At 40.0% G+C, this 55,946-nt stretch carries 70 protein-coding genes (1 of these 70 running past the window's edge); 61 read left to right on the forward strand and 9 right to left on the reverse strand.

Going from position 1 to position 55,946, the window contains the following annotated elements:
- From DRZ93_RS00295 to DRZ93_RS00320, 6 genes are all read right to left on the reverse strand, one after another.
- Positions 1–510 (reverse strand): hypothetical protein (locus DRZ93_RS00295; protein ID WP_146741072.1); only part of this gene is annotated, 510 nt, incomplete at its 3' end.
- A 28-nt stretch (positions 511–538) separates the two neighbouring features.
- Entirely contained in the window at positions 539–883 is a 345-nt protein-coding gene (locus DRZ93_RS00300) for a hypothetical protein (protein ID WP_113745453.1), read from the reverse strand.
- Entirely contained in the window at positions 871–1,632 is a 762-nt protein-coding gene (locus tag DRZ93_RS00305) for a hypothetical protein (protein WP_113745454.1), read from the reverse strand. The genes DRZ93_RS00300 and DRZ93_RS00305 overlap by 13 nt, the downstream gene beginning before the upstream one ends.
- Positions 1,633–1,646: 14 nt before the next feature.
- Positions 1,647–2,735, reverse strand: a complete 1,089-nt coding sequence (locus DRZ93_RS00310) for a YqaJ viral recombinase family nuclease (protein WP_113744183.1) — start codon at positions 2,733–2,735, stop codon at positions 1,647–1,649.
- 108 nt (positions 2,736–2,843) lie between these two features.
- The gene (locus DRZ93_RS00315; protein WP_113745455.1) at positions 2,844–3,038 is read right to left on the reverse strand and encodes a hypothetical protein; all 195 of its coding nucleotides are present in this window, start codon (positions 3,036–3,038) and stop codon (positions 2,844–2,846) included.
- A 233-nt stretch (positions 3,039–3,271) separates the two neighbouring features.
- Positions 3,272–3,871, reverse strand: a complete 600-nt coding sequence (locus DRZ93_RS00320; RefSeq protein ID WP_113745456.1) for a LexA family protein — start codon at positions 3,869–3,871, stop codon at positions 3,272–3,274.
- Between the two features lie 171 nt (positions 3,872–4,042).
- On the opposite strand from DRZ93_RS00320, the gene DRZ93_RS00325 reads away from it, so the two are divergent.
- The 15 genes from DRZ93_RS00325 (at position 4,043) to DRZ93_RS00395 (ending at position 17,096) form a co-directional block, all read left to right on the forward strand.
- Entirely contained in the window at positions 4,043–4,279 is a 237-nt protein-coding gene (locus DRZ93_RS00325; protein ID WP_113745457.1) for a MarR family transcriptional regulator, read from the forward strand.
- A 269-nt stretch (positions 4,280–4,548) separates the two neighbouring features.
- Positions 4,549–5,625, forward strand: coding sequence for a hypothetical protein (locus DRZ93_RS00330; RefSeq protein WP_146741073.1), 1,077 nt, complete (start codon positions 4,549–4,551; stop codon positions 5,623–5,625).
- Positions 5,625–7,442, forward strand: coding sequence for a DnaB-like helicase C-terminal domain-containing protein (locus DRZ93_RS00335; RefSeq protein WP_113745459.1), 1,818 nt, complete (start codon positions 5,625–5,627; stop codon positions 7,440–7,442). Before DRZ93_RS00330 ends, DRZ93_RS00335 begins: the two co-directional genes overlap by 1 nt.
- Positions 7,439–8,491, forward strand: a complete 1,053-nt coding sequence (locus DRZ93_RS00340; protein WP_113745460.1) for a bifunctional DNA primase/polymerase — start codon at positions 7,439–7,441, stop codon at positions 8,489–8,491. Before DRZ93_RS00335 ends, DRZ93_RS00340 begins: the two co-directional genes overlap by 4 nt.
- Positions 8,485–8,859: a RusA family crossover junction endodeoxyribonuclease gene (locus DRZ93_RS00345; protein ID WP_113744190.1), complete on the forward strand. Its 375-nt coding sequence runs from the start codon at positions 8,485–8,487 to the stop codon at positions 8,857–8,859. The genes DRZ93_RS00340 and DRZ93_RS00345 overlap by 7 nt, the downstream gene beginning before the upstream one ends.
- 255 nt (positions 8,860–9,114) lie before the next feature.
- On the forward strand, positions 9,115–9,555 hold the full coding sequence (locus DRZ93_RS00350) for a hypothetical protein (RefSeq protein ID WP_113744192.1): 441 nt from the start codon (positions 9,115–9,117) through the stop codon (positions 9,553–9,555).
- 315 nt (positions 9,556–9,870) lie between these two features.
- A complete protein-coding gene (locus tag DRZ93_RS00355) occupies positions 9,871–10,332 on the forward strand; it encodes a phage holin family protein (RefSeq protein ID WP_113745461.1) in 462 nt (153 codons plus the stop codon).
- The gene (locus tag DRZ93_RS00360) at positions 10,332–10,934 is read left to right on the forward strand and encodes a lysozyme family protein (protein ID WP_113745462.1); all 603 of its coding nucleotides are present in this window, start codon (positions 10,332–10,334) and stop codon (positions 10,932–10,934) included. Before DRZ93_RS00355 ends, DRZ93_RS00360 begins: the two co-directional genes overlap by 1 nt.
- 85 nt (positions 10,935–11,019) lie before the next feature.
- Positions 11,020–11,457: a lysozyme gene (locus DRZ93_RS00365; RefSeq protein ID WP_113745463.1), complete on the forward strand. Its 438-nt coding sequence runs from the start codon at positions 11,020–11,022 to the stop codon at positions 11,455–11,457.
- A 42-nt stretch (positions 11,458–11,499) separates the two neighbouring features.
- Complete coding sequence (locus DRZ93_RS00370) at positions 11,500–11,994, forward strand: hypothetical protein (protein WP_113745464.1); 495 nt, start codon at positions 11,500–11,502, stop codon at positions 11,992–11,994.
- Between the two features lie 809 nt (positions 11,995–12,803).
- Positions 12,804–12,983 (forward strand): type II toxin-antitoxin system HicA family toxin, encoded by a 180-nt coding sequence (locus tag DRZ93_RS13955; RefSeq protein ID WP_113745465.1) that lies wholly within the window; start codon positions 12,804–12,806, stop codon positions 12,981–12,983.
- A gap of 46 nt (positions 12,984–13,029) precedes the next feature.
- Positions 13,030–13,464: a type II toxin-antitoxin system HicB family antitoxin gene (locus DRZ93_RS00380; protein ID WP_113745466.1), complete on the forward strand. Its 435-nt coding sequence runs from the start codon at positions 13,030–13,032 to the stop codon at positions 13,462–13,464.
- A gap of 103 nt (positions 13,465–13,567) precedes the next feature.
- Entirely contained in the window at positions 13,568–13,753 is a 186-nt protein-coding gene (locus tag DRZ93_RS00385; RefSeq protein ID WP_113745467.1) for a hypothetical protein, read from the forward strand.
- Positions 13,754–14,158, forward strand: coding sequence for a hypothetical protein (locus DRZ93_RS00390; protein ID WP_113745468.1), 405 nt, complete (start codon positions 13,754–13,756; stop codon positions 14,156–14,158).
- Positions 14,159–14,852: 694 nt separating this feature from the next.
- Positions 14,853–17,096 carry an IS66 family transposase gene (locus tag DRZ93_RS00395; RefSeq protein WP_113745469.1) on the forward strand — a complete coding sequence of 748 codons (2,244 nt, stop codon included), beginning with the start codon at positions 14,853–14,855 and terminating at the stop codon, positions 17,094–17,096.
- A 17-nt stretch (positions 17,097–17,113) separates the two neighbouring features.
- On the opposite strand, the gene tnpB is transcribed toward DRZ93_RS00395, so the two are convergent.
- Together tnpB and DRZ93_RS00405 are read right to left on the reverse strand one after the other, a co-directional pair.
- Positions 17,114–17,452 (reverse strand): IS66 family insertion sequence element accessory protein TnpB, encoded by a 339-nt coding sequence (tnpB, locus tag DRZ93_RS00400; RefSeq protein WP_113744302.1) that lies wholly within the window; start codon positions 17,450–17,452, stop codon positions 17,114–17,116.
- Positions 17,449–18,069 (reverse strand): hypothetical protein, encoded by a 621-nt coding sequence (locus tag DRZ93_RS00405; protein WP_113744016.1) that lies wholly within the window; start codon positions 18,067–18,069, stop codon positions 17,449–17,451. The genes tnpB and DRZ93_RS00405 overlap by 4 nt, the downstream gene beginning before the upstream one ends.
- Positions 18,070–18,956: 887 nt before the next feature.
- Here DRZ93_RS00405 and DRZ93_RS00415 point away from each other — a divergent pair.
- The 23 genes from DRZ93_RS00415 (at position 18,957) to DRZ93_RS00525 (ending at position 36,047) form a co-directional block, all read left to right on the forward strand.
- The gene (locus DRZ93_RS00415) at positions 18,957–19,445 is read left to right on the forward strand and encodes a lysis system spanin subunit (RefSeq protein WP_113745471.1); all 489 of its coding nucleotides are present in this window, start codon (positions 18,957–18,959) and stop codon (positions 19,443–19,445) included.
- Positions 19,446–19,480: 35 nt separating this feature from the next.
- Positions 19,481–20,032 (forward strand): hypothetical protein, encoded by a 552-nt coding sequence (locus DRZ93_RS00420; protein ID WP_146741074.1) that lies wholly within the window; start codon positions 19,481–19,483, stop codon positions 20,030–20,032.
- 172 nt (positions 20,033–20,204) lie between these two features.
- Entirely contained in the window at positions 20,205–20,384 is a 180-nt protein-coding gene (locus DRZ93_RS00425; RefSeq protein WP_113745473.1) for a type II toxin-antitoxin system HicA family toxin, read from the forward strand.
- 49 nt (positions 20,385–20,433) lie between these two features.
- Positions 20,434–20,865, forward strand: a complete 432-nt coding sequence (locus DRZ93_RS00430) for a hypothetical protein (RefSeq protein ID WP_113745474.1) — start codon at positions 20,434–20,436, stop codon at positions 20,863–20,865.
- A gap of 93 nt (positions 20,866–20,958) precedes the next feature.
- On the forward strand, positions 20,959–21,132 hold the full coding sequence (locus DRZ93_RS13960) for a type II toxin-antitoxin system HicA family toxin (RefSeq protein ID WP_113744205.1): 174 nt from the start codon (positions 20,959–20,961) through the stop codon (positions 21,130–21,132).
- 45 nt (positions 21,133–21,177) lie between these two features.
- On the forward strand, positions 21,178–21,630 hold the full coding sequence (locus tag DRZ93_RS00440; RefSeq protein ID WP_146741075.1) for a hypothetical protein: 453 nt from the start codon (positions 21,178–21,180) through the stop codon (positions 21,628–21,630).
- Position 21,631: 1 nt separating this feature from the next.
- Complete coding sequence (locus DRZ93_RS00445; protein ID WP_113744207.1) at positions 21,632–22,027, forward strand: DUF2513 domain-containing protein; 396 nt, start codon at positions 21,632–21,634, stop codon at positions 22,025–22,027.
- A 341-nt stretch (positions 22,028–22,368) separates the two neighbouring features.
- Positions 22,369–22,914, forward strand: coding sequence for a hypothetical protein (locus tag DRZ93_RS00450; RefSeq protein WP_113744209.1), 546 nt, complete (start codon positions 22,369–22,371; stop codon positions 22,912–22,914).
- Positions 22,911–24,731 (forward strand): phage terminase large subunit family protein, encoded by a 1,821-nt coding sequence (locus DRZ93_RS00455; RefSeq protein WP_113745476.1) that lies wholly within the window; start codon positions 22,911–22,913, stop codon positions 24,729–24,731. The genes DRZ93_RS00450 and DRZ93_RS00455 overlap by 4 nt, the downstream gene beginning before the upstream one ends.
- Entirely contained in the window at positions 24,724–24,960 is a 237-nt protein-coding gene (locus DRZ93_RS00460) for a DUF6148 family protein (RefSeq protein ID WP_113744211.1), read from the forward strand. The genes DRZ93_RS00455 and DRZ93_RS00460 overlap by 8 nt, the downstream gene beginning before the upstream one ends.
- Positions 24,961–26,469 carry a phage portal protein gene (locus DRZ93_RS00465; protein WP_113745477.1) on the forward strand — a complete coding sequence of 503 codons (1,509 nt, stop codon included), beginning with the start codon at positions 24,961–24,963 and terminating at the stop codon, positions 26,467–26,469.
- A complete protein-coding gene (locus DRZ93_RS00470; RefSeq protein ID WP_113745478.1) occupies positions 26,466–27,530 on the forward strand; it encodes a head maturation protease, ClpP-related in 1,065 nt (354 codons plus the stop codon). The genes DRZ93_RS00465 and DRZ93_RS00470 overlap by 4 nt, the downstream gene beginning before the upstream one ends.
- 14 nt (positions 27,531–27,544) lie before the next feature.
- Positions 27,545–27,916 (forward strand): hypothetical protein, encoded by a 372-nt coding sequence (locus tag DRZ93_RS00475; RefSeq protein ID WP_113744214.1) that lies wholly within the window; start codon positions 27,545–27,547, stop codon positions 27,914–27,916.
- 26 nt (positions 27,917–27,942) lie between these two features.
- Positions 27,943–29,001, forward strand: coding sequence for a major capsid protein (locus DRZ93_RS00480; RefSeq protein ID WP_113744215.1), 1,059 nt, complete (start codon positions 27,943–27,945; stop codon positions 28,999–29,001).
- Positions 29,001–29,264 carry a hypothetical protein gene (locus tag DRZ93_RS00485; protein WP_113745479.1) on the forward strand — a complete coding sequence of 88 codons (264 nt, stop codon included), beginning with the start codon at positions 29,001–29,003 and terminating at the stop codon, positions 29,262–29,264. The genes DRZ93_RS00480 and DRZ93_RS00485 overlap by 1 nt, the downstream gene beginning before the upstream one ends.
- Positions 29,265–29,266: 2 nt before the next feature.
- Complete coding sequence (locus DRZ93_RS00490; protein ID WP_113744217.1) at positions 29,267–29,590, forward strand: hypothetical protein; 324 nt, start codon at positions 29,267–29,269, stop codon at positions 29,588–29,590.
- Positions 29,591–29,624: 34 nt separating this feature from the next.
- Entirely contained in the window at positions 29,625–30,179 is a 555-nt protein-coding gene (locus DRZ93_RS00495) for a phage tail protein (protein ID WP_113744218.1), read from the forward strand.
- Complete coding sequence (locus DRZ93_RS00500) at positions 30,176–30,694, forward strand: hypothetical protein (RefSeq protein WP_113745480.1); 519 nt, start codon at positions 30,176–30,178, stop codon at positions 30,692–30,694. Before DRZ93_RS00495 ends, DRZ93_RS00500 begins: the two co-directional genes overlap by 4 nt.
- A gap of 19 nt (positions 30,695–30,713) precedes the next feature.
- A complete protein-coding gene (locus DRZ93_RS00505) occupies positions 30,714–31,001 on the forward strand; it encodes a hypothetical protein (RefSeq protein WP_113744220.1) in 288 nt (95 codons plus the stop codon).
- A 10-nt stretch (positions 31,002–31,011) separates the two neighbouring features.
- Positions 31,012–32,493 (forward strand): phage tail sheath family protein, encoded by a 1,482-nt coding sequence (locus tag DRZ93_RS00510; RefSeq protein ID WP_113745481.1) that lies wholly within the window; start codon positions 31,012–31,014, stop codon positions 32,491–32,493.
- Positions 32,494–32,504: 11 nt separating this feature from the next.
- A complete protein-coding gene (locus DRZ93_RS00515; protein WP_113745482.1) occupies positions 32,505–33,029 on the forward strand; it encodes a phage major tail tube protein in 525 nt (174 codons plus the stop codon).
- 5 nt (positions 33,030–33,034) lie between these two features.
- Positions 33,035–33,379 carry a phage tail assembly protein gene (locus tag DRZ93_RS00520; RefSeq protein ID WP_113744223.1) on the forward strand — a complete coding sequence of 115 codons (345 nt, stop codon included), beginning with the start codon at positions 33,035–33,037 and terminating at the stop codon, positions 33,377–33,379.
- A 172-nt stretch (positions 33,380–33,551) separates the two neighbouring features.
- Positions 33,552–36,047, forward strand: coding sequence for a phage tail tape measure protein (locus DRZ93_RS00525; RefSeq protein ID WP_113745483.1), 2,496 nt, complete (start codon positions 33,552–33,554; stop codon positions 36,045–36,047).
- Positions 36,048–36,061: 14 nt separating this feature from the next.
- Here DRZ93_RS00525 and DRZ93_RS00530 read toward each other — a convergent pair whose 3' ends face one another.
- Entirely contained in the window at positions 36,062–36,322 is a 261-nt protein-coding gene (locus tag DRZ93_RS00530; RefSeq protein ID WP_113744225.1) for a hypothetical protein, read from the reverse strand.
- Between the two features lie 71 nt (positions 36,323–36,393).
- Here DRZ93_RS00530 and DRZ93_RS00535 point away from each other — a divergent pair, with 71 nt between their 5' ends.
- The 23 genes from DRZ93_RS00535 to DRZ93_RS00650 all read left to right on the forward strand — a co-directional run.
- Entirely contained in the window at positions 36,394–36,609 is a 216-nt protein-coding gene (locus DRZ93_RS00535; RefSeq protein WP_113745085.1) for a tail protein X, read from the forward strand.
- A 230-nt stretch (positions 36,610–36,839) separates the two neighbouring features.
- Complete coding sequence (locus tag DRZ93_RS00540; RefSeq protein WP_172457975.1) at positions 36,840–37,733, forward strand: phage late control D family protein; 894 nt, start codon at positions 36,840–36,842, stop codon at positions 37,731–37,733.
- On the forward strand, positions 37,723–38,298 hold the full coding sequence (locus DRZ93_RS00545) for a phage baseplate assembly protein V (RefSeq protein WP_113744227.1): 576 nt from the start codon (positions 37,723–37,725) through the stop codon (positions 38,296–38,298). Before DRZ93_RS00540 ends, DRZ93_RS00545 begins: the two co-directional genes overlap by 11 nt.
- Before the next feature lie 98 nt (positions 38,299–38,396).
- Entirely contained in the window at positions 38,397–38,885 is a 489-nt protein-coding gene (locus DRZ93_RS00550; RefSeq protein WP_113744228.1) for a Panacea domain-containing protein, read from the forward strand.
- Positions 38,886–38,913: 28 nt separating this feature from the next.
- Positions 38,914–40,029, forward strand: coding sequence for a DUF6402 family protein (locus DRZ93_RS00555; RefSeq protein ID WP_113744229.1), 1,116 nt, complete (start codon positions 38,914–38,916; stop codon positions 40,027–40,029).
- A gap of 581 nt (positions 40,030–40,610) precedes the next feature.
- Positions 40,611–41,069, forward strand: coding sequence for a phage tail protein (locus DRZ93_RS00565; protein ID WP_113744231.1), 459 nt, complete (start codon positions 40,611–40,613; stop codon positions 41,067–41,069).
- Positions 41,066–41,395, forward strand: coding sequence for a GPW/gp25 family protein (locus tag DRZ93_RS00570; protein WP_113745484.1), 330 nt, complete (start codon positions 41,066–41,068; stop codon positions 41,393–41,395). Before DRZ93_RS00565 ends, DRZ93_RS00570 begins: the two co-directional genes overlap by 4 nt.
- Complete coding sequence (locus DRZ93_RS00575) at positions 41,385–42,515, forward strand: baseplate assembly protein (protein WP_113745485.1); 1,131 nt, start codon at positions 41,385–41,387, stop codon at positions 42,513–42,515. Before DRZ93_RS00570 ends, DRZ93_RS00575 begins: the two co-directional genes overlap by 11 nt.
- Entirely contained in the window at positions 42,512–43,339 is an 828-nt protein-coding gene (locus tag DRZ93_RS00580) for a phage tail protein I (protein WP_172457976.1), read from the forward strand. The genes DRZ93_RS00575 and DRZ93_RS00580 overlap by 4 nt, the downstream gene beginning before the upstream one ends.
- Before the next feature lie 73 nt (positions 43,340–43,412).
- Positions 43,413–44,120 carry a hypothetical protein gene (locus tag DRZ93_RS00585; RefSeq protein WP_113745487.1) on the forward strand — a complete coding sequence of 236 codons (708 nt, stop codon included), beginning with the start codon at positions 43,413–43,415 and terminating at the stop codon, positions 44,118–44,120.
- Positions 44,120–44,971 (forward strand): hypothetical protein, encoded by an 852-nt coding sequence (locus DRZ93_RS00590; RefSeq protein ID WP_113745488.1) that lies wholly within the window; start codon positions 44,120–44,122, stop codon positions 44,969–44,971. Before DRZ93_RS00585 ends, DRZ93_RS00590 begins: the two co-directional genes overlap by 1 nt.
- A gap of 66 nt (positions 44,972–45,037) precedes the next feature.
- Positions 45,038–45,829 carry a hypothetical protein gene (locus DRZ93_RS00595; RefSeq protein WP_113745489.1) on the forward strand — a complete coding sequence of 264 codons (792 nt, stop codon included), beginning with the start codon at positions 45,038–45,040 and terminating at the stop codon, positions 45,827–45,829.
- An 8-nt stretch (positions 45,830–45,837) separates the two neighbouring features.
- Entirely contained in the window at positions 45,838–46,467 is a 630-nt protein-coding gene (locus DRZ93_RS00600; protein ID WP_113745490.1) for a DUF4376 domain-containing protein, read from the forward strand.
- 477 nt (positions 46,468–46,944) lie between these two features.
- Positions 46,945–47,148, forward strand: a complete 204-nt coding sequence (locus DRZ93_RS00610; RefSeq protein WP_113745492.1) for a hypothetical protein — start codon at positions 46,945–46,947, stop codon at positions 47,146–47,148.
- 232 nt (positions 47,149–47,380) lie between these two features.
- Positions 47,381–47,674, forward strand: coding sequence for a hypothetical protein (locus tag DRZ93_RS00615; RefSeq protein WP_113745493.1), 294 nt, complete (start codon positions 47,381–47,383; stop codon positions 47,672–47,674).
- Positions 47,675–48,212: 538 nt separating this feature from the next.
- Entirely contained in the window at positions 48,213–48,425 is a 213-nt protein-coding gene (locus DRZ93_RS13455) for a hypothetical protein (RefSeq protein ID WP_146741076.1), read from the forward strand.
- A gap of 256 nt (positions 48,426–48,681) precedes the next feature.
- On the forward strand, positions 48,682–49,500 hold the full coding sequence (locus DRZ93_RS00620) for a hypothetical protein (RefSeq protein WP_113745494.1): 819 nt from the start codon (positions 48,682–48,684) through the stop codon (positions 49,498–49,500).
- 250 nt (positions 49,501–49,750) lie between these two features.
- The gene (locus tag DRZ93_RS00625; protein WP_113745495.1) at positions 49,751–51,208 is read left to right on the forward strand and encodes an ISL3 family transposase; all 1,458 of its coding nucleotides are present in this window, start codon (positions 49,751–49,753) and stop codon (positions 51,206–51,208) included.
- A gap of 70 nt (positions 51,209–51,278) precedes the next feature.
- Positions 51,279–52,229, forward strand: coding sequence for a Mu transposase domain-containing protein (locus tag DRZ93_RS00630; protein ID WP_113745496.1), 951 nt, complete (start codon positions 51,279–51,281; stop codon positions 52,227–52,229).
- Positions 52,230–52,242: 13 nt separating this feature from the next.
- Positions 52,243–52,683, forward strand: coding sequence for an ATP-binding protein (locus tag DRZ93_RS00635; RefSeq protein ID WP_113745497.1), 441 nt, complete (start codon positions 52,243–52,245; stop codon positions 52,681–52,683).
- 270 nt (positions 52,684–52,953) lie between these two features.
- Positions 52,954–53,931, forward strand: coding sequence for a hypothetical protein (locus tag DRZ93_RS00640; protein ID WP_113745498.1), 978 nt, complete (start codon positions 52,954–52,956; stop codon positions 53,929–53,931).
- 35 nt (positions 53,932–53,966) lie between these two features.
- Positions 53,967–55,520, forward strand: a complete 1,554-nt coding sequence (locus DRZ93_RS00645; RefSeq protein WP_113745499.1) for a DDE-type integrase/transposase/recombinase — start codon at positions 53,967–53,969, stop codon at positions 55,518–55,520.
- A gap of 10 nt (positions 55,521–55,530) precedes the next feature.
- Positions 55,531–55,946: the beginning of an ExeA family protein gene (locus DRZ93_RS00650; RefSeq protein ID WP_113743087.1), read on the forward strand. It continues 439 nt past the right edge of the window; only the first 416 of its 855 coding nucleotides appear in the window; the start codon lies at positions 55,531–55,533; the stop codon falls past the right edge of the window.

A 55,946-nucleotide genomic window follows, 5' to 3' on the forward strand; every position in this document is an offset into this window, starting at 1 on the left:
GTGGTTGCTGACCTCTTGCAAGCTCAATAGCGCTCTGTCCTTGTGGATTGAAAAAGGCCACGACAGAGAAGTAAGGCACGCCTTTTTGATTTGTTTGGATGAACGGCGCACGGCTACCTTTATCTGCTTCTGTATGAAGTTGGCAATAATGGTCAAGGAGGTGCGACCATCAGGAAGAGGTTTTGGCAGCTGCTTCACCTGGTCGTCAATGTATACCCTGCCGGTCTGATCAACAGAGCCAAGCAGATAGGCCAGGTTGGTTGTGTGGTGTGAGAACTCTGTCTGTGATAAATCAATGGACAGGTTCATACGGCCCTTTTTGCCATCTGCATCGGTGCACAGCAGGCCAAGGGAGATGACCTTGTGATTAGGGTCGTTCTGTCTAGCGCCTGCAATTGCATCAATAATCACAGCATCGTACACGCCTGAATTGTTGATGTATGGCAGACCGTCAAGAGATGCAAAAAACTTCTCGTCAGTTAAGGTCTGTACATTTCCTAGTTCAATCATGTTGTTTTACTCCTATTAAATTCAAAAATTAAAATGGTGGGTTGTCAGCATCAAGCACAGGCTCTTTAATCTCTTCAATGTGTGGGCCTTCTGCTTTGGCATTCATCTGAGACAGTACCTGTGGAGGTGGCACAAGTGAAGGTGGCTGAATGCTATCTGTTGTGCCTATTACCTTCTTGGTGGTGCGTGTCTTTTTAAGCGCATCTTTGACTGATTTGCTCTCCTTGGCAGGCTGGCCTTCTTTGTGCTCAGATGCTACAGGCAGGGCATCAAGATCTTCCATTTCCTCTCTTGAGGTGTAGCCACCGATAACATCAGGGAACACTTCATCAAGGAAACGGCCCAGGGCGCGAATTCTGATCATGTCAGCCATTTGTCTGCCCATTTGCCTTGTCCGAAAATGTTGCCGTTGGCGTCAATGGCCACAAGGTTGCGCAGCTGTGCGTCTGCTGTTGAATAGGTCACAGAGTGAGGTTCATTAGGTCTGTCTTTTCTGTAGCCTGAATAAGTCACACCATAGTAGCCAGGCTGCTGCTCTACCTTATAAGACCATGAGCCGTACTTGATGCAGATACCGGCCTTGGCTTTGACAAACATATCTACACGGCCGTTCGCTACATAGAAGGCTCTTAGGGCCATCTCAGGAGACAGGTCAAAACGCTGACCTGCAGCTATGATCAGAAAAACATCAACACTATGATCTACTGTATCGGTTGAGCGCAGTGCAGCAGGCACTAGTAAAGAAAAACTTAAATACTTGGCGTACTCTCTAGCATCATTGATGGTCTTAGGCAGTACATTAAAGCCATTTACCACCTTTCTGCCAGCCTCTTCCATTGCCATAGCTACAGAGGTATCAGACTCAACATGGCCAAAGTCATGGGCAAGAGTCTCAGCACTTGGCACCATTGGAGCAGGAGGCACAGGAACAGGAGGGGCAGAAGGGATAAAAGCATTTGACTGCATCATCTGCGGTGTCATCTGTGGCTGTGGCTGAAAGGCCTGCATAGGCTGAACCTGTGGGGCCTGCTGTGGCTGAAAGCTGTTAAAGCCATTAGAAGTGGGCTGTGCGCCCACAACGGTTGGTCTTGTATTGAAGTTTGATACGTTAAAATCTGCCATTTTTATATTCCTTTTTAATTAATTGCTTTTGTTCTTAAAACTCTGAAATTTGCGCCCTGAACTCTATAGCGGGCATATAGCTCTGGGTGCTCAATCTCTAAGAGATCTTTATTGATTGAGATTCTGCCCTTTTGAAGCTTGTAGGTAGCCAGGACGGCACCGTTTGCATCTTGAATGCCTTCGTTTTCTCCGATAGCTGTGACTATCTTCTCTTGCAGTGTGTCTGCCTGCTTTTCAAGTGCCTTTATTTGGTCCTTAATCTCTCTGTAGCTAATGACAGCGTTTTTAATGTCTGCATCTACCTGAGCATAGTCACTTGAGTGCTCTGCATTCTTTAGATCCTTGATAGTCTTTGGAGGCTCCTGATCTAGAAGAACATGCTTAACCCACCACTCATATGTGTTCCTATGGAGTTCAACAGCTACCTCTAGATCAAAGTCAATGGTATAGACACGATAGTCAGAGGTCTGCATTAGGACAGCAAGGTCACAGGTTCTGACACCGGTAAGGAGCATATACACGTGAACTTGTAAGATGTACTCCATAGGGACTTGAGAATCCTGCACGGCAAGCTTGCCATTTATGTACTTGTTGCCAGGGCCCCACAGCATGACGGTGTCTCCGTTGTCGTCTATCTCGTTAGTAGCTGTGTTGCGCCTTGTTGTTTTTATTTCTAAAATAGATACAGGTGAGTTTGGATTCTCCTTGGTTGTTACAATGCGATCAGGAGAGCCGAACAGCCAAAAACATGTGTTATCATTCAGAGTCGGACAGGTGTGTAGCATCATGCCTGTGCGCTCTGCGTATTCTTCTGCTATAACGTCCTCAAGTCTCTGACCCCAGTGTGTGGCATCATTGCCCTTGAAAGGCTCTGCACGTCCTGTCTTTTCAAGCCAAAGCTCATAAGGGCTCTTGTATTTGCTAAGGCCAAGGATTACAGCCACATCAGAGCCACCAAGACCGCACTGACGCTCTGCAAGCCATTTGTCATAGCCTGTAAGGCCTTTATCTGCGATCATTTGGTTGATTTTGGCTGTGCGCTTATCATGAATGTCGCCTGCCTGCTCATAGGTAAGACCCTCAATTATTGGTAAGTCAGTCATTAAAAAATCTCCAAAAAGTCAAACAGTGTTGCCACTGCAAAAAATAGAACTGTTGAAATAAGGGCAAACAAGAAAGCCTCTTTGTTCATTGATTCACTCATCCAGTGTTTAAATTCTTTGGTCATTGGATTTTTCTCTATCATCAATTTGTGCTAGTTCATCAATTAAGGCTTTGTATTCGTTGATAACAGCCTCTTTTTCTTTGTTGCTTAAAAGCGCCTTCACCTTTTCAATAACTATCCTGCGTCTTAGTTTTAAAGTTGAATTAGGGGCAAATGTTAATAATGTAGTGCTTTCGGTCATATATTTCCTCTTTATGATGAATTTGATCATATTATATGTTTAATATAGAAAAAATAAAGATATATATGAGTTATTTTAAATATTTTATGCAGATTTATTGCATATCTGTATGATAAATAGGGTAATTTTTATGCGACAAGTGTTTGCCATGGTGCATATTTGAAGAAGCAGGAGGGAATTGTAGGGAATTAGGGCAAAAAAAAGCCCCAGCAAGGGGGCTAAAAAAAAGACAATTAAAGTTTTTTAATGATGTTTGTGACTTTGCCTTCAATCTCTGTATCAGCGCGGACAGGAATTAAAGGGAATTGAGGGTTGTCAGATTTAAGATAATAACAGCCTGTTTCATATACAAGGCGCTTAATTACGTGCTCTTCATCTTCTACTCTTGCGCATACTATCTGATTGCGCAGATCCTGAGGATCTTTCTGTAAAGAGTCAACAATAACAAAGTCTCCATTGTTGATGGTTGGCTCCATGCTGTAGCCTGAAACCTGCACAATAAAGATGTGCTCATGAGTTGGAACAATGTCCGACAGAGTGCCTAGATCGTCAGGATAGCGATCTGTTGGAAAGCCAGCACTGGCAGTTCCTGCAACCTTTGGAGAGTTTAATTCAAAAAAATCTGGTGGCGTGTTTGTATATTCAAGCAGAGCGTCAACTTGTTGATCCGATGGTCTAGCTTGTCCATTCTCAATGCGAGATAGTCTAGATTGAGATATCTCCATGGCTGTGCAGAAGTTAGACTGTAAGAGCCCTGAGCTATGTCTTAAAAGCCTTATTTTTTGTCCCAATTCTTTATCACTTAAATGTGAGTATTTTGATCGTCGCTTCATTCTATTGTCCTCTCTTAATATGTAACTTTTAAAGTATAGGAAGAAAAGCGCATATATTCAATGTTTTTTATGGTCTCAAGCATATTTTTTATTGTTAGGTGAAGATTTTATATTTATTAAGTCATATAATATGCTAATATCAGTTATATTATATTTCTTTGGAGAGTATATATGCGTTCTTTTTCTATTTCTAAACGAGAATGTGAATTAATTCTGTTCTTTCAAGGGCTATCAAAAAATCAGTTTGTCTCAATAGATGATCTTTTATTTAAGTTCAAAATTTCAAGGCCTGCTCTTTTTCAAACATTAAGCAGGCTCAAGGATAAAGGAATAGCAGAATATGCGACACAAAGATCGGACGGTTCTCTCATTGTTTATCCAAAGGTAAAAATTATTGAGGTACAGTGATGGGGGCAGTTGATAATTTTAATGCTGAAACTTTTTTAATCCCTAACAGCTTAAAAGGCATATTTAAAAAATGTGGAGTCTCGGAGCTGTTAGCGTTATTCATTTTAGGTAAAGCTTGTCACATGGCAAAGAAAAAAGGGCACTGTGTCCTTTCGGATGCAAAAATTCAAGAGATGATCCCTTTTCCTCTGTATCGCACTCAAATTGCAAGAGCGCTTCAGGTGTTAAAAAGTGGAGATTTGATCAAAGTGTCTCGTACAGGTTTACACATGCACGGATCTAGAGTGATTACGCCTAACTGGGAACTTTTAGCCTGTAAGACCGATGACGTCAATGTACACAAGGCGTGTACAACTAGTTGTACTCATACAGATACATCTAGTCGTACACAAGATGTTACTTCTAGTTGTACACACTCTGACACCTCAATGTACACACAGTGTGACGTCAATGTACACAAGGCGTGTACAACTAATAACCTAAGAAACCTAAGAAACCTAAGAATATATATAGAAAGGTTTTTACTCAAATTTTATAAAAATAATTTAGACCAATTGTTCAAAGACAAGGATGTATTTCGTTGTGATTTGGCAGAGGCTAAAAAGACTATCCCTTTTGATGGTGGGCCTTATGAAGCTCTGACTGATTGGATTTATACAAATATCAAAGAGTGGGCCAGAGAGCTCTTATGTTGCAAGTACTTTTATCACGATCATGCAGGCAGGTGTGAATTTAATCTTGAGCCCGTGCTTGACTATGCTCTTGGTCATTACGACCCATCCAAGGGCGTTCACTTTCTTGATTACTTTCAAACAGTGATTCTTAATAACTGCAAAATCTTATTTAGAAAGTACAGAGACGGTGAGGATAACTACATTGAAACCTTTGGCAGACTCTTTGATCGCCTGATGTTGCAAAAGTGGCTGTTTCAGAAAGATGAAAAAATGAAACTTACACCTACATGGGCTGAGGCTCATTACTTTGCCTTTGATGATAAAGCTTTGAGAAAAATAAGACGCCACTGCCGTGAGGGCTATGACTTTAGCGGTTATGACATTATTGCCAAAAAGTACATAGGCACCAAAGAGCTAATCATCATTATCAATGCATGGTTTATACATTTCTGCCTGTATCGCTTCAGGTATCACAACGATATGCATGACACATGGAGAGATCTCTTTAAATTTACAAAAAACGAGGATGTCTTTCTCAATGCCTCAGATAAGGAAATGCTTGATTACTTTGCAAGTATATGGGGCGTCTTTAACAAAGCATATACGCAGTTTAAGCTGCCTGCCGTGACTTTAGATGAAACCTTGGATGCTATTTTTAAGGAGGGTGAATAATGAATTTTGATAAAGCACAGGTGGCAGAGCTTTTAAACTACTTTGAACCAAGTGAGCGTGATGAGTGGGTGGACGTCTTCCGTGCGCTGGGGAATGCCTTCCCTGGTGACGGTGATGTCTTTAACAGATGCGTCTCATGGGCATCAAAGAGTGATAAGCATGATGCAGCTGCTGCTAAACATGAGAAGAGTTTGTTTTATAAAGATAATCAGGGAATAGGGATAGGCGTGCTTATTAAAAAGGCGCAGGAGAGAGGTTTCTCAATGCGCCAGGGACAAGTATTCTCAAACAAATCAAAAGTGGATGATGCTGCTGTAGAGCTTAAGTCATCAGAAGCGACAGAGATGACACTCTATGACAGCATCAAAAACTTAAGCTCTTTGATTATAGCAAATTTGATTATGTATTGCACAGCCGAGGACAGAAGTAAATTCATCTCACGCTATAAAAACAGCATTAAAAAAATTCCTGTGGAACATGTGGGCATATTCAAGGCCCTGTATGAACATACCAAGACTCACAGCATCTTTGTCCTCAAAGAGTTTAGGCAGACCCTGCACAAGTTTAATGTGTCTGATGAGCTGTTTAAGGCTGTAACAAGCGCATCCTCTCCTGTGACCTTTGACACGCTGTGCGAACAGATGGAGCAGATGATAGACAAGGCATCAAGATTGCAGATTATCAATATATCAAAGGCCAATATCAAAGCAGCACTTGAGGGCAGTGCCTCAGATATGAAAGATCTAACCAATCAGGCCATGATGTGCCTTGGCTCCAATACAGGACTTAAAGAGCTCAAAGAAAGAGATGAGGTTTTAAAAAGCTGTAACTCTGCCCTTAATGATATAAGCGATCCTGATGTCTTTAACCACCTGTATATATCAACAGGCTATCAGAGCATTGATAATCAAGTCTATGGTTACAGACGTGGCGAGGTCTCCATATTGGCAGCACATACAGGTGTGGGTAAGACCTACTTTGGCATTGAGTCTGCCCTGCGTGCCATTGACAACAATAAGCGCGTTTTATTTTTCACCGCCGAGATGAGTGTGGATTCAATCGCACAGCGCCTTTTTATGGTCAAGATGAAAGTGACCGAGAAGATGGTTAAGGAGCACGGCTTTCCACATAAAGCTTTTAATGAGTTTAATCAGGCCTACGATCTGAACAACAATTTAAAAATCATCGGTGGGCGCTCAATGTCTATCAATGATATCAAGAGCAGTGTAGACAGTGCCAAGTTTATAGGCGATGTAGATCTGATTGTCATTGACTATCTGCAAATTATTGAAAACGACAGATATAAAAGGGGCGAGCAGTGGGAGCAGATTTCCGATGTTATGCGTCAGCTTGTAGCCCTGGCGCAGGATAGTGATACTGCCATTCTTGTTCTGACTCAGCTGACCAAGCCACAGTTTGACAAGGGCAAAAAGAAAAAAGAGCCGACCCTTTATGACATTGCAGGATCCTCGGGTGTTGTGCGTGATGTCGCTCTTGCCCTTATTCTGTTTAAGGATGATGAAAAGTCAAACTTTAAAATGGTGGTGGCCAAGTCACGCTATGCATCAACATCAGTGCATTTTGAGCTTACAAGAACCACAGGCGGTGGTTTTCATGTGCTTGATGGCTCTTATTCAAATTCTAAAATCTTTGATCAAAGTGTTGCCACAGTTAAGCCTTCAATTAGTGCTGATAATGTACTTGATGAGTTCACTCCACGAGATGAGGGCTATGAAATAGCGCCAGGTGTTGAGCCTAAGAGTGCTGATGATATGGATCTTGAGGTGGCTTATATGGTGGGGGATGGTGAATTATGATCTCAATGGAAGAGGCTGGGGTCACTGCTGCATCTTTGCCTTTGGCATTAAAGAACGTGGCGCAGGGGCTCTATTCTCGGGGCTTTGATGTTATTGGCTCACGAGGCAAGCTTCCAAACCTGCACAAGTGGAAGGGTGTTGATAGGGCGCAGCTGCTTGAGTGGTGTATGTTGAATTTGGACAACGGCAAAGCCAACAGTCTGACCTTAAGGCTTGATAATACACAGCTGTGTGCCTTTGATTTAGACTTTCCGAGCTCTGACTTTACCGATGATTTTATAAGACGCATCAATCGTGCCGACCTTGTACCTCAGCTGTTCACGACCTCAGGCAAAAAGGGCTGTAAGATTTTCTTTAGGGCGCCTTTTGAGGTTAAGCAAGAGCTGCCTCTTCACCTTGGCCCCTCTGTTGTATGTGATGATGGCAGGAAGTTTGACCTTGAGATTAAAAAAGACTTGAGCGTTGTCTTTGGCGCCTATCCAGAGCATGAGAAGCTTTACAGTGAATATCCTGATACCACATTTATCGTCCAAGTCTCACCTTCTGATTTACCTGAGCTAGATGCAGATAAGATAACCCGCATCAAGGTAGCCTACTGCAATACGATACAGGAGCATGCGCTAAAGGGAGCGCTTGTATTCAACTATGGCTTTAATGACGCTGTGCAGAAGGTTAAGGCTGTAATCGCTTATGATGTGCTACACAACCATAACAGGATTTACTCTTTTCTCATTGATGTGGGCGATGAGATTATCCTGCGTGCCCTATGTGACTTCTATGATGGGCAAACAATCAGACGATTACCACAGACAGCGCAGGCACAGCCCTTGGTGCAAGCAGTTAAAGAGATGCAGCAGGTTAAAGACATGGAAGTCATGCAGCTGCACGCCCTGGCCTTTGAACAGATTTACGAACCGTACAAATTACACCTTATGGGCGTGCTGGCGTCCAAGGGAATTAATACAACTATGCAGAGCAGTGTTATAGAACTATATGAGCGATATTTTATAGAGCGTACCTGCGAGCGATATAAGGAGTACCTATGCTAATACTTCAGCTGACCATGCCACCGTCACTAAATCAGAAGCTTGGCAATATCAAGCATAAGACAGCATGGAATGATTGGAAGTACAGAGAGCGCAAAAGAATTTTAAAGCAGCTGCCTGAGGGGTTTGAGCCTTTTAGCTGTGATGTCTATCTTTACATTGATTTTTATTTTCCTGACAATGCCCGCAGAGACTTAGACAATTACCTTAAAGCCTTGCAGGACACATTGACCTTGGCAGGGGTGTGGAATGATGATAGCCAAGTCTGTGACCTCATTGTAAAAAGGCAGGGAGTGCTGCCACCTGGATCATGTACTCTTGCGATATGGCCAAAGTCAGAGAGTGATCCTTTGGCTGATTGGATTTTATAAAATACGTTATATAATTGCATTATAGAAACATGGAGATATAAAATGCCAGGATTGATTGTAGCTATGTTTAGCCTGTTTTCATTGGCTATTGTTTTAGGTGTTATTGCCTATTTGTTGTATAAAGATTCAAAGAAACTTTAGTTTTAAAATGCCGGGTATATTTGCTTTATTTTTTATTACAGCGTGTTTTGCATTTGCTGTATTTTTAATTATCAAAGCTTTAATAAATTTTTAGTCCGTATTTAAGGGCAGACAATGCGCTACATGACAATTGCAGATGTAAGAGACATAGCCAGAGTGAAAGACTGCAATGGCAGACATACAGAGTTTAGGCACCTGTTGAGTCAGTATGCTATATGGTCCCGTATTGGCCTTGATAACCCTAAGTATGTGACCTTCCTTGGAATCAAGGGCAGTGAGGGTGAGATAGCAGAGGGGAAGCGCAATGTTTTATATATTACAGATGAGATAGGGTTGTTTATTGATAACAAAGTCAGCATTGTGCGCTTTCATGATGAGCTTGGCTATAAGCTCTTTAAAGAAATATACATCAATAATTACAACATAGAAGATTTAACATCGCTGTCATATATGCGCAAAGCTTTTAAGCGTGAAGGTTATTATCTTGAAGATCGCAATGCATCAGAATTATTGGCTCTGTTTATTGAAAAAATAAGGCAGCGTTGTGTTGCTTAGGCAAGGGTCAAAATTGCAAAAAATAAGAACTTTGCATAAAAGATGCATAAAAGATGCATAAATTATCTATATTTTTTCAACGCTATTTTTAATTAAATTTCTTTAAATATCAATAATTTAATTCATAGATGATAAACCTTATCAATTTTATTTTATAGCGCTATTGCGCATGTGTACGTAAAAGGGTATATTGACAACATGGTCCCCGCGTCGCGTTGCGCCCGTAGGGAATTTGAAAAAATTTTATAACTTATGCATTAAACTCCAAGCTGTGATCCAAAGTCACGGCTTTTTTTTTGTTTCTGGAGGTCCAAAATGGAAAGGTTCTACATATGGGCCGCCGAGCACTCCGTTGAAGTCTATACAACCTTCGGCCTTTTTGCTGCATGGGCTGTCAAAGGATATAGGGATTACACCTCAGGCGAGAAAAAGCCACGCTTTGAAAGGGCTATATCTAATTTCATGTGCGCCCTGCTGCTTCTTGTCTTTGTCGTGCCCGCATTAGAATACTTTGACATCAAGCCTGAGCTGATACCATTCATAGGCGCAGCCTTTGGCGCTATGGGTACAGAGTCTATCATCATGCTGACCTCTAAAGTCTTTCACACTGTCATCTCTCAAAGAGTACCGGTTATGAGCCAGACCGTAGCTGAGGATATAAAAATTAAAAGTCAGACAGCACAGCAGAGGACGCCAGGCACATCCGGCAAAATGAATTCAAGCACAGGAGGATATCAGGTGCCTGAACCTCCTATGCCACTTGATAAGAGGAACTGATGGAGAATGTTAACCTATTAAAGCCGTCAATCAATTTAGCAAGATTTCAGACATATTTTTACAAAGTATCAAGAACAGCCTTTACCGACCCTGCTGATAACGTTCTAAAAATCGGACTTAATCACACCAACCAAGATATTGAGCCTTTCACTCAGAATAGCACCTGGGACGATAAAAAGATCTTCAAAGTTTGGAGAGCTGACCTTTACTACGAGTGCTTTAGGCTTGGCAAGTGGCTGCAGGGGTATAAGGTAGAGCAAAGGCACTATGATGCATTGATCGATCTTTTAACTGATGATGTCTTTAAACTTGCTGATTTTAGGCCTCATAGCCTGATTGAGCTTATCAAGTATGGCTCTTTTGATGCAGCTGCTGATCAATTTCTGCGCTGGGTCGTAGACTTAGAAGGGCAGGTGTCAATGAAACATATTAAGAGGGCCTTTGCACGGCGAGCATACTTTAAGGGTGAAGATTATCTGCCCTTTACCTTTGCCAAGGTCAGCCCATTGAACATTGAAACCCTTAACGATGCTATTGAGCGCGAGGGTTACTGTGCCATTGAGAATGAGAATACAGGACTTCAACTAGTGAGATTAGCCTAAATGGAATATTTGCTTACATGCCTTGGCTCAGCTTGTGTCATTGGCTTTTTAAGTTATTTGTTTAATTTTTAAAAGGGAAAATAGTATGAAGGCATCAAGTGCATGCATTTCTTTGATTAAAGAATTTGAAGGATTAAGAACAAGGGCCTATAAGTGCCCCGCAGGAGTGTGGACCATTGGATATGGTCATACCGGCCCAGATGTGAAAGAAGGCAATGTGATCACTCAAGAGGCAGCTAATGAGCTGTTGAAGATTGACCTTGAGCGTTTTGAGCAGGGTGTCTCTGTCCTTTTACAGCAGAAAAACATTGAAGTCAATCAGAATCAATTTGATGCCCTTGTGAGCTTTGCCTATAACCTTGGCATCGGTAATCTTGCATCAAGCACGCTTTTAAGAAAGCTTGGCCTAAATGATATCCAAGGCGCAGCTGATGAATTTCCAAGATGGAACAAGAGTCTGGGGCAGGTGTTGAAAGGTCTGACCTTACGCCGAGAAGCTGAAAGGGCTTTATTTTTAAGCTAAAGGCATCGTAAAATATCATCAACAAATTGAGGTTGGTGTTTTATGGATGTTTATATAAATCTGATATATGCGGTGTTAGGCGCTACATTTTTCTTTTTTTATAGAACCATATGCCTAAATGCCTCATTAAAGCATCAGAAGCTTGCCTCTGCATATCTTGATAAGATCCTTGACTCTGATGTTGATGATAAGTTTAAAGACTTTGTGTACTGGGAGTATAAAACTATACCTTCATTAAGATCTTTAATTCTTATCCCTGTTTTTTTACCAATTTCAGTTTTTGTAAAAGGTAAGGGATCATCAGAGATAAAAGACCATCCTATGCTTAAAGATATAGAGCATAAGACTTATATTTATAATCTGTATAAGACTGCCGTCCAAAGAAGACCGGTTTTAATGATAACTGTTTTAATTGTGAGCATGCTTTTATTAACAATGGCCTTATTGCTCTCAATAATTCCTTTTATATTTACAGATAAATCAAGAACATTTTTTGATAGTATCCGATACATATCTGCTTTTAAATATTTAGGTTAGGCTTTAGGTTAGTGCAATATCTGTAATACAGATTAAAGAAAGAGACCTTCACAAAAATGGAGGTCTTTTTTTATGGGTACAAAATATGGCCAAAAAAATAGGCACCCTATTGAGGTGCCTTAATCATTATATACAGTAGGCTAATTATAACATGATTTTTAAGGTAGATATAAAACAATTTAAGGAATTATCTATGCTGTTTAGAGGTGCTTTTTGGAGTGGCTGTTATAAGGTAGCGATCTTATTAACGATCCTTAGCGTGCCTTTTGCTATTGTATGTTTAGGCATAAGTTTTATTAAATAAAAATAGGCACCCATAGAAGGTGCCTTAACATACGTTGATTTTGATTGATTATATCATATGTTTAATGAGATTTATAAATTGCCACCATGGTTAATATGCGTGGTGTTGGCTTTTATTGGATTGTTGAAAATGAAAAACGATAACACCCTTGATAGAAAATATAAAATTATTGCCTTTTGGACAATAGAAGCCTTTTTTCTAATAACTATGCTTGTGATGGTTAAAGAATTATTATTTTAAAAACGCTTTTATTTACTTAGTGTTATTTATGGAAGAGATGACAGTTTTAGGAACAGCATTAGTCATGAGCATTATGTTTGCTTTATGGGCGTGTGGAATTGCATCAATCGTTTATGTGCTAAAGTCATTTAAAATTTTAAAGTAATTACTTTATAGCTTAAATTTACACTATAAAAAGATAAATATTTAACGCTTTTCCGATATAAATATGGTATAATAATATCAGAAGTTAAGGGATTGGCCCTTAATATAAATCGGAGGCTAAGTGAAATATGCCGAACTTAAACGATACTTAAGAAAGAAAGGCGCCATCTTGGTACGAAATGGTGGAAATCATGAAATATGGGGCTTAAACGGAAACATAACCCAGGTTTCAAGACACAACCAACAGGAAGTACCCTCAGGCACCTTAAGAAAGATCCTATCAGATCTAAATCTTAAGTAAAGTAAGGCCCTCTCATGGGGGCCTGTTTGGCAGTCACTAGATTAATATGAATATATCTGATTTTTTAAAATATCCTGCACGTATTGAGCATGACGCCGACACAAATACCTATGCCGTATTTGTTAGATATGAAGGTGGTCAATGGGCTACAAGTGGTGAAACTTATGAAGAGGCTTTAGATATGGCCTTTAGTGTTATATATGACAGTGCCGAATATCTTGCAGGAAAGGAGCCAATCCCATCAAGTGGTAGCCATGAAGATGGAGATGTTGATATTTGCGTGCCATATGATCTAGCCTTAAAGTTTATGCTTAGAAATGCAATGCTAGAAGAGCGATGGAGACTCTCGGATGTGGCAAAAAAGTTAGGTTATTCTCCACAAAAAGTGGCACGCTTTTTAAATTTTGATAGAGCCACCAAATTAGAAAGTTTAGGTGAAATATTTGAGCTTATTGGTAGACCTCTTTCAATAGAATGCTGATGTCTTGAGAGCATCCATATGGGTGCTTTTAACAAAAGGATTGCATTTGAAATATCTCAATATATAATTAAGAATAAAGAATAAACGAGTTGGTGGCCTTAAAATGAACAAAAACACTAAGATTTATAAACCTGTTTTACAAGAACAGCTTTCTGCATCAGAATTCATAAAAACAATGAAAGAGAATGGCTCAAATATCAAATCATCTCGTTTCATTCCTCCTGTTATTGGTAAAGTAGGTGACTTTGGTAGTTTTGAAGTTTCATATAAGACTATGGTGCTTAAATAAATGCAATCCATAAAATCTAATGATTTAAATGATAGAGACTTGACTATCATAAAAGAGTTGGTTGAGTGCCAAAAACTAGAGGTTAAGAATAAGGCAGAAGAGCTGATAGTTCAAAAAAGAAGCCTTGAGATGCAGCATGAGCTTGCAAAGGCATCAATTGATGCACAGTTACAAGCAAATGTAAAAAACTCAGATACAAAGATCGCGTTAAACAACTCCAAATATAAATTTTATGCCTTTATTACATTATTAATTTCAGCGGTAATAATTGTGTCTCTTGTTCTTGAAAAAGATGATATTGTTAAAGAGATAATAAAAGCAATAGTTATGATTGGATGTGGATATATAGCAGGTGTTGGTAGAACTAGACTTTTACAAAACACAAAACAAAACGATCAAGACTAACAATAAAAAAATGAAGATGGCACCCACATGGGTGCTTTTTTATTGTCTGAAAAAATTAAACCCCTAGTTGAGTTGGGAGCTCCTAGGGGTTTTAAATTGTAAACACAGGAGATAATTATATCACATGTTTAATAGACATGAGATTTTTTTAAAGCTTTATGAGGCGTTTATGCAAGATGTCTAGTCTCTACCCTATAAACAAACTCAAAAATATAAAAGACAATAAGCCGACATCACTTAAAACCATGGTCTTACACCTTTAGGTGTCTGGGGTCTGGGGCGAAGCCCCAGAAAAAATATTTTTGATTGCGCCGCTGTCTATGCCAAATGAGTATGGGGGGGGTGAATCCACCCCCATCTGTCAGACGTACCTAATCTTCCGCCCCTTCAAAGGATAAAATCCATCAAATCTGCCATTGTTACCTCATAGCCTCATGAAACGCCAGATTGATGGGGGTTAAATCACCCCCACTCATCATTGGACTTATGTGGCATTTCAGTATGGCATTTCTGTTATCCTTTATTTTACTTAAGTAGTCATATTATTATCATTTTTTGAGGCTGATTTTGCATGTTTTTGATGCTAGATTTTGCATGTAACTGCTTGATATATAAGGAAATATATAGAAAAAATAAAGGTTTTTTACACCTGTTGTATGGTATAATTAGAGCATAGTTTTAAAGGGATTATGTCATGTCAAAAGCAGTAGAGCAAGAGCTCAAACTTCAGATACAACTTCTTCAAAAAGAGCTTGAAAAAACCAAGCAGAAAAATAAAGAGCAGGAGTTGCAGATCCAGCAGATGAATCAGGAATACCACATACTGAAAAATGACATTCCTAGATACCTAATGATTAACAGAGCCTCTGTCCACGCTCTTGTCAAGCAACTTGCTGTTGTTGCTCCTGCACATGTGTACGACAGAATCTGTGGTGTCAGCGATAACTCTGAGCTTTTAATTGAGCTTTTCCAAATCTTATGTGAGCTGGTGACAAGCAATGCAGAATTAAAAGAATTTTTATTTGCACATAAGTTCTTTGCTGTTCCTAAAATCAAACCAACTGCCTCCAGCTCTGCATCAGGAGATGATGTAAAAGCAAATGTGGCCTCTACAGGAGATATGCATGCCAATGCTGCCGATGGAGATGAGTATTCTGATTCATTACCTGCAAAAGAGCAGATACATGAGCAGGTTGAGTCTGAAAAGGCTAAAGGTCTTGCTATATCTAAAAAGATTATGGATACCAAAAACTCTATCGTTAATGGTATTAATAGATTTAATAAGCTTGTTAATAGCAATAATGAGCTTGCCTCTGCCATGTCCAGGGAGCATAAGACACCTTGCCCACCTGCAAGGAGTGGTAAGAGCAATGGCAAACAAAAGAGCAAAGCCAGCAACCTAAATACAGTTGAAGACAAGAGCGCAAAATCTGTTGAGGAGATTTTAAAAGATCGTATCTGTCCTAACTGTGGCTCGACCAATATTGAGGTTATCAATAAAGACGCCTCAGAGATTTTAGACAGTCTGGCCGCCACTGGTTTTGTAGATAAGAATAATGGTGTGTATAAGATAGTAACCCCTGTGGTGAAAGCTGAATGCAAGACCTGTGGCTTTATTGATACCATATACACAGGAGCACTGCCTTTGCTACCAGGTCGCTCTATTAGCATGAATGTAATAACTCTCATGGCCCTTATGATGTCTATGGGTTTTGCTGTCAACAGCTTTAAAAAGGCCTTTGTCAAAGGTATGCAGCTTGGAAACAGTACTTTATACTCCAGCCTTATTACATTCTCATATCTGCTCATTCCGCTTGAAAAGGCTATTACACAGGAGCTGTGCAAGTGTAATACTCTGCAATTTGATGAGACCAAGTTTACCCATGTTATAAAAGGTAAAGGCGCTACCACTGAATATGTGCCTATAGCCTGCAGCTCTCTACCTGATGCTCCACTTATTCTTTTTGGTCCGTCAGGTTCACGCTCTAAAACAAAGGATTTTATACAGCAGTTCATAGGTTGTGACTCTGCATTATCCGGCATTACTACAGATGCATTTGCCACATATGGTACATTTGCTCAGGATAACAATATCAGACATCAGTCCTGTCTTGGTCATCTTATGACCAAGATAAGACGCAGTATTGAGCTTTATTACAACACTGCTGCATGTAAAGCTATTGATATTGACAGTGTCTTTGAAAATATAGAAAAGAATGGCTATGACCTGCAGGATGAAAACCAGGCTATGCTGGTACTGCACATTATTTATGGCAAACTCAAACAGGTGTTTGATGTAGAAAAATGTGCCTACAATGAATATATACAGACTAAAGATCAGGGCTCTGATTATTCCTCTATAAGACAGCGCTACCGTAATGCATACAGTAAAGAGCTGATGCAGGATGTGAATACACTCTTTACCAGTCTTGCCACAGTCTATGCAGTAAAGAAAAAGAAACGCTATGAAAAGGCTCAGCGTATCAGCAATGTTTCTACACCTGTGGTGTATTTTATGAACAATGCCCAGGAGTTTAATGCTTTTATCGAGCATGGCATGCTTGATACTACAAGCATGGAGGCTGAGCATTGTGCTAAATCTGTAGCAGCAGCCCGTAATGCCAAACTCTTTATTCATTCCCATGACAGTGGTGTTGCTATCAGCAGAATACTCAGTTGTGTGCATACTATAAACCGCTGTGGTATATCTGATCCAATAAAATTTCTGCAGAATGTGGCATCTTATGTCATGATTCAGGGAGTTACTAAAGCTCGTGTAGCTGCATTTAATGCCAGAGAGCTTAAATCGAACCCGAAAAGCAATAGAGATGACTACAACAAACCTGAGCTCTATGCTGATATTGAGTTGCCAGCGCATCTGATACCGTGGCTGAGCCCTGAATGTGCAGCGCGCACATTTGAGCTTAAGACAGAATAGAGCATAGGCAGCTGTTGCTACCTCGAGGTAGTAACAGCACCAACACCTCGATTAAAGAGACAGGCCAGCTCCTCTCGGCTTAGAGTGAATACTGCTTTGCCATTTTCTATTCTGACCATAGGATATTTGGCCCTGTCCTCATCGAGTGCTGCCTCAAGCATCATCATCTGCCCCTGTCTGTAGTGCAGAGCTCTAAGGGCATTGCCATGTCTGTTGCGAAATATGACATAGCAGTCTTTATCCCTTATATTGATGCCAAGCAGAGCTGATGAATATGAGCTTAAAGATCTCATCCTCATACGCCAGTCTACAGGCGCAGAGCAATAATATATTTCCCCAGTTTCAAAAAATCTCATTTCAGTAACCCTCCGGTGCGCATCATAGTTACCACGTCACAAAAAAGTGAGGCTCCATCTTTATTTTTAATCCTAAAATCAAAAGATCCTATGCTTATCTCAAGAGATGCATCTGCTGTACTCTTATTAGTGCCTAGAGGGGCAGATTTAGAATCGCAGCATGCAATATAGCCATCCGATCCTGAACTCTCAGATGTAGCTGTAGTAATAACTGGCAGCCTGTTTTTTGGTTTCTTTATCATGTAGCTGTTAAAGTCTGAGTTATCTATAACAGTTACAGCCTGCGCCTTATTAATCTCATCCATATCTACTCCAAGATAAATACTAATGTACTCTTTTATAGCCTGCTCAAACTCTACAGGTCCTAGCAGACCTGCATACACAGCATCAGTTGTTTTAATAATGAACTCCTCATGCCTGTAATAGAGTTTATCCATCCAGGTTGGAGCCTTACCTACAGTGAAGAGCTTTTGATCTCTTAGATAGTTATAGAAACGGACTCTGACTATACGTTGCTTATTTCTCATGCATGAGACGCAGTACTCTATAAAGCGATGAAGAATAAAATATAGACAGTCTGGTCTTTTGCTGGTAGAACATCTGGTTTTAATTGTCATAAGTAACCCTCGCTTAATTATGTGCTTATAGTCTGCACCAATCAGCTTGGGTATTAAATAGAAGTTATAGGAAGGGAAAAGATCCTGAGTGGTGCACAGGATCAAAGCAAGATAAAAATTTGTTTATAGGGTAGAGACGATGTCTATATTAGATGGGGCGTAAGACTGGCTGTATATATTGCTTGTTTATACTGTTTGGCTATTACTGTTGAAAGATGGATCAAGATATTTATATAAAATTAAACCCCTAGTTGAGCTGTAACTCCTAGGGGTTTCTATTAGGCTAATAGAGGATATTATATTGCATGTTTGATAATTTATCAATATCAATTAAAGGGTTAAAAGGGTTTATGAAAATGCTACTGTTTACTGAAAAGATAACAGCAAGAGCGTGGATCTTTTTTATTGTGTTATGTCTTTGTATTGTTGGCTTAACCACGTCCTTTATGCTTTGGCTTACTTCGGATTTAATTATATCTTTGGTAAAAAATTAAACCCCTAGTTGGATTGGCGTCCCTAGGGGTTTTTACATGTGATATAGGAGACATTTTAATTGGAATTTGATGTTTCTGCAAGTGAATTGATAACATCAATAGCTTGCCTAATTTTGGTGATACTTAAGAATATGAAAGGTTTGGCTGAAAAAATAACACAATTATCACTAGCAGGCATAGCAGTAATATTATTTTTTTATTGTTTATTGTTGCTAATAGAAAAGATAATTCGCATTTTTTAATAAAGCAATTAAAGGAGATATTTATGCTCTTTGAAAAGTCGCCATTATTTCAAAAAATACTAATGTGTGCCCTTATTTCAGTGATATTTGGTTTTAGTGCGATTTTGTTTTCAATAGCCTATTCTTTGGCGTTTAGATAGTTGGATGCTCTATGCTTGGCTTTATTGTTTCAAACAGCAAATTCATAGCCGTGGCTCTTTTAGCTGTGGGCGCCTATTTTATGGGCTACAGCGTGGCATCGGATAAATATAAGCTTGAAATAAAAGAGCTTGAAATTAAACTTTTAAAAGAGACCATAGCACAGCAGGATAAAGCAATAGAGACCACCAAGGCTGTGACCTTTGGCATTAACGAGATACAGACCAATGCGCAAAAAGATATTGATGACATTAACAGCTCTTATGAGCATGTGCTTGACAGCGTGCTCAACGACAACGACAGTGCCAGCAAGCAAGTGCAGCTGCCCGACCCTGCCACCACTGCCGATAGAGCTTCAGGCTCCTGCACCTGTCCACCACCTAGAAAGAACACACAAAGCCTTAAGGAGCTTGTAGGTATTGGCAGAGACTGCGATCTGATATCGGAAAAATATAATAGACTTCTAAAGATATACACAGAGGCGCAGAAGGCTGGCATGTAGGCTATAATTACTACATCATGTCAGAGGGCTTAAACATGTCAGAGAAAAGAGCAGAGACAAATAAACTTATTGATCGCGGTGTTGAGTTTTGGAAGTTTTATTCTCAGTCCATGTATCCTTATCAGGCTAATACGACAAAAACATATTTATGGCTGAGTGTTACTATAATTACTGCCCTTGTAGCTGTTTATGTTGAATTTCTAAAAGATCCGCAGATAGCAGAGCTGTATTTATATATGCAGGGGCTCATTTACAGCTTGTATTTAATATCATGCTTCAGCTCTGTTATTTCTTTGACCTTAGGGGTTTTATGTCTGTCATCGTTATGGATAGGCAAGGCTCATGTTGGGCCTTATGGTGTTGGAAAAACATCATGGATGTTGGACTATCTTGATGAGGGTGTTGATTCAGAGAGTTATCTAACTAATTTAAGAAAATTTGCTGAATGGGTAGACTATTCAATTATGTCATTTTCATATGTTATACAAAGAAGGGCGGGTTATTTAAGGGCACAGAGTATCTGCACCCTTATATCCATTTTTACAGGTATTGCCTGCGTGTTTTTATATTTCATTCAAGGGGTGTAAATGATGCTATGGTTTGTAGTTTTATTTTTGCTGATTATATACCCCATTCTTGACGATTAAAATAAAAATAATTTAATAAAAAACATTAAAAAAGCTTTACAAAGTATTTAATATTTATTATAATAGTCTCATGAAGTTAAGGGATGGGCTCTTAACACTAACATGGAGACTTATGAAACTTTCAGAATTCTTAAAACTCATCAAAAAGCATGGTGCAGAATTTGACCATCACGGAAAAAGGCACGATGTTTGGAGATTGGGAGATAAGGAAACAGAAGTTCCAAGGCATAGCAAAGAGTTAAAAAATGGAACAGTTAACAAGATGCTAAAAGACCTTGGAATAAAAAAATAAAAACAAGCCCTCGCAAGGGGGCTTTTCTGAAAGTTTAAAGTATACAGCTATGAATATCAATGATTATTTAATATACGGTTTTAAATTTGAGCAGGAAGATCTTGGTTTCTCTGTGTTGCCTGGCGAGGAATTGCACTACGGAGCAACCCAAGGTGATTCTTATGATGAGGCATATGATATGGCTCAGTGGTTTGTAAGGGATGTGGCTGACTCTAGGTTTAGAGATATGGACTTTATGCCAAAAGCCTTACCTCTTACTGAAGGCATGGTTGCTGTGAATATTGGCGTGGATAGTGCTCTTAAAATTATGTTGCGCAATGTTATGGTAGAGACCAGAACCAAGCAGGTAAAACTTGCCAAATTGATGAATATCAAACCTCAGGCAGTAACCAACATTTTGACCTTTGACAAGGGCACTAAAATAGAGACCTTATATCATGCCTTTGCTGTGATGGGGAAACCTTTGCAAATAGGGTGTTAATTATATATAAAAATATTTGCAATAATACATAAAATTATGTATAATAAACCCATAAGTTAAGGGATAGGCTCTTAACAAGAATATGAGGTTTGAGTGAATGCTTTAAAATTAAAGAAACTTATAAAACAGAACGGTGCTACGTTCTATCAACAAGGTGCAAACCATGAGCTGTGGTTATCAAAAAGTGGAAAAATAATTCCAATTCCTAGGCACCGAGAGATAAACGAAAACACCGCGAAGGGAATTATAAAACAGTCCCTGCTATAAGTTAAGCCCCTAAATATGGGGCTTTTAAAGCACACAAATAAAAATATGGATATATCGGATTACTTAACATACCCTGCAATAATCAAAGAAAATGACGGCATCTTTTTAGTTGAAATTAAAAATGATGGCTCATGTTCTAAATGCTTTGATACTTTTTATACCGAGGGAGTAAGCCTAGAAAACGCAATTGCAATGGCTCAAGACTGCATTTTAACAATGGTAGATGGGCTTATCAAAGAGCGCGAGATGGTGCCAGGTGGGAAGGTTGATCTACAGAATAAAACACACCTAATTACACTGAAATATCATCAGGCAATAAAAATAATGTTACGTAATCTGATGATTCAGGAGCGATATAGGCCTGTAGATATTTGTAAAAAATTAAATATATCATCTCAGAAGTTAAATCAGATATTAGATCTTTATAAAAGTACCAATATAGACGATTTGGCTATGTGTTTTGACTGCATAAATAAGCCTCTAAAAATAGGGTGTTAGAATGAAAAGAGATTGGATACTAATCAAGGAAATGCTGTTGGCATTAGAAGAAGATCGGTTTTCAGAGTATTTAAACACTATAGAGCTTCCTAATTCAGTGGCCATGAACTGCAAGACAAAGGAAGCCTTGGAAAGAGCTAAATATATTCAGGCTAAAAATATACGGGAACATATAGATCTTCTTAAAGAAAGCCACATAATTGTAGATGTAAAAACCGATACAGAAAATATAAATTTTGGATTACGTCTGACAATGGAAGGGCATGACTTGCTTGACTCTATCAGAGATAAAGCCATATGGAACAAAGTTGTGTCCATGGCTCAAGAGGCTGGCGTGGCGCTGTCGTGGGAAGTCATAAAGGCGGCCATACCTAAGGCAATCCAATCAATTCTATAAGTCTCCATAGCACAGAGCCCTCAAATGAGGGCTTTTATTTTGCTTCAATATTGTGCATATATTTATTATGTGTATTAATATAGTGCATTTATAGAGCGTCTTAACTACAAAAATCATCATATTGTTCCACAATAGTGCATACAATATCGCAGATGCTCTATAAATGTGCTATAAAATAGTACAAAATAATTCCACAATATAGAATATTAAAAATGTCAAGTAAATAAAATCCTTGTATTTCAATGGCTTGGGTCCTTCTGCACTGTTTTGGTGATGCGGATGCACAAGCCCCCGAAATATCGCTCTAGGGTCATTCAAAAAAGTATGCAACGGTTTAGCCTATGGTTTATCAAGATGGCATCAGTGTCAGAGCATTTGCCAAGCTTATTAAGAGGTCAGACACGCAAGTCAGACGCTTAATGCAGGCAGGCAAATTGACAGCTGATGATAACAAACAATTAAGCCCCACAATCAATATGAAAGAATGGGAAGCTATCAGCAAAGAAGAAACCACTAAGCCAACCAAGATCACCAAAACCACAGAGCCAAAGAAACCAAAACAGAGAACCTACAAAACTGACCTCAATGAGCTCTTTGACCTGGCAGAAGAAAACCCTGCGCAGGCACTCAATAAAGCTAAAGCCCTTGAGACTATCTACAAAGTGGAAGAGCGTCAGCTGTCCTTAGATAAAGAAAAGGGCAAGCTTGTGGAAATTGAAACCGTTAAAGCCACCTTCAAGGACATTGCTATCAAGGTAAGGCAGGAAATTCTTGCAATTCCACAGCGATATGCAGGGCGCCTTGAGGGCAGAAATGAGCGAGAGATAGAGACCATGCTTGAAGAAGCTTTGGCCGAGGCTATGACCAAGATGCAGCTTGACCTATGAAAACAGTAAACGCAAAACAAAAAGAGCTTACAAGGGCTTTCTTTAAAGCCTTTACGCCTAAGCCTGTACTCAAGGGGAGTCAATGGGCCGATCGCTATCGTTATGTAGCAGCATCTACATCACCAGAGCCCGGCAGATGGGTATCAAGCAGAACGCCATATTTAACTGAAATCCTTGACGCCTGCACTGATAGACGAGTGGAGCAGGTCTATATTATGGCTGCATCTCAGATAGGCAAGTCAGAGCTGCTGCTTAACATCATGGGCTACTACATTCATCAGGAGCCAAGTCCTGTGCTATTTATTCAGCCAACTGATGAAACAGCCAAAGCCTTTTCAAAGGAGCGTATAGATCCAACAATCAAGGCATCACCTGTCCTGCGTGAGATTGTGGTGGAGGACTCCAAAGGCATTGAAAGACAGAGTAACAACACTGTCCTGAATAAAACCTTCGTAGGTGGCTATCTGGCCATTATCGGAGCTGTCTCAACCTCAAAGCTTGCATCACGTCCTATCAGAATTCTGCTTATGGACGAGATAGACAGATTTAACAATACGGCAGAGGGTAGCCCTATTAAGCTTGCAAGACAGAGAACATCAAACTTTGGCAATAGAAAAATTATAGGCGTATCCACTCCAACCATTAAAAATGAAGATGATCCAAAGCCAACCATAAGCAAAGAGTTTGAGCTGTCCGACAAGAGAGAGTTCAAAGTCATGTGCCCTCACTGCGAGCAACGTTTTGTTATGAAATGGGAGCAGGTACGATGGGACAAGAATGAGAAGGGCGAGGTAGACGAAGACACAATAGGTCTTTTCTGCCCTAACTGTAAAGCCAAGGTACGAGGCGCAGGCAAGCCCTCACCTTCTCTGATTGAAAGTGGCATATGGGAGCCAACAGCTAAGAGCAAGATAAGGGGCTATCACGTCAATGCCCTTGTGTCTCCGTGGGTACATCTCTCTACCTTGGTGACAGAATTTATCACAGCATCAAGAAACAGAGATAAAGAAGCTTTAAGAGTTTTCTATAACCTAAGGCTTGGCCTGCCCTTTGAAGAATACAAGACAGCCATGCTCAAGTGGGAGAAACTTTACAAGCGCTGTGAGTATTATCCTGTTGACGGCTTTTCTTCTTCTGTCCTATTCCTTACAGCAGGAGTGGACGTTCAGCGTGACCGTTTGGAGATCTCCATATACGGCTGGGGTGTGGGTCGTGAAGCATGGCTCATATCTCACCGGCAGATTATAGGCAACCCTTTAGAGGGCGAGGTATGGAAGGAGCTTGATGGCATCATTCTGCATTCAAAGTTCCTTAATGAGGATAAACAGCCACGGCGTTTAGTTGCCACTTTCATTGACTCAGGTGACGGCGTCATGACAGAGACAGTTTATAAATACACACGGCAAAGAGAGCGCTACAGGGTTGTTGCAATTAAAGGCCAGGGTGGTGAAAACAAACCTTTTATCAACCGACCTTCAAGACAGGGCAACTTTAAAGCGCTCCTTTATGTGCTGGGTGTAGATGCAGGCAAGAGCATTGTGACCTCATGCCTTGATCTTGAAACTACAGGGCCTATGTACATGCATTTTCCAAAAGGCGAGAACTGCGTTGATGAGGAGTTCTTTAAACAGCTTACAGCTGAGGTGCAAAGACCTAAAAAGAATAAAGATACAGGCGCCGTAAAAATGGAGTGGGTAAAGCTAAGAGAGCGAAACGAAGCGCTTGACTGTGCTGTCTATGCACGTGCAGCAATGGAAGCTTTAAATCCTGACTTTGAATCAATAGCCAGATCACTGCAAGGAAATGAAAATGACTGAGTTTAATGGAATAACAATTGAATTTGCAAAAGAAAGAATAAAGATGTGGCTTGATGCCGAGGCAGCAATAGCAACAGGACAAAGCTATAAAATAGGATCGCGCACTCTGACACGTGCCAATCTTAAAGAAGTAAGAGAACAGCTAGATTATTGGCAGGGCAAACTTAATTCTCTTGAAAACGGAGGGAAAGGCCGCCGTATTATCAGAGCAATCTGCGAGGATCGTTAAATGATACTAGATACACACGGCAAGCCCATACGGCTTGATAAATCGTATGCACGCTCTGGCGCATCCTATGCCAGGAAGTCTTTAGCCTCATGGAGCACATCAGCCCTAAGCGCAGATGAGGACATAACACAGAACCTTGACACACTAAGAGCACGCTCAAGAGATCTTTACATGAGCACGCCATTGGCCACAGGTGCGATAAAGACCATAAGGACCAATGTCGTAGGTTCAGGCCTTGCCCTTAATGCTCATATTGATCATGAAAAATTAGGGCTGACACCTGAGGACGCCAAGGAGTGGGAGAAAAATACACAGCGTGAATGGGCTCTATGGGCTGAATCCTCTGCATGTGATGCAGGGCGCACGATGAATTTCTATCAGATGCAGGGCTTGGTTTTAGCCTCTGCCCTTATGTCTGGCGACTGCTTTGTGGCCATGCCATATATAAAAAGGCCTGATAATCCATATTCCTTAAAGGTATACATCATTGAAAGTGACAGAGTGTGCAATCCCACTGACAGCCTGATTAATCCAAATGTGGATATCATGCAGGGCATTGAGCTTGGCACTTATGGCGAGCCTGTGGCCTACCACATTGCCAAGTATCACCCTAATGGTTCTTTTTATCTTATGGGCAAACAGCAGGAATGGAAGAGGGTGCCGGCATTTGGTGCCAAGACAGGCAGGCGCAATATATTGCACATCATGCCTGACTATGAAAGACCGGCGCAGCGCCGAGGCGTGCCACTGCTTGCCCCTGTTATGGAAGCATTAAAGCAGTTAGAGCGCTTTACCAATGCAGAGCTAACTGCTGCCGTCATCAGTGGATTGTTTACAGGCTTTGTAACAACTCAAAGCGCAGACGGTCTGCAATCTCCTTTTAACGATTTAGGAGACAGAGACAAAGAGCGCAATGAGATAAGCATGGGAAATGGCTCTATGGTGTACCTGCAAGAGGGGGAGAACGTCACCTTTGGATCACCGGGTAGGCCTAACCCCGAGTTTGGTGGGTTTGTGCAGGCTGTCTGCCGTCAGATAGGTGCAGCACTTGAGCTGCCTTATGAGCTTTTAGTTAAGAACTTTACAGCATCCTACAGCGCCAGCCGTGCATCTCTTTTAGAGGCTTGGAAGGCATTCAGAATGCGCCGTCAATGGCTGTGCGATTCTTTCTGTCAGGCTGTATATGAAGAATGGCTTGCAGAGGCTGTATCACTAGGACGCATCAGTGCTCCTAACTTTTTTAGCGATTTATCATATAAGAAGGCATGGTCACGTGCCGAATGGTCTGGCGATGCACAAGGCCAATTAGATCCACTTAAAGAAGCAAATGCAGCAGTTGTAAGAATCAACAATGGACTTTCAACACGAGAGAAAGAAGCAGCAGAGCTTACAGGTCTGTCCTTTGAAGTTATTGCCAATCAGCTCACAGCTGAGAGTGAAGCACTAAAAGCAATCACGCCACAGCAGGGAGAGTTACCACCTGTAAATAAAAATGAGGATGAAGAATGATTTCATTTAACAAGAAAAGCAATACGCTTTATATCAGTGGCGCCATAGAGGGCGCCCATTTTTTTAAAGAAGGGGATTCTAATACTGTCTTTGAATTATCTCAATACGATACAGCACGTGCCCTCAATGTTGTGATTAACAGCCCAGGCGGATCCACAAATGAGGGGCTTGCAATTAAAACCTTTTTAGAATCATTGGAGATACAGCCGAGGATAAGCGTCACGGGTTTAGCTGCAAGTGCTGCCACTTTGATCACCTCTGCCAAGAATGCCCATGTCACTATGCAAAAGGGCTCAATGTTTATGATCCACGAACCATGGATCACAATGCAGGGGGCAAAGGATGATTTAAAGAAGACGGCAGATAGATTAGATAAGCTTACACAAAGCATTGCTCAGCTGTATGCAGAAAAAACCAATCTTCCTGTACCACAGCTTATAAAAATGATGAGTGAAGAGACATGGCTTACAGCTGATGAAGCTGTGGAGCTTGGCTTTGCTGATAAGGTGGACGGTACCAAGTCAGTAAACGCAAGCATTGACAATAATAAGCTTTCAATAGGTGGTCTTGATTTTAGCTGTGCTACCTATTGCAAATTACAAGAATTTTTTCAATGTCACCAAGAGGACGAAATCACCATGAATGAAGAAGTAAAGACCGAGGACAAGAACCTCACTGTTACAGAAACTAAGAGCGCCGTCACTTTCACAGATGTAGCTCAGATGATTAAAGCATATCCTGACTTTTGCAGAGCTATTGCAGATGAAGCCTTTGCCAAAGGACAGAGCGCTGAGCGTGAGCGCATTAAAGAGCTTGATGCCATGTCATCTAAACAGCATGAGTCACTTATCAACAAGGCCAAGTATGAAACCTTTGAGGATGCCAAATCATGCGCCTTCAATATCTTAAAGGCTCAAAAGCAGCAGCTTGATGAGCAGGCAAGCGCCCTGCAGTCTGATGCATCTGCCCTTCAGGAAGTGGCAGGAGTTCAGGATGATGTAATGACCTCAGCAGAAACACAGCGCAATGCAATGATTAAATCAATTTTAGAGAACATGTAAAAGGAGTTTTCAAAATGGCAGAACTATCAAGAGATTTAGGCAACGTTGAGTACGACAAACTGCTTGCAGGACCTAGAGACTGGGTCAAGTACACCCACAATGAGGTGGCACAGGGTGAGAACAAGCTCAAGCGTGGCTGTCTTGTAACCTATGACGCAGCAACCAAGACCGTGAAGGCATGCAAGCTTAAGGCTGATGTGGTCTATGGCATTCTGGCTGAAGATGTGGATGCTACAAGCTCCAAGGTATATGCCCGCATTTATCTGTCAGGCGCCTTCAATGAAGAGGCTTTATCCATGGGCACACCTGGCGATAGTGGCAAGGTTGCAGACTTTTATCTGTCAGCCCGTAATGTAGGCATCATTTTCAACAAACCAACCAAGTAAAGATTTAAACAGACGAGGTATAAACTATGTCAACTCAGACAGGAAATGTTTCACTTTATGATTTTAGAACTCTCCTAGGTGTTGTTCAGCAGATGCCAAGAGAGCACACCTTTTTGCGAGATACATTTTTCCCAACAACAAAGACCTTTATGACCAAAGAGGTTGATATTGATATTATTGGCCCTGATAAGCGCAAGCTTGCACCGTTTGTTCATCGTTATACCGGTGGCACCTTCTCATACAGAGATGGCTATTCAACCAAATCATATCAGCCTGCACGAATTGCCCCTATGATGATTACTACAGCTGATGAGGCTTTTACCCGTGCCCCAGGTGAGACTATTTACAGTCAGTTCAATCCTGCACAGCGTATGAATGCCATTGTAGCTGACAATCTTAAACAGCTTGATAAGCAGATTACACGCCGTGAGGAATGGATGGCAGCGCAGGCACTGTTTACAGGTAAGATTGAGATGAAGGGCGAGGGCGTGAACGATGTGCTCACCATGTGGGACAATGCCAAGAAGCCTGAAACCGACATTGCAACCAAGTGGGACCAGCCTAATGCCACACCATTTGATGATCTTGTAGCATGTGTGGACAAGGTGGGCGAGTTATCTGGTCGTACTGCCAACAAGCTGATCGTAGGTCGCAAGGTTCTAAAAGTCCTGATGAATTTCTTAGTCAAGGACGGCTCACTTGACCCACGCCGTATAAATCTAGGACACATTGAGCCTGCCAAAGTACAGGCCAATGGAGTGCAGTACATCGGTACTCTGTTATATCCTCATCTTGATATCTACGCCTACACCGAGACCTTTGTGGACGATGCAGGAACAAACACACCACTTGTGCCTGACAATATTGCCTTCTTAGCATCTGATGGCGCTATGACCACACGAGCCTACGGCATTGTAGATATCATTGATGAGAATAATAACATTCGCTTTGTTGAGGGTTCACGAGTTGCCAATTCATGGGTACAGCGTGATACACCGGCAGGCCGAGTGGTGCAGATGATTTCACATCCTCTGATGATTGTTAATGAGCCTTATGCGTTCCATGTTATGAAGGTATTATCCTAATGAAATACAGAGCACTTAAAAACTTTATTTTTGAGAGTGCCTATTATGAGCAAGGAGCAGAGTACGAGTTTGAAACTGTACCTGCCCTTATCAAAGATGGGTATCTTGAGAAAATAGGCAATGCCGAACCACTTCCACCAAAGACCGAGGAGACACAGGAAAAGGCAGATCCTTCTTTAGAGGCTGATGCTGATATTGATGATGTTATGCAGATGCCTGATCTTGGTGGTGAGGGCAAAGGTAAAACAATAAAGAGAAAATAAACATGATTGATTTTAAGCAGCAGTTAGCCTTAGACATTGACACCTTTATCAATCTGTCCGAGTTTGCAGACATTCACAGCATTAACGGGCAAGAGGTCAATGCGATCATTGATTCCAATGCCCTTGATGAGGTAGCCATTAAAACCGAGTCAATGCAGGCTGTATTTGTTAATGCTATAACGATCTTTATACCGCAAGGGTCGCTGTCACGCCTGCCACTTGTTGATGAGGATTTTGAGCTTGATGGATACAGCTACACCTGCAAAGGCTTAAGGATTGAGCAGGGCTGTGATGCCATTATTGCTGTAGAAAATCAGTCACGTTAGTTTGTAAAGCTATAGCGCTTTGAGGGCGCCTTCTATGTTTTCAGTAAAAATTGACGACAAAGCTATTGAGAATGCAAAGCTGTTGTTATCTCAAATCCCCAGAGGGGCCGAGAGTGCAATAAGCCGTGCTATCAATCGCACCATGCAGGGCGCCCGCACTCAGATAGTGAGGGTAGTAAAAGAGCGCTACACTTTAAAAGCTACAGATATAAGACAGACCTTATCTGTCGTTAAGTCAGATAAAAACACCCTTACAGGCGAAATCAAATCAAGGGGCACGCAGTTAAATGCCTCACACTTTATGCACAGACCTCATGGCGATACTACAGGCAACAAGCGCAGACAGGTGTTTGTTTCATTCACCAAAGGCAAGCGCTTTAGTGTGGATCGTGGTTTTGTGTGGCAGGGGCGTATTTATAAAAGAGAAGGTAAAAAGAGACTGCCAATTCAATCTATGTATGGCCCATCTGTCCCTCAGATGATAGGCAGTAAGGAAAGTATTGAGCGCATTGAGCGAGGCATGACTGATACATTCAATAAACGCATCATGCATGAGATTGATGTTTCATTAAAAGGGTATGACAAATGACAGAGTTTTATTTAATAGAGAGTTTGCAGACTTTTCTTGAAAAAACGCTAAACGACATCAATCAGGACAGGCCTGGCACAGACAGGGAGCCATACCTTGGCAGTCTTAGAACTGTAAGGCCTTTAAAGGCAGAGATGCAGGACAAAGAGCAGGCGGTTAAGGTCAATATATACAATGGCTTTGTGCCCTCTGCCAAGCAGGAGAGCTCTGTGTTTCCTTATGTCTCTATCTTTTTATTAGATGGAAGTGTTGATAGAGAGTACTGCACCTGTAGAGCACAGTTTGATATTGGTGTTTATTCGCAGGAAGATAACAGGGCACTGATGAATATGTTAAGGCGTATTATTAACGGCCTGTCTCAGCTTGAAAACTACATGCTTGATAATAAGTTTGAGCTTTCACTGCCATTTACATGGTCAACCTTTGAAGAAAACAAGCACCCTTTTCATAATGCATCAATAATAACCTCATGGAGTTGGTATGCCCCATGCCCTCAAAATTTCTCAACAATTTAAAATCTAGTCAGAGGTAAACATGACAAAAAATCAGAGCAAAGGCCCTGAGGCTGTCGCACGTCCTGAAAGTGCAGAGCATCAGGATAATTCAATTGTGTACATTGGTAAAAATGTTCCACGCCTGGGGCTTAAAACGTACACGGTATACACAGAATATATAGCTATTCCTGAACATATCAGGGCAGAGCTAGAAAAATCACCAATATATAAAGCTTTATTTGTTCATGTCAGCATTATGCGCCATGCAGTTGCTGATCTACATGATAAAACCTCAGCTTTATATCAGATAAATTCATCTTTTAACTAGGAGCTAAAAAATGGCAGCATATAAGCACGGTGTCTATACATCTGAAACACCGACCTCACTTATACCAACCACAGAAGTATTATCTGCTGTGCCTTTTGTTGTAGGCATTGCACCAATTAACATGGCACAAGAGCCAAGTGTCAATGAGCCAAAGCTTGTATACTCATACAAAGAGGCTGTGCAGTACTTTGGTGTTGAAAATGCCACAGATGACGGCAACGGCAAGAAGAGCTTTAAATACAACTTATCTGAGTTTATTTACTCTACCTTCAACTTCTACGGCAATACGCCAATTGTATTGGTCAATGTTTTAGATCCTGCCAAGCACAAGAAGACAGCTGATACCACAGCTATTACAATTGACGCCAAGGGGCAGGCAGTAATTCAGGAGTTTGGCTGCGTTGTCTCAACTCTCAAAATTTCAAAACCTGATACAGGCTTTTATGCAGAGGGCACTGATTATGTTACAGCCTTTGATGATGACGGCTATCTTGTTATCTCTGCCCTTCCTGAAGGGAGTGACGGCAACTTCAAGCTTGCAAAGCAGGAGCTGACTATTACCGTTGAGAAGTTAGATCCTTCAGCAGTCACCAAAAAAGAGATCATCGGAGGTGTGACACCTGAGGGCAAGAAGACCGGTCTTGAGCTTATCAGTGAAGTATATCCACGTTTAAGAATTATACCGACCCTTGTGGCCTCTCCACATTATTCAGCAGATCCTGAAGTGGCGGCAATTATGGGCGCAAAGGCTCTTAACATAAACACCGTCTTTAATGCTATGGCCATAGTTGATGCTGATACCAAGACCACCAAGAAATACAGTGATGTGCCAAATTGGAAGAACAAGAACAACATAGTAGATCCTAATGTAGCTGTTACATGGCCACAGATTGAAATGACAGGCACAAGATACGCATCATCAACCCACCTCATTGGCGTGCTTGCAAGAACAGATGGCGAGCGTGACGGCGTGCCTTATGTGTCTCCTTCAAATAAGAATTTTGAGGGCACAGGTCTTTGTCTTGAAGATGGCTCTGAAGTGGTGCTTGGCAATGAAGAGGCTAACTACTTAAATGGTGAGGGCATTGTCGCAGCTCTGAATTTTAGTGGTGGATGGAAGATATGGGGCAATCGCACTTCATGTTATCCAGCCAATACCGACCCAAAGGATGCCTTTATCCCTGTAAAGCGCATGTTCTTCTTTATTGCAAACACAGTAGTAACCACAATGTGGCAGAAGGTAGATGAGCCTGGGAATAGACGCCTTATAGATACCATTGTTGACTCTTTAAATGTATGGCTCAATGCTTTTACTGCAAGACAGCAGCTGCTAGGTGGTCGTATTGAGTTTAGAAAGGAAGACAACCCTGTTACAGAGCTAATGGACGGCAAATATCACTTCAAGATATTTATAACCCCTCCATCACCAGCACGAGAGCTGAGCTTTGACTTAGAGATTGATCCAACTTACTACGAGACCTTATTTAATTAAGGAGGTGATATATGGCAAACAAATATCCAGATAAGACAATTAATTACAACGTATATTCAGAGCAGGGCGAGCTTTTAGGCGTTGCAACAGCAGAACTGCCCGAGCTTGCATATATGACTGAGACTTTAACCGGTGCAGGTCTTGCAGGTGAGATTGAAACACCTGTGACAGGTCATTTTGGCGCCATGTCAACAACTCTTAATTTCAATGCTATTCAAGCTGATGCCATTGTTTTGCTTTCAACCAAGGGCAACACCCTGACACTGCGATCTGCACAGCAGGCACTTGATATGGCTGAGGTCAGTACTCATAAGACTCAAGGCATTAAAATTGTACTCAAGACTTTGCCAAAGACTATGAGCCTTGGAAGCTTTGAGCCAGGTGCCAAGACTGACACTTCAATTGAGTTAGAGACTCCTTATATCAAGATTGAAGTTGATGGCAAGCAGGTGCTTGAGATTGACAAGCTTAACTTTAAGTGTGTCATTGGTGAGAATGATCTTCTTGAAAATGTACGAGCTAATTTAGGATTTTAAAAAGAATGTCCATATCTACTACTAAAGAGGGGCTCACTGCCTCTCTTTCACGCCCTTACACCTTTGAGGGCCAGGAATACACCTCTGTGACCTTTAATATTGATGATAACTTTACGGGTGGGCAGTTTAAGCAGCTCTATCGCAAGTACATAGCATTAAGGAAACAGACTGATGCGCAAAGCCTTGTCATGGATCGCATGTTAGTGACTGCAATTATTAACAATGAGTTTATTGACTTTGCAATGTGTGAACTGTCCCATCTGCCACTTGAATTTTTCAATGGACTGCCCTTTAAGGACTATATAGCCCTAAGTGGGACCTTACAAAATTTTTTCACCGATTCGGTATAGGCAATCTAAGCGATCAGAGTATTGAGAAATATCTAAAAGAGTATTTTAAGAATTTACTGTTCTTATCTATTCAGATAAAGACTCCGTACTCTGATATGTGCCATATGCCTATACTTGACGTATTTGAATGCACAGAGAATTTTATTTTATACACTAAGGAATTGAAAAAGAAATGAGCTCAAAGGTTTATGAAATTGCAATGCAGCTTAAAGGCAAGCTTGAGGGCTCATTTATTAAGAGCGCAAGCAATGCAATTAAGCATGTGGATAAGTTAAATCATTCGTTTAATTCTATTGCTTCACATAAGCTGGCCCTTGATAAGATCTTGGCGCAGGCGCAGGCAACAAAGAAGGCTTACTATGCCTACGATGAAGCCAAGGCCAAGGTCAAAGCACTTGAAAAGCAGTTACAGAGTGCCAAGAGTGGTCACAAGGAGCTAAGAGCCGAGCTTTTAAACGCTGTTAACGCCATGAATAGGGCAGAGAAGGCCTACACAGATGGCAAGAATAAACTGTCTCAGCTCAAAGCCGAGGCCAATGCCACAGGTAAAAGTCTTAAAGACTTAGAGGCTAAATCCGATGCCCTTAATAAGAGACTGCAAGCCAAGGCCAACATAGAAGCGCAGACACAGAAGGCGCAGGCCCTGGCCGAGAAGGCAGAGTCAATGCAGGCCAAAGGATTAGGTAACATAGCCAAAGCTACAGCCATGACAGCAGCTGCATTTGGCATGCCGATAAAAGCTGCAATGGATATAGAAGATCAGACTGCCGAGCTTAGAAAGTACACTGACATCTCTGATGAAGTCATGAAAAAGAACAAGGAAATGGCCACCAAAATGGCTGTTTCTACAGAAGAGATGGTGGCTTTACAGGCCAATGCTATGCAGTCAAACATCTTAGATGCCAATGACGCCAAACAGATTGAGACATATACGCAGACAGCAGCTAAAGCCATGATCGCACTTACAATGACAGGTGATCAAGTGGGCTCAAGTTTTGCAGCTATTAAAAATCAGATCGCTGGCAACATGGAAGATACAATCAAGGCCTTTGATCTTGTTAATGCAATAGCCAACAATACCACAGCTGGAGGTAAAGAAACTCTTGAAGTGCTAGAGCGTTCAGGTGGTATGGTTGCAGCATCTACTAAGCTCACCACATCGCAGATTGTTGCCCTATCTGGTGCTTTTTTATCGGCATCAGGAAGTGCAGAGGTAGCTGCTACAGCACAGTCAAGCTTTATCAATGCCCTTATGGCAGGCTCTAACGCCACTAATACACAGTTAAAGGGTTTTGAGAAGTTAGGGCTTAGCCCACAGAAGATGGCCAAGGCTTTAACTACAGGCGGAGCAGAGGCACAATACGCCATTGAAGAAGTCTTTAAACGCATTAATAAGTTATCAGCAGATGAAAAGAACAGTGTTGTAGGTCAGATATTTGGTAACGAGGCTGGGCTTAAGAAAGCTGTAATGACAATGGCAGAACAGGGGCATATATTAAGTAAGCCCTTTGAATTGGCAGCTAATGAGCTCAACTATTTAGGATCTATGCAAAAGGAGTACGAGGCCAGAGCAGCAACAACATCAAATCAGCTAGGTATTCTGAATAATCTTGTCACAATTATATCGGCTACGATAGGTTCAGTTTTTTTACCAGCTATTAATGAGCTTTTGGGTGCAGCTATAGAAATGTCACAACCTTATATAGCGTGGATAGAAAATAATAAAGAACTAGTCAAAACTATTGGCACAGGCGTGGCTATTTTCTTGGCTCTTATAGCAGCAATAGGCGCGGCGCAGTTAGCCTTTGGCCTGATGTTAAAGCCTATCATCAGTTTAATTAACATCTTTGTGATGCTTAAAAAAGCTATGCTGTTGGTCAATATGGCCATGCTGGCCAACCCTATAGGCCTCGTGATAACTGCTATTACTGCCCTTATTGGCGTTGGTTATCTGTTATATAAACACTGGGACACAATTCAAGCTAAGGCTGTAGAGCTGTGGGCAACTTTTGAGCAGAAATTCCCAGCTATGGCATCGGTGGTTAAGACCGTGGCCACGGCTATTGGTCAGTACATTAACTATGTTAAAACTGTGCTGTCCAACATGCTTGGCTTTATTGTCAATGTGTTTACAGGCAAATGGGGTGAAGCATGGGCTAATGTTAAGAACATCTTTAAAGCCATGTTTGATGCGCTCAAAGGTATAGCCGAGGGACCTATCAACTATGTGACTGACAAGGTGGAGCAGGTCAAGGGCGCCTTTGGCAATGCTGTTAATTCTGTAAAAAGCTTCTTTGGCTTTGGTGATGATGCCAATGTCAATGTGAATGCCACAGCATCACAGCCAAGTGTCACCTCTGCAACTTCAATCCCTGCACTTGCAAACGGTGGTATTGTCTCAAAGCCGACCCTTGCAATGATAGGAGAAGGTGCAGAGAGTGAAGCTGTGATGCCACTGTCAAAGCTAGGCTCCATGCTTGGCACTTCTAGCACCACAACCAACACCACTAACAACGCTCCTATAACCGTGACCTTTGCGCCAACTATCAACATACAAGGCGATCAGAACGTCAAGGGACAGGTAAATGAAGCGTTAAATGTGGGCTCAATTAATCTTAAGAAAGAGCTTGAGAAGTTGATGCGTGGCAGTGGGCAGATAGCTTATTAAATATACTGTGCCATTTATTGCTTTAACTGAGTATCGTCTTTGAGAAATAAATATGCCTTAAAGCACGCTGCAGTAAACAATAAAACAAGTACAGCAGAGATTGTAATTATAGAAGTAGAAGGCTCTATAAAAGGGGATAAAATAACTACAAATATACCAACTATGAACCCAATAACTAGAGCCCCTACTATTAATTGAAAACCAATCTCAACAACAGCAACAACTGCAAGACAAAGCGCTTTAATTAAATTATAAAAGGTAATTAGAGTTTTCATTTTAACCTCTTCTTAAGTGCAAGGCTCTATGGATAAATTATAGAATAAAAAATCAAAAAGGGTGTTTATAAATGAGAAGCTATGTCACAAAACAAGGCGACACATGGGACATCATAGCCAAGGCGCAGCTTGGTAGTGAGTTTCAAATGCACCAATTGATTGAGCTTAATTTTAAGCACAGAGATATTTTAATTTTCTCTAGTGGAATTGAGCTCAATATTCCTGATGTTAATCCTAGCCCCTCAACTAACAGCGAGCAGTTGCCACCATGGAAAAGAGTAAAGTAATAAAAACGCTTGTAAGTGTGATATATGAAAGCACAGACATCACACAAGAGATAAACGCTGACCTCTTATCTTTCTCTTATGAAGATAATTGCTCAGATGAATGTGACAGTGTAAGCATCACATTAAAAGATGAGCAAGGCAAATGGGCAGGATCTTGGTCTCCTGACAGAGGAGCCAAGGTACGATGCATGTTAAGCACTAACCAAGGGTATAGCTTAGAGACAGGGCTGATGATTATAAACAGTCTATCAGCCCAGGGAGCTCCACGCACATTTGACATGCAGGCTATCTCTGTGCCCTTGGAGAACACTGTGCGCAAGACCGCCAAGACAAGAAACTTTGAAAACCTAGACTTGAAAACCATTGCCAATACAATAGCGACAGATAACAAGCTCAAGTTGTTCTTTGACAGTCAAGAGAATCCTACATACGACAGAATTGATCAAAAAGATGAAACTGATCTTAAGTTTCTTGAGCGTATTTGCAAAGAGGCAGGCCTAAGCCTTAAGGTCAATTCAGAACAGCTCATCATGTTTGATCAAAAAAGCTATGAGAAAAAAGATCCTATAGCGACTTATGCCCTGGGGATGTCTCCTGTCCTTAGGTGGTCATTCAATGCACAGCAGGCAGAGAGATACAGAGCATGTCGTATTAAATGGAGAGACTTCAAGAAAAAAGGCAAAGATACATCTACAGCTACAGTGGCTTTTAGAACTGCGCAGGAAGCTCAAAGCCAGAACGGTAAAGTGGATCTTTCATGGGAGCACAAGCCTCAAGAGGTCAAGAAAGGTAATACAGCGCTTAAAGCTGAATACATTGACTACACCTACACCGATGAAACAGTAGATCCATCAGGGCAGGTATATGTTTTAAAAAAGCGTTGCACCTCTTTAGCAGAAGCGCAAAGACTGGCCAAGGCTAAGCTAAGAGAGCTCAATCAGAGACAGACTACAGGTTCACTGACCTTGGTGGGCAATCCTCTTTTATACGCAGGGGCTGTGGTTGCTCTTAGTGGCTTTGGCTCCTTTGACGGCAACTTCATCATTGAGAAAGCAACTCACAACGTGAGCAATTCAGGCTATGTGACAGATATAGAAGTTAGGAGAGTAAACAATGAGTATTAGTGCTCTATTAAGGAATGATGGCTATGAAGAATTAAAGCACCTCTTATCTATGGTGATAAGGGTGGGCGAGATTACATCTATTGACCCATTCAGACATACCGCCAGGGTGGTGTTTCCTGAAGATGACAATTGCACCTCATACGATTTACCAATTCTGTGCCCTAATACTTTGAAAAACCATAATTACCACATGCCTGATATTGGTGAAGATGCGGTCTGTCTGTTTCGCCCTGACGGCATAGAAGATGGTTTTATTCTTGGCTCTTTCTATGCAGGTGATGTAAAGCCACCCGCCACCGACCCTGATATAAGGATGGTTAAATTTAATGATGATACAACTGTGACTTACAATAGAAAAACACATGAGCTTGATATTGTTATTGAGGGCACAAAGATCCATGCAGATAGGCAGACAGTTGATGTCACAACACCAAAGACAATAAATTTAAAATCAACAGACATTAACATACAGGCATCAAATACTGTAAACATCACTGGTAATAGCGTGGTAGTTGGCGGTAACTCTACGATTGTCCTTAGTGCGCCAAGTGTGACAGTAAATTAAAATCTGCAAAACCAAGACTTTAATAAAAACCTTGTTTGTATCTGTAACAGCTGTGATATATTGCAATTAATTGTCTAATGTCGTGAGAGATATCAAAAATGGAAAAAGCTCTTGCAGTTGCAAATGCTTTTATAAACTTTGCACTTGCTGAAAACATTGAAGTAACAAATATGAAGCTTCAAAAGTTAGTGTTTTTTGCTCATGGTTGGTATATGGCTAATACTAGCAAAGCTTTAATAGAAGAGTCTTTTAAAGTATGTAAATGGGGGCCTGTTATTCCTTCTTTATACCACAGATTTAGAGATTATGGTTCTAATAATATAACCTCTATAGGCTTTTCCTATTCTCTTGAAAAGGTTGAGCATGGATATATTTTTAAAAAAGAAACTCCATTTTTAAAAAATCCAACTGAAATAATGCCGTTTTTAAAAGACGTATGGGAGGTGTATAAAAATTACACAGCCATACAGTTGTCTAATATTACTTATTACGAGGGGTCCCCATGGTATACAACAGCACAGCAAGGACTTGAAACAATAGATAATAAAACTATCTGCAATTACTACAAAGAAAAGTTAAATAGCTAGTTATTAATAAATTTAATATGGAGAGCTTATGCCAGCAATAACAAGACAAGGAGATACTTGCACAGGCCATGATGACTGCCCTCCTTCATCGCTTGTAGGGGGTGAAAGCAATGTGCTAATAGACGGCAAGCCTGTAGGCGTTGTGGGCAGTACCTATGCACCTCATGGCTGTGACGTGCACGATCCTCACTCTGATGTAATCGCATCAGGTAGCTCTACAGTATTTGTAAACGGCAAGCCTGTAGGTCGTGTAGGTGATGCTGTCTCAATTGGTGGCTTTGTAGCATCAGGCAGTCCTACAGTGACGGTGGACTCTTTAGGCCCTGATGATATAGTCAATTTTGTAAAGAGTACCAATAACTACATAGACAATGTAAACAATTTGTCTGAGGTAGATGAGGTTATATTTTACACCCCACAAATAGCAAGACATGAGGCCTTAAAGGATACATTATTAGAAAAAGATCAAAAAGGCTGGCTTGAGCTTTCTAAGATGCTTGCAAAATGGTTGGCCAATAATAAATATACATTTAATGTTTCAGATATTAAAAATAAAAAAGCTCCAATTTTCATTCTGTCTATGGATTGGGAATGGTTTATGTTATATGAGGAATTTAAAATCGCTTATAAAAAGTTATTAGAGAATTTATTTGCTACAGATAAAAAACTATTAGCTTTTAAAGAAACCCTAAAAAAGATAGGAGTATGGGATTCTGGCGGTTACTATAACATGGTCTCAAAAGACTACTATAAAAGGGAGGACTACTATTACGATTTTATTGAAGTTGAGAAAGATACCTCAATTGATGGAATGGGAGCATGTTTAGCAAATCATACAATTCGCGTATTATCTGAAGGCTCTGTTGAAGTTGATAAACAGACAGGTCTTAGGCGTATAACAATAAACAAAACCTTTACATATGTAGATGATAGATTTCAATTTGAAGGTTATGATACTTTGTTAAGCTGGAGTAAAGCAGAATTAGATTTTTCACCGCTTCCATTAAATACAAGCTATAAAGTTCTCTTCAATAGTGATTTTAGAGAATTTAGAGACAGATATAACATTGGTCAAGATTTTTGGGTGCTTTCAAAAATACACTACTGTAAAGAAATTGAGCCAATAGTTATAGAGCTTTCATAAAAGAGTAGAAAAAGTGATTTTTAAAATAATTGGAAAATATTTTTACAGATTTATAAAAGCAGTAAGTCTTTCTTTTCTTTTAATTTTTCTATGCGATACATTTAAGTTTCTATATTCTTATGGGACATTATCCTTAGATCATGCGGTTGAAGCCGCTGTAAAATTTGTCATCCCATTTCTGTTGCTTAAGGATATTGATGTGGACAGAATCGGTAACGGTTGTTATTTTTTTATTCTCTTACTTTTATTAGAACTAGCATACATATCTATCTATATGCCATACATTATAACAGGAACCATAAAACACTTGATAATCCCTTTTATTATGCATTTTTCAGCGTGGATTGGTTTACACTTTTTTGTGCTGTTTTATAGTCCTTATTGGTCAATCATTTTATTTATATATTCAGTTATTCTATTAATAAGGATTCATAATAAACACTCTAATCACGTTAATAAATGATAATAGAAAGGCAATTGTAAATACTTGCCTACTATCAAGAAAATTATACAATCTTTTAAGATTAATAATCCCCTCTACGAGACAACTCTTAGAGGGTTTTTATTTTGTGAGGTTTAATATGAGCTTAGGCGTATTAGGCTACTTTGGCAACGGCCTTAAGGCTGTCTTATTTACATGCTCAAGTCTACAGGTGCTAACCTTTAAAGATGTGCAGGTCAATCGCTCTGCCAGGTATGCACAGCATGATGTAATTGGAGCTATGCCTATAAATGAATATGTAGGCAAATCCTTATCTACTGTGTCCTTTACTATTACACTATCGCAGGATCACAATGCAGTGCCTATGCTTTACTTTGACGTTTTAAAGAACATCTTAGAGAGTGGGCAGGCGCAGAAACTTATCCTTGGCCCTGATTATATGGGCGAGTTTGTTCTAGAAAGTTATGACGAAAACAGAAAGCATTTTACAGGTATTGGCATCTGCACCTTTGCTGAGGTCACGCTGCACTTGCGTGAAGTTGGTGGATTTAATCTTTTAAATGAAATCGTTAACAAGGTCAAAGAGGTGATTTCATGAAGCTGCTTGTATCAACTCTGACAGACATTGACTTAAATCCCTCATCAGAAGTGGCCGAGATTGTACAGAACGTGCAGACCATTATAAGCACGGTAAAGGGCACAGTGCCACTTAATAGAGATTTTGGAATTGATAGCTCCTTTATTGACGATCCTGCACCAATGGCGCAGATGCAGTGCAGAGTTTCAATCATTGACGCTGTTAAGACATATGAGCCAAGGGCTAGAGTTAAAAGCATAGATTTCAAACAAGGGGCAGATGATGTCATGGACGGCAGACTGCTGCCAATTGTAACTATAGAGATAGAGGCAGAGAATGAGCGCTAGATTTAATTTACCTGATATAAACTTTTTAGAAGTGGACTCACAAAGGGTCACAGATGAAATAATTGCAGAGTATGAGAGGATCACAGATAGAGCTCTGGCCCCTTCTGACCCTGTAAGGCTTTTTCTTTTGTCCTTAGCTGCCATTATCATTAAGCAGCGTAACGCCTTTGACCTTGGCGCCAAGCAGAATTTACTGTCATACGCATCAGGTGAGCGCCTTGACCACCTGGGCGCATTTGTTAATACGACAAGAATAGAAGCTACAGGAGCGCAGACTACACTTAAATTCACGCTCAACCAAGCGCAGGACGGTGTTTATACAATTCCAAAGGGTACAAGAGTAACCAATGGTGTATTTACATTTGCCACTGACAGCATATATGAAATAATGCCACCTGAGACCACGGCCGAGATTTCAGCCACTGCCCTTGAGCTTGGCGAGATTGGCAATAACATACCTGTGGGCAAGATAAATCAGCTTGTAGATCCTCTGCCTTCAATTACCAAAGTTGAGAATATCACAGCCACATCTGGCGCAGGTGATAGGGAAGATGATGAGCGCTATGCAATGCGCATCAAGCTAGCCCCAGCATCGTTTTCAGTGGCAGGACCGGCTAAGGCATATGAGTACCATACCTTAAGCTATAGCACGGCTATCATAGATGCAAAAATATACGGACTTGAAGATCACCCTGGCAATGTCTACATTCATCCACTTTTGACCAATGGAGAGCTGCCGCAGACAGAATTTTTAGAAGCACTTACAGCGTATTTAAATGCAGACACAATAAGACCTCTCACAGATAAGCTTATGGTCAGTGCTCCTACATCTGTTAATTATCAGATTACAGCCACTTGGTATTTATCCAAAGACGATATAAACCGTATCAATCAAGTAAAAGAGCAGGTCACCAAAGCAGTAGAAGATTACAGGCTTTGGCAACAAAGTAAGATAGGTGCTGATATTAATCCTGATGTCTTGATTGAATATGTCAGAAAAGCAGGAGCAAAGCGCATTGTGATTACAGAGCCTGAATATAAAGTTGTGCAGCAGTCAGAAGTGGCTCAATGCCTTGCATCTGCTGTCAATCTCACATACGGAGGCATAGAAGATCAATGAAAAAAATAAATACATCTTCACTGATGCGCTCTATTCTGCCTTCATCTATTACAAAGGATAAGAAGGTAGTAGACAGCGCAGAGGCTTTGGACAGCCAGCTAAAAGAGATAAGCGCTCACACAGATGATGGCATGCTCTTATATAAGATTGACTATCTGCCCTCAGATGTTTTGGACCATTTGGCAATGCAGTGGGACGCTGAGGTGTGGCGTGATTCATGGCCACTACACATAAAAAGATCATCTCTTAAGGCGCTAATTAGTGAAAAGACACGCATGGGCACAGTAAGTGCCGTTAAAAATGCTATCAAGGGTTTAGGCAGCGCAGGCTACATTACAGAATGGTTTGCAAGAGAGCCACCAACAGCGCCCCATACTTTTAATATCAGCATTGATCAGAATGAAATTGAGGGCATAGCAGATGAAGAGCTTATATATGATATAAAAAGAAGCATCAATGCCACCAAGCCGGTAAGATCGCAATATACAATTTCTGTTATTCAAAAATTTCAGGATGATATCTTTGTAGGTGGCTCATCAAGGCCTTTGGTTTATGGACGCATATCACAGACCATTACAGAAAATGCAGATGTGGCATCTAATATATACGCAGCTGCTGCATCAAGACCTTTAACTTTTGCCCGTATCTCACAATATGTGGGTGTGCCTTATGGCTGTGCTACAGATAAAACAGTGACCATAAGTGCAAGCGCAAGAGCCCTAACATATACAAGACTTACACCAAAGGCCAAAGAGAGCGCAAAACTTGGCGTGTCCTTAACCTTAAGTGACGGTATAAGACCTCTTTCCTTCAACCGAATTTAATAGCTTTATACAAGTTATGGCTTTGATTTACATCAAGGCATGGGATTCTTTTGTCTAAAAATAGGAGTAGATCATGGCAGTACAGCCAATTAATATCACACTAACCACGGCAGGTCTTAATGAGATCATAAATGCCGAGAAAAATGGTACAGCGCCTGTACTCTTACAGACTGTGAAATTTTCAGATACCGATCAGACGGTAGATGTTAACACTTCTCAACTGACCAATGAGGTGGCAAGCGTTACCACTCTATCTGGCGCTAATGTTGGAGACGGCATTATACATATTCTTGCAAGAGATGAAAGCGCAGCTGTCTATTCTGTCAGAGCCTTTGGCATATATACCGATAATGGCACACTCTTTGGAGTGTATTCGCAGGCAGAGCCAATCATTCAAAAAGTAGGCGCATCTATAGCAGAGCTTGCAATTGATTTCCTTGTTCAAGGGTTTAAACCTACCTCTGTGACCTTTGGAGATGCTAATTTTTTAAATCCACCGGCAACTACAGAAACAGCTGGCGTGGCCGAGATTGCAACCTCTGATGAGGTCAAGCTTGGCAACAGTGGCAACACCATAGTAACACCGGCCACATTAAGCAGGCATTTAAAAGATGATTTAGGTCTTGATACAGCAACCATGCCACCAGGTGGGTATGGAGGAGCAATAACTGCATTACAAGACGAGCTTAAAAAGGGCAAGGTTGAATTTGTAGCATCAGCTCCAAGCGAGAAACAACCTAACACATTATATGTAGAACAATTTAACGGCGAGGTGTTCTAATGCAACAGATTAAAGACTTAGTGGCTACCGACATTAGCAGGAGCTTGTTTGAAAAGATACAAAAAGGATTAGCAATAAAAGGCAAGTCTGAATTTGACTATTATGTATCATCACAAGGTAATGATGCTGACGCTGACGGTACAGAACAGAAGCCGTTTAAAACAATTCATAAAACATTACAGTTTATTTATGAAAAGCACCCTTGTGATAACGATGTTAAAATGATTAATATTGTTTTTCTTACAGACTTCACCGATACCTCGCATATTGTGATAGACAGTAGATTGTATAGCTCTTTTATTTCTTTTAGAGCTAACAACAAAAATGTAATTTTAAGTACTGTAAAAATTAATAATGCACGTGCAGATTTTAGAGGTATAAAGTTTAAGCCTAAAGGAAGTGGGAGCAGTTCATCACCAATTGCCGTTACAAATTATTCAACATGCAATATAATAGATTGTACATTTCTTTCTACCTCTGATAGTTATTCACAATATATAATATGTACAACAATGAGTACGGTTACTATTCAGGGTGACACTGTTATTAACATAGAAAATACAAGCCTAAAAAATTCTTTTATTTCGGTGTATAACAAGTCAACCATAGCAATTAGCCAGGCCAATTTAATTCTACAGAGTAATATGACGGTGCCATATTTTTATTTGGTATCAAGACAAAGCGAGGTCTATGTTTACAGCACATCAAATGTCACCCCTAACACGTACAGCGTTACAGGTAAAAAGTATTTAGTTAATATATTATCTAACTTAAATACTATAGGTAGAGGTGATGCAGTCTTATTTGGCAATCAAGCAGGAGCAATAGAGAAAGATGGAAAAATCTATTAATACCGTTAGGGGGGGGTAAACCCTATTAAAATCAATGGCTTAGTAGCCGAGCAAATTTCTAAAGACTTGGCTACTAGGTTATTAAATAAATCATATCTTAGACAGGAAAGCGATTTAGCCTTATATATATCTAATCAAGGTGATGATAGTACAGCTGACGGCTCACAAGATAAGCCATTTAAAACTTTAAGTAAGTGCTTAAGATATATATTAAATTATGTATGCACAAATTATTTTATTAGAATTAATTTTTTAACCGACTACATAGAGACAGAAGATGTTATCAAAATAAGAGCGATTAATATGGGTGGGTTTCTTGAAATTAATTCCAATGGGCACAATGTAGTACTTAATCATATAAAGATTTACCAAAGCTTTGTGACTTTTAAAGGCATTAACTTTAAGCAGACATACGATGATAATTTGCTATATTGTGCTGACAGTTCCATGGTATATTTTACTGATACATTTACTGTTACTTTAAAAGATAACTGTGTGCATAGAGTTTTTTATCCTAACAGAAACTCACATATACAAATAATAGAAACTGCAAACATAACAATCAATGGAACTACAACAGGAAAAGGTGCCGAGTTGTTTAGAGCGCAAGTAAATTGTTCAATTTTACTGATGGCTAACAGCTTAACGATTGGCAACTCATTAACAAATATAGTGGGTATTAACTGCTATTATAATTCAATAGTAATATTTATTCCCCAGTCCTTTATCGCTCCACCTAGGCCTGACGCTCAAGCTTATTATGCTTCTTACAACTCCCATATAGGCTTTAACGGCAAAGGAAAACCACAAAATCTAGGTGGCCTTACTACTGTAGATCAATCATCATCAATATCATAGGAGATAACATGACAGACATTACAGACTTTGAAACTGAAAATGCATACACCCCTTACTACAAGTTAGATAACGGCAAGGTGTATGACAAGGACAGGCTTAAGTTTGTTGACAATTCAGATGCAGAATACAAGGCCTTTATTGATGCAGGCAATGAACCCTTATCAATTAACAATGGCTATACCGTGCAGGAATTAAAAGACAGCGTGCTTAAGTTTTATGGGTGGCCTATTGGCGACTGCTTGCTTACATTAGATGAGCTTAAGCAGAACAAATTACTTGAGCTTGAGACTAGGTCAGCTAAGTTTGAGGACAACTTAAATAAAAATATGTACTTTAAATCAAGCCTTGGTTTTAAATGTAACGGCGATAGACGCACTCGCTCTAACCTAGAGGATTTAATATCAACCTTTGCCCTCGCATCTCAAGGTCAAACGACAGTTGATTATCGTGACTATGATAACCACGTTCAAAAAGTAACACTTGAAAATCTTAAGACGCTGTTATCAGAACACATAGGGAATGGCCTTAACATCTATCAGCAGAAGTGGGCGTTACAAGATAAGATTAATAATGCTCAATCGGTTGATGAGTTAAATCAAATCAAGATTGAATGTGAGATGAAAGACTATACGGCTTAGTTACTAGGCACATAAAGAAAGGGCACCCACAAGAGGTGCCTTTTTTATTATATAAACATCTTCAAGTACAAAAGGAGTATAGCATTTAATGCTAAAGTTTTCAGCAAATTTAAAGGATAGCAATATGTTTTTTAATCAATTTAAGTGGTTTAAATACCTATATGCTTTATCAGTTCTTGGCTTAATTAATGGAGTTACATTCTTGATTATTTGTATAGGCCTAGCAATTAAATAAAACAAAAGGCACCTTAATTCAGTGCCTTTTCTATTAACATTCTCTTTAAAGGATATTATATTATAGATGAATATTTTTCTTGATGTCAATGAGTTGTTTTACGTGGTACTGTTTATGGATAACATGAATTTTATAGGGCAATTCTTATTATTTGGTATTGCTGTTTGTAGCTATGGAGTTGGGCTGTATTTTATCTTTAGGCTAATCAAAGATGTTATATATTTTGTACGAGGGTTTAATAAATGAATGATGAGCCAATTTCACAATTAGATAGACAAATACAAGAGCTTATAAACAATAAAGCCGATGCTAAGGATTTAAAAATTGCTCTGTTAGAACAATACAAACAAGGGCATAAAGACGGTAGAGACCAAGCATACAAAATTATAGGATTATTCTTTATGGGCATAATTGCTGTTGCAACTCTATTAAATTTTCTTTTCTAACTATCAAAATACTTCATCAATTTCACCTATCTTAAATTATAATTATAAGAGTAATTTACATGAGATTTATTTTGGATATCAAACAATTTAGGGATATTATTATGCTTTTTAATGGATTTTTTTGGACAAATATTTTAAGACTTTGCATCATGCTGGGGTTAATAGGTTTAGCTCTCATACCTTACGGAATTTTCTTTTATTTGGTTAATATTTAATTATATTATGGTATTTTATGAAAAACTTTTTTAGAAATTTAAAGCAGTTATTAATCTCTATAGACCAAGTGCTGATGTGTTTTATAGGCTTGCTAATCAGCGTCTTTAAGCATGATTATAAGTGCTATGCAGACATGACAATCAGCGCTAATGCGTGGCGTTTAAATCAAAAAGGGTATTGGTATGGCAAAGCATTAAGGATCTTTATTGACCTGCTGTTTAGTCCTTTTGGCAAAAATCACTGCCAGCAGGCATGGGAAAGTGAGGTTAATAAAGCACATCTGCCAACTGATTTTAAAGGGAAAAATTAGGTCGTGATCACTGTAAAATTGATGTAAAATCTAAATTAAATCAATGTAAAAAGTGCGTCTATGGTGATCATGTTTTTCCAACCTATTGAAAAATAAGGGTAATTTATGTGGATTTCTAATCCCTTCCCTTCCGCCACAAAACCCATTCAACCCCAAATTTCAGGGAAGAGCCTGAAGTTAGTGTTGTTAGAAAAGCGAGGTTTAAGCCTGACGGAGCAATATGACGGGAAATTATACAAAATAGGGTATTGACAAATTAAAAAAGCAGATGAAATAAAAAGTAAGCAAAAATGGATGAATTTTTTTCTTTTTTCGAGCTAAAAATTACTCAGAAGACTATATAAAAGATCACAACTCCACGGATCTTCTAACACAAGATCGTCAGATCTTCTTCGCAATATTAAACACTAAAGCAACCTATATCAATCTAGTGCAACTCCATACTTTTTGCTTTGACGTGGCTTTTCTTAGATCCTATAATTAGAAAAAATAGGTGTTGACATAAAATACAGAATAAGTCGGACAAGATGGAGGCTTTATGCAGACAAGAGAACAAAAAATAAATAAAGTATGCCAGGCAGTTCAATATCTAAGTGATGATAGTCTTGATAAGCTTATGTCTCTTAATTTTAAAGATGGAGATGCTATTGTCAGCTCTTATTTTCCATCTAAAGATATGACAGATAAAACGCGCAAGGCAATTGATGAGGCCTATGCTAGTGGTTTTGTTGGCCCTTTTGAGACTGCATGAGAATTCCAGATTAAATTAAACATAATTCTTTTATTTTTGCACAACGTTCCAATATCTTTAAACGCTTTTCCAATAATTTTAAATTCAGATCCAATATTTTTGATCGTTTCAATATTGGTATTATGTAAATCAATAAAATTTTGTATGCATTTTTGAGCTATCAGTCTAAAAACATTATAACAAATTAAACCGCCTTCTATTTAAGAGTCATCATTACTATACCGCAATGATGCGGCATCATAATGAGGATTATTAAATGAAAAATTATGAACAATTACGCTCTATGTGTTTACATATACTAAGTGGGTGTACCCATCGTGACATAGCCAAGAAGTTTGGAGTATCAGCTTCTCTTGTTTCAGTATATAAGAGAAGAATGCTTGAAAACGGCGAGATGGTGCCAGGTTCAAATGGCCTTAAGAAGCTTGATTCTTTAAGTGAAGATGAACTTATAAATATTATTTTCCCTACAGCTGTGCGTAATCCAGATGGTGGCATCAAGTCATTTACAGTCAGCAGACCTAGACATAATACTCTCATGCCTAATTTTGATGTAATAGCAATGACTTTACTTGAATCACGTGTCTCTAAGAAGTTCTGCTACACAGACTACCTATGTGAATGTGAAAGGCAACAAAAAGATCCAATATCGCGAAGTGATTTTTATGAAAAGCTAAGGATTAAGTTAAAAGCTATTAAAGGACCTAAAATTTATATGCAGCAGGAAAGACAATATGGCGAGGAGGTATGTATTGATTACTGCGGAGACACAGTCCCATACATAGATCAAGGAGTAAAAAGAAAGGGCGTTGTATGCGTTCTCACATGGAGCGCAAGCTATTACAGCTTTGCCATAATAATACCTTCACAAAGTACAGAGAATACATGTTTTGCTATTGGCCAAGCCTTTAAGTTTTTTAAATATCTGCCAATTACCTTACATTGCGACAATGCAAAAAGCATGGTCACCTCCCACACAAAAGGCGCTGAAGCAAGATTTAATGATTCCTTCGCCTATTTTATGGAGAGGCTTGGGGTTTCTTTATACGGGTTCTTCCCTGAAATTGGGGGTTGACCCAAGATCGCAAACGGTATCTATGGTCTTAAGCACAAGAATGCTTAAGACCCGGCCAAATTGTCAATGCAAAAACTGTCCGTCAATGACGAGCCCTTACGGGTTGGCTTTGCCAATCATTGACTGTCAGTCTTTTGCATTTGCTAAAGCTTTATGAAAAATCCCAAAGATTTTTCCCTTGAGATTAATTTTTATATTTCAGATAAAATAAGGGCCCTGACAACAACTTTACCCGACCAAAGGAAAGAATATGACAGAGCCTAGTGCTATTATAATAAATTCCTACACTGCTGCCAATACAGAAACAAATGAAACTTTAATCAAAGCCAGTGCTAATGAATTAATGCACTGTAAGTTTGAACACGGCGTTCTCAATATGTACCCGGGTTGTGTAATGTCTGGTGAGCCTGAAATAGATGCTACGGCAATGACTGTTACCTATCATCTTGGCTATACGCTTTGGAGAGAGGAGCTTGAACAAAATTGCCCACTCTGTGGCTGCCATAAAGTAAATATAAAGGAATGGGGAGAGCGCACAGTAAAGGATTGCACACTAGGACCATTTGCGGTTATTTTAAAGATACGCGTACCTAAGGTCATTTGTTGTGGTTGTGATCATGCCAGGTGGCTAAAGCCAAGCTTTGTCCATCCGCATCATAGGATAACCTTACGCTTATATGGGCAGATACTGCAGCTTCTTGATTTGGGCGAGAGTCATCTAGATTTAAAGAAAATAAGCTCTATCACGGCTGTAGAGGCAGATATTGTCAGGAACATTGATAAGGCAAGGCTTATAGAGATGTTCAAAGATATAAGTCTTGAAGACGTTAGGAACATAGCTATAGACGAGATAAGCGTTAAAAAGCACCACAAGTATATATCCGTCATCATAGATGCCGATACCAGGCGCCTTTTGTATGCAGCCTATGGCAGAAAGAAAGATGATTTAAGGCCATTCTTTGACAGATTAAAAGAGCTTGGACTGCTTGACCAGATTGAAGGTGCAGTAATGGATGGCAACTGCGGATATCAGAATCTAGTCAAAGAGCTCTGCCCTAATGTAAAGATAGTGCTTGATTTATTCCACTGCCTGCAACAGTTTAACAGTGAAGTGGCAGATGCCATAAGGCTTGATAAAATAAAAGATTTACGCAAGGAGCTTGGCGCCATGGACGCCGGCGAGTATCAACAAAAGAAAAGTGAATACAAGAAGCGTATAAAAGATCTTAGACAGAGCAAGTGGCTGACTTACATGGGCTCAGATAAACTCAACACTCTTGAAGAGTCGCAAAAAGATCTTGTAGAAACCCTCAAACAGAATAAGAGCTTGTTTACAATATCAATTTTTGGAGACCATATCAGAGATCTATGGCATAGCGGAGGTACACCTGAACAGGTTGAAACAGCAATTAAAAACCTGTATTCACAAGCTGAAGCAACAGAAATTCCTTTACTGATAAGGTTCTGTAAGAAGCTAAAAGATTGGAGCTGTTATATTATTCATGCGGCTACAACTGGCTTAAACACCAGTATTTTAGAGGGATGCAATGCTAAATTTAAAACCATTAAAAGGGTAGCATACGGTTTTAGAGATATAGGGTACTATATATTGAAAATGCATCAGGCTCTGTCTCGAGATAGAAAATCAACACTCAAAGCTGCCGTAGTTTCAGAGCCTGTTGAAAATAATGTCAACCCCCAAATTTAGGGATGAGTCTTTATACGCTTCTAACCCATACAACCCCTCGGAAAAGTCATGCGTAGAGGCTGTTGTTGGCATGATAGAGCGCAATGTTCTGCCTAGAATGGAGTATGATCCTACACTCTCTCTGGAAGCGCTTAATGCAAGGCTTATGGCTCTGATCAATGAGCATATTAATAACGCACCTTACAGCTCTGTTATTAAAAAGAGCAGGTTTGAGCTATATAACACTTATGAGATTGTAAAAGCCAGAGAGCTTACTGGCACAATCCCTTCATTTTACAGGCACTTTTACAGCCTTAAAGTTAATAGCAACTATCGTGTTGTTATTGAAGGAAAAACATATTCTGTACCATATAATTTTGCTGGCCAATTTGTAGCTGCTGATATTTATAAAAACATTGTTCGCATTTATAACGATAAAGAGGTTATTGCCACCCATCCAATTGTTACTGATGTCAGTGACTCTGTTAAGCTTGAACATATGCCTGAGGCGCATAGAGCCGTGGCTACGAGCAGGATTGAATATCCAGACGCACAAAGCATATTAGAAAAGGCTACATCCATAAGTGAAATGGCTTTTAGATTTTGCAAATATACTCTTGAAAAGAAGGACTTCAAAGACGCAAAGAAAGGCTGTATCCGGATCATTAATAAATATACCTGCCGCAATCACCCACCCAAAGAGTATCTTGATGAGGCTATTAACAGAATGTTTATGACCACGGAAAACTATTGGAACAGCAATACCGTAATGACCATTCTTGAGGAAATTAAAGGGGAGATGATCGCTACAGGTAAACTGTCATATCAGTCAGATTTAAGCTTTGTATCTAATCCAGAATTTGCCAACCTAAGACGCTCGCAAGGCAATATGGGAGAGACAAGCATTGCCAGTGATGAGTCCAATAGCAGTACCACTAAAAACGACGTGACAAGCAGTACTGCTGTAACCAATAGTGAAACAGATGATGCCAAAAAGATAAGATCTGCAAATTCACTATGCGATAACTATAGTTTACAATAATGGAGGCCTACATATGAAACCTTTATTTGATAACCAGGCAGATCTTCTTGTTAAAATTAGAAAACTCAGATTGGTAGGCTTTGCATTAGAACTAGAAAATCAGTTTAATAACAATATAATTTATGATTCAATGCCCATTGAAGAACGTTTAGCTTTATGTGTTGATGCTCAAGAGAATTACGCAAAAAATAAACGCTGCGAGGGGCTTATTAAAAAAGCTAAGTTTAAAGACAATCTTAAAATGACTGACCTAACCAAAACTAGAGAGTATGGTATTTCAGATCAAGTCTTAGCAACACTAACCTCATTGCGCTGGATCAATACCAAGACCAATATAATTGTGTATGGAGCTTGTGGGGTTGGCAAAACCGCTCTTATTAATGCAATTGGCTATAATTGTTGCAACAATGGCCACTCTGTAAGGTATTTTAGGGCACTTGTCTATGACATATGAGTATGACCAATTATAGCTAAATCAGTTTGTCATACTTATTTTTATTGTGTCAGCTATTTTTTCATACATTATTTTTATCTACATGCATGTGATCTGAAAATTTGGAATAGAGTGTGCACAAAGATCAGGGTTGCATATGCTTACCTGTGCTCTTTGTTTTTATGTGATTTATAATTAAAATTAGGTGGGTTTCTTATAGAGTTAGATTTTATAAGGGCTACAGCTGCACTGTTTTGGACGACATCAGCTGTAGCCTGCTCAAAAAGCAGTATGATTATATCACAACTTTGTCATCAAAACTCACACAATAAAATAGATAAAGAACAAATTATTCCCGCTTCATTTGCACGCTTTTCTGATAGAGCCACGCTTGTTGACGGTCAGACCGACTTTAAGGCCAGGGTTATTGACTGCACCATAGGTGAGGCTCAAAGAGACAAGGCTGTATGTCCTTACTGTGGCCATCCTTTAAATTTCTTTGGTTATCACTACAAAGCCTTTAAAGATGAGCTTAACGAGTGTCTTTATGCTGTCATGGATAGCAACAACGTCTATTACCTAAAGTGCAACAGAATGCAGTGCACCAACCATGACTGCAGAGGTAAAACAAGATTAAGAATATCCAAAACTCAGGATAGTAACCAACCTGATGAAAGTAAGGAGCAGGATGGTACACAGGTGCAGTGTGGGCATGCTAAAGCAACTGATAACAAAAAAGCAAAGAAAAAGAAGCCAATAGTACTTGTCGCTCATACTCAGAAGCACAGGCCTACACATTTGGTTTTAAGCCCTATATCTTTTCCATTTACATCTTTGTCATTAGATACTGTAGAGGCTTTGATAATATTAAAAAATGATAATGACATTAAAGCTGTCTATCGGCATATCAGAAAGTGTTTGCAGCTTGAGAAAAATGCGGTCAACGATGAGAGAGTACAGAGCATAGCGCTGTATCTACAAGCGCTTTTGCTCGAGCCTACAGCCAAATTGATATTCAAAGTGTATAACAACATATCAAGGATGCTTAACTCAGGCTTAAGTGCGCAAAAGGAGCATGATAAATCGCAAAAGGCTGGCGGTGTTAAAGAAAGCTCTGATTTTGTTCCTGAAGATTGCAGTGATTTTTTAAAACAGCATACATCTGCAGCCTACAGGCTGCAGGCCCTGCTCACCCACCATTTTCCTAATGTATCAACACATCTGTTATGGCTAGAAGGACTGTTAGATATGAAAATAGACTCATCCTAAGGCAAGAGCCTACTTTTTAAAGGGAGGGGTCTGTTATGACCATAAGAAAGAAAAAATATATTGTCGATTTAGACGCCAGATTACGCATTCTGTCAGCGCTTATCATTGCCAAAAATACAGGATGCACTGACGGCACTACCTTTACTGCCATGATAAAAATGGCAGCTGCGAATGCAGGATGCTCGGTCAGGACATTGCAGCGTTGGCTGGAGCGATACATTAATAATGGTAAAGATATTCAGGCTTTAAAGCCATCCTATAAAGGCTCAGAGCCAAAGGCAAAGACCAATAGGCTCTTTGACGCTGCTATTAAGATTGTCATTGCATATCGCAAAGAAAATATGACTTTAACTGTGCCTCAGCTTTTACGTGTAGTTGAAAGTGAGTTCCCTGATTTTGTCGGTTTGCTAAAACGCTCTACAGTGCAGTTATATCTCAAGCGCAACAACTGCAACAGAACACAGATTAAAAAGGACACCTGCGATTACAGAGAGATTTATCTGCGCTACCGCAAAAAGCATGTGCTTGATTCTGTGCAGTGTGACGTAAAGGAGCTGCCTAAAGGTCTGATTACAGACGACAGTGGTATCAGCTGCAATGCCTATATACAGCTCTGCGTGGACAATCACTCAAGAAAAATCATTTCATTTGCTGTGTCGACAGAGCAGAAGGTACAGCTGGTGACAGACTCAATTAAATCACTGGTCTGCAATCTGGGTATACCTAAAACACTGGTTCTGGACAATGGCTCTATATATCGCAGCAAAATACTGGCCAGAGCTGCTTATCTGCTTGATATGAAGCTGCATTACTGCCGTCCATATGCAGCAGAGTCCAAGGGTATGGTTGAGAGAGTAAATCTGGATCTTAATGAAATTGAGAATGACATTAAACATCTGAAAAACATAAGTATTGAAGGTCTCAGGGAGATTGTGGAGATATGGGTTAATGAGCATAACAACAGATCACACTCAACCCTGGACAACAAGACGCCAAATCAGGTGTTTGATGCAGACACGTTTCCAAGGCGCTTTACTACTCCTGACATCATCAATACTGCTTTTAGAATTACTAAAACACGCGTTATAGGCAAGGACGGTACTGTGAGTATCAATAACATAAGCTATAAAGCTATTGTGGATTCCTCTAAAGGTATTTATGTCAATGACTCTGCAGAATTCATGATAGATGAAAAAGGCATTGTTTATCAGGTCCTGGATGTTAAAGATATAAGAGTCATTGAGCCTTTAAATCTCAAGAGCTGCCCTCAGCCAGATTATAAAACAGATACAGATAATAAGGCACCTGCAGACAATGCCTGTGACAAACCTGCAAAGACTGGAGGTAAAGGACAGGGACATAAACAGCGCCCTGATGAGGTCAACACATGCCCACCCCGCTACTGTATGGCTCTGTCACGAGACAAAGCCAGACGGGATGGCACCTATACTACTGAGGATGAGTTTGTCCGAGATTTTAACAGTAAGTTTTATAAGAGCACTGAGAGCAGAAATATGGCAAGAGGCCCAGAGGTGGCATCTCCATATGCTGTTCAAAGCAAAATCAACAATGATAACAACACTTTATAGGATATAAATTATGTACGAGAATCTGCCAAACCTGGATTTTAAGGCTTTTTTCAATATGTCATCTACCCCATTTACGCAGAATATACCTGTCGAGGCCCTCTATCAGTCAGAGCAGTTTCTAGACAGCATGGGGCGTCTGCTCTATGCTGCCAAAAACAAGCAGTTTGCTGTACTTACAGCAGCCCCTGGCTGTGGTAAAAGTACTCTGCTAAGAGCTCTTAGTGCCGAACTTGATGATGACAAGTACACTATTCTCTATGTATCTGACAGTAATCTCTCTGCCCGCTGGCTCTATGCAATACCTCTGACAAAAATGGGCTATGAAGCCAAGTTCCATACCAAAGATGCACGTATACAGCTCCAGGATATGCTCTATAAGGAAATGGAGGTCAAGGGCAAGAATGTAGTCATAATTGTAGATGAGGC

It is taken from the genome of Anaerobiospirillum thomasii (assembly GCF_900445255.1).
GTDB classification, from domain to species: domain Bacteria; phylum Pseudomonadota; class Gammaproteobacteria; order Enterobacterales; family Succinivibrionaceae; genus Anaerobiospirillum_A; species Anaerobiospirillum_A thomasii.

Excerpts from the sequence above, each read along its gene's own strand:
- DRZ93_RS00530 (WP_113744225.1), bottom strand. The coding sequence starts at position 36,322 with ATGAAAACTCTAATTACCTTTTATAATTTAATTAAAGCGCTTTGTCTT.
- DRZ93_RS13455 (WP_146741076.1), top strand. The coding sequence starts at position 48,213 with ATGCAGACAAGAGAACAAAAAATAAATAAAGTATGCCAGGCAGTTCAA.
- DRZ93_RS00350 (WP_113744192.1), top strand. The coding sequence starts at position 9,115 with ATGCGCTACATGACAATTGCAGATGTAAGAGACATAGCCAGAGTGAAA.
- DRZ93_RS00635 (WP_113745497.1), top strand. The coding sequence starts at position 52,243 with ATGAAACCTTTATTTGATAACCAGGCAGATCTTCTTGTTAAAATTAGA.
- DRZ93_RS00305 (WP_113745454.1), bottom strand. The coding sequence starts at position 1,632 with ATGGCAGATTTTAACGTATCAAACTTCAATACAAGACCAACCGTTGTG.
- DRZ93_RS00460 (WP_113744211.1), top strand. The coding sequence starts at position 24,724 with ATGACTGAGTTTAATGGAATAACAATTGAATTTGCAAAAGAAAGAATA.
- DRZ93_RS00445 (WP_113744207.1), top strand. The coding sequence starts at position 21,632 with ATGAAAAGAGATTGGATACTAATCAAGGAAATGCTGTTGGCATTAGAA.
- DRZ93_RS00390 (WP_113745468.1), top strand. The coding sequence starts at position 13,754 with ATGCAATCCATAAAATCTAATGATTTAAATGATAGAGACTTGACTATC.
- DRZ93_RS00315 (WP_113745455.1), bottom strand. The coding sequence starts at position 3,038 with ATGACCGAAAGCACTACATTATTAACATTTGCCCCTAATTCAACTTTA.
- DRZ93_RS00555 (WP_113744229.1), top strand. The coding sequence starts at position 38,914 with ATGCCAGCAATAACAAGACAAGGAGATACTTGCACAGGCCATGATGAC.
- DRZ93_RS00540 (WP_172457975.1), top strand. The coding sequence starts at position 36,840 with ATGATTATAAACAGTCTATCAGCCCAGGGAGCTCCACGCACATTTGAC.
- DRZ93_RS00430 (WP_113745474.1), top strand. The coding sequence starts at position 20,434 with ATGAATATCAATGATTATTTAATATACGGTTTTAAATTTGAGCAGGAA.
- DRZ93_RS00580 (WP_172457976.1), top strand. The coding sequence starts at position 42,512 with ATGAAAAAAATAAATACATCTTCACTGATGCGCTCTATTCTGCCTTCA.
- DRZ93_RS00490 (WP_113744217.1), top strand. The coding sequence starts at position 29,267 with ATGATTGATTTTAAGCAGCAGTTAGCCTTAGACATTGACACCTTTATC.
- DRZ93_RS00360 (WP_113745462.1), top strand. The coding sequence starts at position 10,332 with ATGGAGAATGTTAACCTATTAAAGCCGTCAATCAATTTAGCAAGATTT.
- DRZ93_RS00585 (WP_113745487.1), top strand. The coding sequence starts at position 43,413 with ATGGCAGTACAGCCAATTAATATCACACTAACCACGGCAGGTCTTAAT.
- DRZ93_RS00505 (WP_113744220.1), top strand. The coding sequence starts at position 30,714 with ATGACAAAAAATCAGAGCAAAGGCCCTGAGGCTGTCGCACGTCCTGAA.
- DRZ93_RS00615 (WP_113745493.1), top strand. The coding sequence starts at position 47,381 with ATGAAAAACTTTTTTAGAAATTTAAAGCAGTTATTAATCTCTATAGAC.
- DRZ93_RS00320 (WP_113745456.1), bottom strand. The coding sequence starts at position 3,871 with ATGAAGCGACGATCAAAATACTCACATTTAAGTGATAAAGAATTGGGA.
- DRZ93_RS00545 (WP_113744227.1), top strand. The coding sequence starts at position 37,723 with ATGAGTATTAGTGCTCTATTAAGGAATGATGGCTATGAAGAATTAAAG.
- DRZ93_RS00370 (WP_113745464.1), top strand. The coding sequence starts at position 11,500 with ATGGATGTTTATATAAATCTGATATATGCGGTGTTAGGCGCTACATTT.
- tnpB (WP_113744302.1), bottom strand. The coding sequence starts at position 17,452 with ATGAGATTTTTTGAAACTGGGGAAATATATTATTGCTCTGCGCCTGTA.
- DRZ93_RS00520 (WP_113744223.1), top strand. The coding sequence starts at position 33,035 with ATGTCCATATCTACTACTAAAGAGGGGCTCACTGCCTCTCTTTCACGC.
- DRZ93_RS00510 (WP_113745481.1), top strand. The coding sequence starts at position 31,012 with ATGGCAGCATATAAGCACGGTGTCTATACATCTGAAACACCGACCTCA.
- DRZ93_RS00425 (WP_113745473.1), top strand. The coding sequence starts at position 20,205 with ATGAAACTTTCAGAATTCTTAAAACTCATCAAAAAGCATGGTGCAGAA.
- DRZ93_RS00630 (WP_113745496.1), top strand. The coding sequence starts at position 51,279 with ATGATAGAGCGCAATGTTCTGCCTAGAATGGAGTATGATCCTACACTC.
- DRZ93_RS00340 (WP_113745460.1), top strand. The coding sequence starts at position 7,439 with ATGATCTCAATGGAAGAGGCTGGGGTCACTGCTGCATCTTTGCCTTTG.
- DRZ93_RS00500 (WP_113745480.1), top strand. The coding sequence starts at position 30,176 with ATGACAGAGTTTTATTTAATAGAGAGTTTGCAGACTTTTCTTGAAAAA.
- DRZ93_RS00365 (WP_113745463.1), top strand. The coding sequence starts at position 11,020 with ATGAAGGCATCAAGTGCATGCATTTCTTTGATTAAAGAATTTGAAGGA.
- DRZ93_RS00455 (WP_113745476.1), top strand. The coding sequence starts at position 22,911 with ATGAAAACAGTAAACGCAAAACAAAAAGAGCTTACAAGGGCTTTCTTT.
- DRZ93_RS00380 (WP_113745466.1), top strand. The coding sequence starts at position 13,030 with ATGAATATATCTGATTTTTTAAAATATCCTGCACGTATTGAGCATGAC.
- DRZ93_RS00590 (WP_113745488.1), top strand. The coding sequence starts at position 44,120 with ATGCAACAGATTAAAGACTTAGTGGCTACCGACATTAGCAGGAGCTTG.
- DRZ93_RS00440 (WP_146741075.1), top strand. The coding sequence starts at position 21,178 with ATGGATATATCGGATTACTTAACATACCCTGCAATAATCAAAGAAAAT.
- DRZ93_RS00610 (WP_113745492.1), top strand. The coding sequence starts at position 46,945 with ATGAATGATGAGCCAATTTCACAATTAGATAGACAAATACAAGAGCTT.
- DRZ93_RS00420 (WP_146741074.1), top strand. The coding sequence starts at position 19,481 with ATGTCAGAGAAAAGAGCAGAGACAAATAAACTTATTGATCGCGGTGTT.
- DRZ93_RS00575 (WP_113745485.1), top strand. The coding sequence starts at position 41,385 with ATGAGCGCTAGATTTAATTTACCTGATATAAACTTTTTAGAAGTGGAC.
- DRZ93_RS00620 (WP_113745494.1), top strand. The coding sequence starts at position 48,682 with ATGAAAAATTATGAACAATTACGCTCTATGTGTTTACATATACTAAGT.
- DRZ93_RS00515 (WP_113745482.1), top strand. The coding sequence starts at position 32,505 with ATGGCAAACAAATATCCAGATAAGACAATTAATTACAACGTATATTCA.
- DRZ93_RS00330 (WP_146741073.1), top strand. The coding sequence starts at position 4,549 with ATGCACGGATCTAGAGTGATTACGCCTAACTGGGAACTTTTAGCCTGT.
- DRZ93_RS00565 (WP_113744231.1), top strand. The coding sequence starts at position 40,611 with ATGAGCTTAGGCGTATTAGGCTACTTTGGCAACGGCCTTAAGGCTGTC.
- DRZ93_RS00495 (WP_113744218.1), top strand. The coding sequence starts at position 29,625 with ATGTTTTCAGTAAAAATTGACGACAAAGCTATTGAGAATGCAAAGCTG.
- DRZ93_RS00300 (WP_113745453.1), bottom strand. The coding sequence starts at position 883 with ATGGCTGACATGATCAGAATTCGCGCCCTGGGCCGTTTCCTTGATGAA.
- DRZ93_RS00645 (WP_113745499.1), top strand. The coding sequence starts at position 53,967 with ATGACCATAAGAAAGAAAAAATATATTGTCGATTTAGACGCCAGATTA.
- DRZ93_RS00465 (WP_113745477.1), top strand. The coding sequence starts at position 24,961 with ATGATACTAGATACACACGGCAAGCCCATACGGCTTGATAAATCGTAT.
- DRZ93_RS00450 (WP_113744209.1), top strand. The coding sequence starts at position 22,369 with ATGGTTTATCAAGATGGCATCAGTGTCAGAGCATTTGCCAAGCTTATT.
- DRZ93_RS00600 (WP_113745490.1), top strand. The coding sequence starts at position 45,838 with ATGACAGACATTACAGACTTTGAAACTGAAAATGCATACACCCCTTAC.
- DRZ93_RS00395 (WP_113745469.1), top strand. The coding sequence starts at position 14,853 with ATGTCAAAAGCAGTAGAGCAAGAGCTCAAACTTCAGATACAACTTCTT.
- DRZ93_RS00525 (WP_113745483.1), top strand. The coding sequence starts at position 33,552 with ATGAGCTCAAAGGTTTATGAAATTGCAATGCAGCTTAAAGGCAAGCTT.
- DRZ93_RS00640 (WP_113745498.1), top strand. The coding sequence starts at position 52,954 with ATGATTATATCACAACTTTGTCATCAAAACTCACACAATAAAATAGAT.
- DRZ93_RS00485 (WP_113745479.1), top strand. The coding sequence starts at position 29,001 with ATGAAATACAGAGCACTTAAAAACTTTATTTTTGAGAGTGCCTATTAT.
- DRZ93_RS00475 (WP_113744214.1), top strand. The coding sequence starts at position 27,545 with ATGGCAGAACTATCAAGAGATTTAGGCAACGTTGAGTACGACAAACTG.
- DRZ93_RS00480 (WP_113744215.1), top strand. The coding sequence starts at position 27,943 with ATGTCAACTCAGACAGGAAATGTTTCACTTTATGATTTTAGAACTCTC.
- DRZ93_RS00405 (WP_113744016.1), bottom strand. The coding sequence starts at position 18,069 with ATGACAATTAAAACCAGATGTTCTACCAGCAAAAGACCAGACTGTCTA.
- DRZ93_RS00345 (WP_113744190.1), top strand. The coding sequence starts at position 8,485 with ATGCTAATACTTCAGCTGACCATGCCACCGTCACTAAATCAGAAGCTT.
- DRZ93_RS00415 (WP_113745471.1), top strand. The coding sequence starts at position 18,957 with ATGCTTGGCTTTATTGTTTCAAACAGCAAATTCATAGCCGTGGCTCTT.
- DRZ93_RS00535 (WP_113745085.1), top strand. The coding sequence starts at position 36,394 with ATGAGAAGCTATGTCACAAAACAAGGCGACACATGGGACATCATAGCC.
- DRZ93_RS00470 (WP_113745478.1), top strand. The coding sequence starts at position 26,466 with ATGATTTCATTTAACAAGAAAAGCAATACGCTTTATATCAGTGGCGCC.
- DRZ93_RS00310 (WP_113744183.1), bottom strand. The coding sequence starts at position 2,735 with ATGACTGACTTACCAATAATTGAGGGTCTTACCTATGAGCAGGCAGGC.
- DRZ93_RS00625 (WP_113745495.1), top strand. The coding sequence starts at position 49,751 with ATGACAGAGCCTAGTGCTATTATAATAAATTCCTACACTGCTGCCAAT.
- DRZ93_RS00355 (WP_113745461.1), top strand. The coding sequence starts at position 9,871 with ATGGAAAGGTTCTACATATGGGCCGCCGAGCACTCCGTTGAAGTCTAT.
- DRZ93_RS00570 (WP_113745484.1), top strand. The coding sequence starts at position 41,066 with ATGAAGCTGCTTGTATCAACTCTGACAGACATTGACTTAAATCCCTCA.
- DRZ93_RS00550 (WP_113744228.1), top strand. The coding sequence starts at position 38,397 with ATGGAAAAAGCTCTTGCAGTTGCAAATGCTTTTATAAACTTTGCACTT.
- DRZ93_RS00385 (WP_113745467.1), top strand. The coding sequence starts at position 13,568 with ATGAACAAAAACACTAAGATTTATAAACCTGTTTTACAAGAACAGCTT.
- DRZ93_RS00335 (WP_113745459.1), top strand. The coding sequence starts at position 5,625 with ATGAATTTTGATAAAGCACAGGTGGCAGAGCTTTTAAACTACTTTGAA.
- DRZ93_RS00325 (WP_113745457.1), top strand. The coding sequence starts at position 4,043 with ATGCGTTCTTTTTCTATTTCTAAACGAGAATGTGAATTAATTCTGTTC.